The 40,519-nt window shown below is 69.1% G+C and carries 37 protein-coding genes and 4 pseudogenes (1 of these 41 running past the window's edge); 23 read left to right on the forward strand and 18 right to left on the reverse strand.

Annotated features, from left to right (window positions below; genetic code table 11):
- Both AC0699_RS28625 and AC0699_RS28630 read left to right on the forward strand, forming a co-directional pair.
- Positions 1-399, forward strand: partial view of a hypothetical protein gene (locus AC0699_RS28625; RefSeq protein WP_478665770.1) — the end only. 606 nt of this gene lie to the left of the window's left edge; the window shows 399 of its 1,005 coding nt (coding positions 607-1,005); its start codon lies off the left edge, out of view; the stop codon is at positions 397-399.
- Positions 400-423: 24 nt separating this feature from the next.
- Positions 424-624: a hypothetical protein gene (locus AC0699_RS28630; RefSeq protein ID WP_478665774.1), complete on the forward strand. Its 201-nt coding sequence runs from the start codon at positions 424-426 to the stop codon at positions 622-624.
- A gap of 146 nt (positions 625-770) precedes the next feature.
- Here AC0699_RS28630 and AC0699_RS28635 read toward each other — a convergent pair whose 3' ends face one another.
- Positions 771-1,511, reverse strand: coding sequence for an IS110 family transposase (locus AC0699_RS28635; RefSeq protein WP_478665862.1), 741 nt, complete (start codon positions 1,509-1,511; stop codon positions 771-773).
- 409 nt (positions 1,512-1,920) lie between these two features.
- On the opposite strand from AC0699_RS28635, the gene AC0699_RS28640 reads away from it, so the two are divergent.
- Together AC0699_RS28640 and AC0699_RS28645 are read left to right on the forward strand one after the other, a co-directional pair.
- Positions 1,921-2,268, forward strand: coding sequence for a GntR family transcriptional regulator (locus AC0699_RS28640; protein WP_478665777.1), 348 nt, complete (start codon positions 1,921-1,923; stop codon positions 2,266-2,268).
- Positions 2,269-2,321: 53 nt separating this feature from the next.
- On the forward strand, positions 2,322-3,257 hold the full coding sequence (locus tag AC0699_RS28645; protein WP_478665778.1) for a DUF1648 domain-containing protein: 936 nt from the start codon (positions 2,322-2,324) through the stop codon (positions 3,255-3,257).
- 405 nt (positions 3,258-3,662) lie between these two features.
- On the opposite strand, the gene AC0699_RS28650 is transcribed toward AC0699_RS28645, so the two are convergent.
- Positions 3,663-4,292 carry a hypothetical protein gene (locus tag AC0699_RS28650; RefSeq protein ID WP_478665779.1) on the reverse strand — a complete coding sequence of 210 codons (630 nt, stop codon included), beginning with the start codon at positions 4,290-4,292 and terminating at the stop codon, positions 3,663-3,665.
- Positions 4,293-4,633: 341 nt separating this feature from the next.
- Here AC0699_RS28650 and AC0699_RS28655 point away from each other — a divergent pair, with 341 nt between their 5' ends.
- Positions 4,634-6,700 carry an APC family permease gene (locus tag AC0699_RS28655; protein ID WP_478665782.1) on the forward strand — a complete coding sequence of 689 codons (2,067 nt, stop codon included), beginning with the start codon at positions 4,634-4,636 and terminating at the stop codon, positions 6,698-6,700.
- A gap of 88 nt (positions 6,701-6,788) precedes the next feature.
- Here AC0699_RS28655 and AC0699_RS28660 read toward each other — a convergent pair whose 3' ends face one another.
- On the reverse strand, positions 6,789-7,157 hold the full coding sequence (locus AC0699_RS28660) for a hypothetical protein (RefSeq protein ID WP_478665786.1): 369 nt from the start codon (positions 7,155-7,157) through the stop codon (positions 6,789-6,791).
- 193 nt (positions 7,158-7,350) lie between these two features.
- On the opposite strand from AC0699_RS28660, the pseudogene AC0699_RS28665 reads away from it, so the two are divergent.
- The 4 genes and pseudogenes from AC0699_RS28665 to AC0699_RS28680 form a co-directional block, all read left to right on the forward strand.
- Positions 7,351-7,989, forward strand: a pseudogene (locus AC0699_RS28665) (DUF4158 domain-containing protein); the annotation flags it as partial.
- Positions 7,955-8,794: a recombinase family protein gene (locus AC0699_RS28670; RefSeq protein ID WP_478665865.1), complete on the forward strand. Its 840-nt coding sequence runs from the start codon at positions 7,955-7,957 to the stop codon at positions 8,792-8,794. The pseudogene AC0699_RS28665 and the gene AC0699_RS28670, both read left to right, overlap by 35 nt.
- A gap of 258 nt (positions 8,795-9,052) precedes the next feature.
- Positions 9,053-9,694 carry a carbonic anhydrase gene (locus tag AC0699_RS28675; RefSeq protein WP_478665789.1) on the forward strand — a complete coding sequence of 214 codons (642 nt, stop codon included), beginning with the start codon at positions 9,053-9,055 and terminating at the stop codon, positions 9,692-9,694.
- A gap of 115 nt (positions 9,695-9,809) precedes the next feature.
- Positions 9,810-10,010, forward strand: a complete 201-nt coding sequence (locus AC0699_RS28680) for a hypothetical protein (protein WP_478665790.1) — start codon at positions 9,810-9,812, stop codon at positions 10,008-10,010.
- Positions 10,011-10,029: 19 nt separating this feature from the next.
- Here the strand turns inward: AC0699_RS28680 and AC0699_RS28685 are convergent, their stop codons facing one another.
- The 3 genes from AC0699_RS28685 to kdpB (AC0699_RS28695) form a co-directional block, all read right to left on the reverse strand.
- Positions 10,030-11,007: an L-threonylcarbamoyladenylate synthase gene (locus AC0699_RS28685; RefSeq protein ID WP_478665792.1), complete on the reverse strand. Its 978-nt coding sequence runs from the start codon at positions 11,005-11,007 to the stop codon at positions 10,030-10,032.
- A gap of 826 nt (positions 11,008-11,833) precedes the next feature.
- Positions 11,834-12,643, reverse strand: coding sequence for an SDR family NAD(P)-dependent oxidoreductase (locus AC0699_RS28690; RefSeq protein WP_478665794.1), 810 nt, complete (start codon positions 12,641-12,643; stop codon positions 11,834-11,836).
- Between the two features lie 288 nt (positions 12,644-12,931).
- Positions 12,932-15,082, reverse strand: coding sequence for a potassium-transporting ATPase subunit KdpB (kdpB, locus tag AC0699_RS28695; RefSeq protein WP_478665796.1), 2,151 nt, complete (start codon positions 15,080-15,082; stop codon positions 12,932-12,934).
- Between the two features lie 778 nt (positions 15,083-15,860).
- Here kdpB (AC0699_RS28695) and AC0699_RS28700 point away from each other — a divergent pair.
- Positions 15,861-17,096, forward strand: a complete 1,236-nt coding sequence (locus AC0699_RS28700; RefSeq protein ID WP_478665800.1) for a hypothetical protein — start codon at positions 15,861-15,863, stop codon at positions 17,094-17,096.
- 185 nt (positions 17,097-17,281) lie between these two features.
- Here AC0699_RS28700 and AC0699_RS28705 read toward each other — a convergent pair whose 3' ends face one another.
- Positions 17,282-17,521 carry a hypothetical protein gene (locus AC0699_RS28705; protein WP_478665801.1) on the reverse strand — a complete coding sequence of 80 codons (240 nt, stop codon included), beginning with the start codon at positions 17,519-17,521 and terminating at the stop codon, positions 17,282-17,284.
- 214 nt (positions 17,522-17,735) lie between these two features.
- Here AC0699_RS28705 and kdpF (AC0699_RS28710) point away from each other — a divergent pair, with 214 nt between their 5' ends.
- The 8 genes from kdpF (AC0699_RS28710) to AC0699_RS28745 all read left to right on the forward strand — a co-directional run bounded on the left by kdpF (AC0699_RS28710) (position 17,736) and on the right by AC0699_RS28745 (position 27,239).
- A complete protein-coding gene (gene kdpF / locus AC0699_RS28710) occupies positions 17,736-17,825 on the forward strand; it encodes a K(+)-transporting ATPase subunit F (RefSeq protein ID WP_478665804.1) in 90 nt (29 codons plus the stop codon).
- 182 nt (positions 17,826-18,007) lie between these two features.
- On the forward strand, positions 18,008-18,994 hold the full coding sequence (locus tag AC0699_RS28715; RefSeq protein ID WP_478665807.1) for a hypothetical protein: 987 nt from the start codon (positions 18,008-18,010) through the stop codon (positions 18,992-18,994).
- Positions 18,995-19,193: 199 nt separating this feature from the next.
- Positions 19,194-19,283: a K(+)-transporting ATPase subunit F gene (gene kdpF / locus AC0699_RS28720; protein WP_478665810.1), complete on the forward strand. Its 90-nt coding sequence runs from the start codon at positions 19,194-19,196 to the stop codon at positions 19,281-19,283.
- A gap of 8 nt (positions 19,284-19,291) precedes the next feature.
- Complete coding sequence (gene kdpA, locus AC0699_RS28725; protein ID WP_478665814.1) at positions 19,292-20,956, forward strand: potassium-transporting ATPase subunit KdpA; 1,665 nt, start codon at positions 19,292-19,294, stop codon at positions 20,954-20,956.
- Complete coding sequence (kdpB, locus tag AC0699_RS28730; protein WP_478665817.1) at positions 20,953-23,100, forward strand: potassium-transporting ATPase subunit KdpB; 2,148 nt, start codon at positions 20,953-20,955, stop codon at positions 23,098-23,100. Before kdpA ends, kdpB (AC0699_RS28730) begins: the two co-directional genes overlap by 4 nt.
- Positions 23,101-23,122: 22 nt before the next feature.
- Entirely contained in the window at positions 23,123-23,797 is a 675-nt protein-coding gene (locus AC0699_RS28735; RefSeq protein WP_478665821.1) for a potassium-transporting ATPase subunit C, read from the forward strand.
- 129 nt (positions 23,798-23,926) lie between these two features.
- Positions 23,927-24,613, forward strand: coding sequence for a response regulator (locus AC0699_RS28740; RefSeq protein WP_478665823.1), 687 nt, complete (start codon positions 23,927-23,929; stop codon positions 24,611-24,613).
- Between the two features lie 79 nt (positions 24,614-24,692).
- The gene (locus AC0699_RS28745) at positions 24,693-27,239 is read left to right on the forward strand and encodes a DUF4118 domain-containing protein (RefSeq protein WP_478665826.1); all 2,547 of its coding nucleotides are present in this window, start codon (positions 24,693-24,695) and stop codon (positions 27,237-27,239) included.
- Positions 27,240-27,299: 60 nt separating this feature from the next.
- Here the strand turns inward: AC0699_RS28745 and AC0699_RS28750 are convergent, their stop codons facing one another.
- Positions 27,300-27,569: a hypothetical protein gene (locus AC0699_RS28750; RefSeq protein ID WP_478665829.1), complete on the reverse strand. Its 270-nt coding sequence runs from the start codon at positions 27,567-27,569 to the stop codon at positions 27,300-27,302.
- 134 nt (positions 27,570-27,703) lie between these two features.
- Between AC0699_RS28750 and AC0699_RS28755 the strand changes: the two genes are divergently transcribed.
- The 3 genes and pseudogenes from AC0699_RS28755 to AC0699_RS28765 all read left to right on the forward strand — a co-directional run bounded on the left by AC0699_RS28755 (position 27,704) and on the right by AC0699_RS28765 (position 30,406).
- Positions 27,704-29,542, forward strand: coding sequence for an APC family permease (locus AC0699_RS28755; RefSeq protein WP_478665831.1), 1,839 nt, complete (start codon positions 27,704-27,706; stop codon positions 29,540-29,542).
- Positions 29,543-30,008: 466 nt separating this feature from the next.
- A pseudogene (locus tag AC0699_RS28760) lies at positions 30,009-30,116 on the forward strand (Tn3 family transposase); the annotation flags it as partial.
- Positions 30,117-30,151: 35 nt separating this feature from the next.
- Positions 30,152-30,406, forward strand: coding sequence for a hypothetical protein (locus AC0699_RS28765; protein ID WP_478665834.1), 255 nt, complete (start codon positions 30,152-30,154; stop codon positions 30,404-30,406).
- 345 nt (positions 30,407-30,751) lie between these two features.
- On the opposite strand, the gene AC0699_RS28770 is transcribed toward AC0699_RS28765, so the two are convergent.
- The 5 genes from AC0699_RS28770 to AC0699_RS28790 form a co-directional block, all read right to left on the reverse strand.
- Entirely contained in the window at positions 30,752-31,546 is a 795-nt protein-coding gene (locus AC0699_RS28770; protein WP_478665836.1) for an ABC transporter permease, read from the reverse strand.
- Entirely contained in the window at positions 31,543-32,529 is a 987-nt protein-coding gene (locus AC0699_RS28775) for an ATP-binding cassette domain-containing protein (protein ID WP_478665868.1), read from the reverse strand. Before AC0699_RS28775 ends, AC0699_RS28770 begins: the two co-directional genes overlap by 4 nt.
- Positions 32,530-32,674: 145 nt before the next feature.
- On the reverse strand, positions 32,675-33,001 hold the full coding sequence (locus AC0699_RS28780; protein ID WP_478665837.1) for a DUF1048 domain-containing protein: 327 nt from the start codon (positions 32,999-33,001) through the stop codon (positions 32,675-32,677).
- A gap of 1 nt (position 33,002) precedes the next feature.
- The gene (locus AC0699_RS28785) at positions 33,003-33,359 is read right to left on the reverse strand and encodes a DUF1048 domain-containing protein (protein ID WP_478665839.1); all 357 of its coding nucleotides are present in this window, start codon (positions 33,357-33,359) and stop codon (positions 33,003-33,005) included.
- A complete protein-coding gene (locus AC0699_RS28790) occupies positions 33,356-33,682 on the reverse strand; it encodes a PadR family transcriptional regulator (RefSeq protein WP_478665843.1) in 327 nt (108 codons plus the stop codon). The genes AC0699_RS28785 and AC0699_RS28790 overlap by 4 nt, the downstream gene beginning before the upstream one ends.
- A 189-nt stretch (positions 33,683-33,871) precedes the next feature.
- On the opposite strand from AC0699_RS28790, the gene AC0699_RS28795 reads away from it, so the two are divergent.
- Positions 33,872-34,351: a resolvase gene (locus tag AC0699_RS28795; protein WP_478665848.1), complete on the forward strand. Its 480-nt coding sequence runs from the start codon at positions 33,872-33,874 to the stop codon at positions 34,349-34,351.
- Between the two features lie 535 nt (positions 34,352-34,886).
- Here AC0699_RS28795 and AC0699_RS28800 read toward each other — a convergent pair.
- Together AC0699_RS28800 and AC0699_RS28805 are read right to left on the reverse strand one after the other, a co-directional pair.
- Positions 34,887-35,078: pseudogene (locus tag AC0699_RS28800) on the reverse strand (CorA family divalent cation transporter); the annotation flags it as partial.
- Between the two features lie 427 nt (positions 35,079-35,505).
- A pseudogene (locus tag AC0699_RS28805) lies at positions 35,506-35,816 on the reverse strand (sigma factor-like helix-turn-helix DNA-binding protein); the annotation flags it as partial.
- Here AC0699_RS28805 and AC0699_RS28810 point away from each other — a divergent pair.
- Positions 35,807-36,310, forward strand: a complete 504-nt coding sequence (locus AC0699_RS28810; protein WP_478665851.1) for a histidine kinase dimerization/phospho-acceptor domain-containing protein — start codon at positions 35,807-35,809, stop codon at positions 36,308-36,310. The pseudogene AC0699_RS28805 and the gene AC0699_RS28810 overlap by 10 nt on opposite strands.
- Positions 36,311-36,705: 395 nt before the next feature.
- On the opposite strand, the gene AC0699_RS28815 is transcribed toward AC0699_RS28810, so the two are convergent.
- The 3 genes from AC0699_RS28815 to AC0699_RS28825 form a co-directional block, all read right to left on the reverse strand.
- The gene (locus AC0699_RS28815) at positions 36,706-38,349 is read right to left on the reverse strand and encodes a carboxylesterase/lipase family protein (RefSeq protein WP_478665853.1); all 1,644 of its coding nucleotides are present in this window, start codon (positions 38,347-38,349) and stop codon (positions 36,706-36,708) included.
- 32 nt (positions 38,350-38,381) lie between these two features.
- Positions 38,382-39,626, reverse strand: coding sequence for a choice-of-anchor Q domain-containing protein (locus tag AC0699_RS28820; RefSeq protein ID WP_478665856.1), 1,245 nt, complete (start codon positions 39,624-39,626; stop codon positions 38,382-38,384).
- A 617-nt stretch (positions 39,627-40,243) separates the two neighbouring features.
- A complete protein-coding gene (locus tag AC0699_RS28825) occupies positions 40,244-40,441 on the reverse strand; it encodes a helix-turn-helix domain-containing protein (protein ID WP_478665872.1) in 198 nt (65 codons plus the stop codon).
- Between the last annotated feature and the right edge of the window lie 78 nt (positions 40,442-40,519).

Genomic DNA, 40,519 nt, shown 5'->3' on the forward strand with positions numbered 1-40,519 from the left:
GTCACGTCACTTCCGATCGCGGTGCCGGTGCAGATGCCGAACCCCTTCCATCCCCTCAGCCAGATGGCGGGAATGCGGCTGATGGGCAGCCTGCATCACTCTGGCACGACCGCCTACTGGCCGCAGTTGGAGGCGGTGATCCGTCTCGCCACGGCGGAACAACGTGTACGGCGAGCCCCGCCGTGCGAACCTGTCGAACTCGCCGTTCTTCTACGCGCCCGGCGACAGGTCGCCGGTGGATTGCGCTCGCACGGCGCTCCGCAGCGATTGACGCATCACCAACTCGTCCGTGACATCCGACACCGTCGTGCTCGGACGGTCGAGGCCACCTGTATCCCCGAAGCCGGTGTCGTCGCGATCGTCGTCACGTGGGATGACCGGCAGCCACCTTCGAGATGAGGGCAACGGGGACGGGCCACGACTTTGCCGCCCCAGAGCGTTGTCCCCGAGCTGGCCGGTCACCGCAGGCAGGGCAGCCAGGTCCTCGCCGTCTCGGCCGTCGAACAGATCAAGCAGACGATGGGTGTCCATGTCGATCAGCACCTTGCCGTAGTGACGGCCTCTGCGGAAGGCGAAGTCGTCCACGCCCAGCACCTCCACCTGGCCGATCTCCGGCTCGGGTAAAGCCCTGATCAACGGCAGCAGCGTGTCCCGCCCGACCGGCACGCCGCGGGCGGCCGCCATGCGTACTCCCGCCCAGTCGGCGAGGGCGAGGCCGATCTGCGTCAAAACCCCACGCAACAATGGGGTGTAGCGGCTGTGAGGAGTGGTCACCTGGGCTGTCCTCTGTGGCAATCCGCAGGGCAGCGGCACTGTCCGCTCCCACCCCGTACTGGTCGAGCAGAGCGGTGCGACAGCCTCGACGTTGGCATTGATGCGAGCAGTGAGGTTCCGGACGTCCGCTGCCAGGGTGTGAATGCGGCGAGCCAGCGCCCGCAGGGTGTAGACGCCCGCGGCGCAGGCTGGCCTGTCCACCTCTTCGAGCTCAGTACACGGGTGATCAGCGCGAGTGTGCCCAGCCCGGCCAGCGACTTGCGCAGTGCCGGTTCGGCGTTGACGATGACTGCCTTGAGCTGGTTGGTTGCCTGGGTGCGAGCCTTGACCGCCGAGTCCTTCGCCAGCTTGTAGAGCCGCATCTCCTCCACGGGCCCCTGGCCGCTCTTGGGCACGGCGGTAGCGCGGCGGCTGATCACAGCCTGGGCCGCCGCCTCGGCATCTACGGTGTCGTTCTTCCCTCGGCTGCGGCGCATGGCCCGATCAGGGCGATTGGCCTCGGTTGTCTCCACGCCCCCGCATTGCAGGAAGCGAGCCAGAGCAGACCCATAAGACCCGGTTCCTCCCCCCTGTCCGGCGCACGCTCCCATATCGCCGTGCTCAGCTGAGCAGTTTGGGGTGCTGTGCAGCGGCCGTGGCTGGGAACGAGCAGGTGGCCAGGACCAGTCCGATGACCGTAACCACGGCGGCAACATGCACGTCCTTGTGCGCGTCGAGGCCCAGGACAACTTCGTCATGAAGTCGTCTACCGGGTGGCCCTGACCTGCGGGAATGCGGTCGATCTTTACTCTGACCTGCGTGGATGCTTCTTTCACGGCCTTTCAGGGGCAGGCCCGGTTATGCGGTCGATACTCCCCACGCGCTCCCCAGAGCCGCCCGTACTCCCCAGATTCTCCCCAGGTGACCCGGGGGAACGGCTCGGTGTGCCCGCTGCTCGCGCTTGCGAAACGGGTGTGGCTGTACGGTGCGTGACTCCCCGATGCCTCGGCATGAACGCATGGGGGGACGGTCGGCGTCGGCGGATGCCGGCAGGACCGTGAGGTTCGCGCACGGGGCGAGGACCACTGCTTGCGGATCGGACGCCCGGGCGAGGCTGACTTCGCTGCACTGCCCAGTTGAAAGCATGGTGATATTGTCATTAGCACCATGTTGTTGAGGCTGAACATCGCGGACAACCGTCCGCTGCACGAGCAGGTGGCGGGCGCGATCAGGCGTGCCATCGCCGAGGGTGAGTGCCGTCCGGGGGACCGCCTGCCTCCGGCGCGTGATCTTTCCCAAGCGTTGGGTGTCAACGTGAACACCGTCCTTCGTGGCCTTCGTGGACTGCGTGAGGAGGGGCTGTTGGAGTTCCGGCGAGGGCGTGGAGTGACCGTGGCCGAAGGGGCGGGCCAGCGGTCGGCGCTCCTGGAGCGGGTGCGCGACCTGGTGGGAGATGCGGCGCATCTTGGTTACAGCAGGACGGATCTCATCGAAATGATCAGGGGGCTTTCGTGAACAACCAGATGGGGCGAAGGACCAGAGGGGTGTGGGGTGTTGCGGTCTGGGCTGTGGGGATCCTGACCGTTCTCCTCGCGCTGCCTTGGGCCGCGAGTGGCCGATTGCCGGCGCGCGTGGCGACCCACTGGGACGGCGGCTCCGGCGAACCCGACGGATCCATGCCGTTGTGGGCGGCCGCGTTCTTTCCGGCGCTGATCTGGGCGCTCCTTGTGGTGAGTGTTGCACTCGCACGGCGGCGTGCGGAGGCGGCCACGAGTCCGGCGGCGCGGGCCTGGTGCGGTGCCGGTTTGCTATCGGTGGGTGTCTTCCTGGCCGGTGTCCAGGCGGCTGTCGTCCGGGCGAATCTGGACCACACGGACTGGCGCCAGGCGGATTCAGTGAACCTCTGGGCCGTGGTGGCGGGAGTCGCAGCAGCGGTGGCGGGGCTGGTCGGCTGGCTGGCAAGCCGGCGTGGCCCGGCCGTTGCGGCGACTCAAGCGGCGGCTGATGGTCCGAGCATGGAGATTCCCCACGGGGAGCGTTTCGTCTGGCTCACCCGCACGACCAACCCCTGGCTTCACCTGATTGCCGCTGTAACCGGCCTCGTGGTGATCGCCGCCGTGCTCGCTACCGTCGGCGGCCTGGTCGATCTGCAATGGGCGCTGATCACGCCGTTTACCCTCGTCTCCGTTCTGGTTGCCTTCTGCGCCTCCGTGCAGGCCCGCGTCACCGAGCGGGGACTGGACGTGGCGTTCGGGCCGCTCGGCTGGCCGGTGCGGCACTGGCCTGCTCAGGACATCGAATCGGCCCGCGCCGAGAACCGGACCCCTGCCCAAGTGGGGGGCTGGGGGTACCGGTTGAGCGGGCTGGGGACGACGGTGATGCTGCGCGGCGGCGAGTGCCTGGTGGTCCGATCGCTCAAGGGGAATGAGTTCGCGGTGAGCGTCGATGACGCCGAGCGGGGCGCCGCGCTGTTGAACTCTCTGAACACCTGGCGCGCCGGCTGAGTGTCCGGGTCCTGGCCGATGCCGCTGGCAATCGGCCAGGACCAGCACGGGATGCACAGCCACGGCAAGCGATTGGCGATCGTCGATGCGGCCGAGGCTAAGGTCCGCCGGGGCGAGGGCGATGAGGACCAGCCGGTCCCAGGGTGTCGCCGAGCGGGCGACCGAGGTCGCGTCGCGTACCCGCGTCGGGGCGCCCGTCTTGAGGAACAGCAGGACGCCGACCCCACCGGTCTCCGCAGCCGCGTGATCACAGCTGCTGACGAAGGTCCGGTCGACGCTCCCATCGCCCGTCCGCCGACGTGGAGCACGCTCATGAGAGCACTGGCCGGCGACGTGCCCGAAGTGCGGCTGTCGCCCGCCCTCCTGTACGCAGCGGCCGCACCGCTGCGGTTCCTCACCCGTCGATCACCCTTCGGGGCGGAACGGCGAGTGGCCCTGACGATCTGAGGGAGCCGGAGGCGTAGCGTCGGTCCATTCGCCAAGTCCGGAGATCTTGAAGACGGCTCGGGCCGTCTCCCCGTCGACGCGCTGCGACAGCCTGCGCAGCGCCGCCCTGCCGTCTCGCAGCGAGCCCCGTTCCTGAGAGATACGGGCCGCGGCGTCCACCAGATGCCACAGCGGGGGATTGGCGGTCAGCACACGCGACTCCAGCTCAACCCGGTTCCCGTACACATCACGCAGGACCAGCCGCTGCGCGACCCCCTCGGACATGATCACCGAGACCAGCCGGTCGGTCCGCAAGCGCCGCGTGCCGAGTAGGTGCCGCGATTCCAGCCATCCCTGACCCGCGGTTATGCGTGGGGGCAGCAGGATGAGGAGCAGCAGCAGCGCCAGCCCGGCCCAGAAGACGGTGCGCACGAGTGTCAGCGTGCCGTTGCCCATGTCGATGACGAGCAGCAGGGCGAGAAGGAGGGCGGCACACCGCCACGCCGTTCTGAGGTCCCCGGCCCAGTGCACGTCGCGTACCGCATCGCCGGGCCGCAGGACGTGGCCGGGGCCCTGCCGCAGGTTCCGCGGTCTGATGCGTCGTCGCATGGGATGACGTTATGGACGAACTCGATGCCTTTTGCGTGCTCTGACGCGCCCTTGACGCCATTCGCATCGGTCTTAACGGGTGACATACGCGCTCTTGACGCGTAGCAGCAGTCAGGTGGGAGTCAAGAGGCCCGGGCAAGTTGTTTTACGCCGTATGTACGGTTGCCTGGGAAATCCTAACGGAGCTTTAACGCCACGCCCGGGGTGCTGCAAGGAGGCCGGATAGTCACCATAGACGCTTCCCGCCTGCGGGAATCCTTCCTCGCGCATCACCCGACAGGCGGCTTGGGCATGCGTTCTCAGGAGTCGAACCTCTGCTCGCGGCGGCTTACGCTCGCGCTGTGTTCAACGTGACCGAGGTGTTCAAGCGTCTGGTGATCGGCCGGGCCCGGCGCAGCGAGGAGCTGCACGAGACGCTGCTGCCCAAGCGGCTCGCCCTGCCGATCTTCGCGTCCGACCCGCTCTCCTCGGTCGCGTACGCCACGCAGGAGATCCTGCTGGTGCTCACCCTCGGCGGACTGGCCTATCTGCACTTCACCCCGTGGATCGCGGCAGCCGTCGTCGCACTGATGACGGTCGTCGTGCTCTCGTACCGCCAGGTGGTGCACGCCTATCCGAGTGGCGGCGGATCGTACGAGGTCGCCTCGACGAACCTGGGGCCCTCGGCCGGCCTGGTGGTCGCGGCCTCGCTGCTGGTCGACTACGTCATGACCGTGGCAGTCTCGGTGGCGTCCGGCGTCGACAACATCATCTCGGCGGTACCGGAGCTGGCCGAGCACCGGGTGCTGATGGCCATCGGCTTCGTGGTCCTGCTGACGGCGATGAACCTCCGGGGCGTACGCGAATCGGGCCGCCTGTTCGCCACCCCCACCTACCTCTTCATCAGCGGCGTGCTGATCATGGTGGGCACCGGCCTGTTCCGCTACCTGGCCGGCGATGCTCCGGTGGCCGAGAGCGCCCGCTACGGCATCGAGGCCGAGCCCGGGGACGCGGGGCTCGCCGGTCTGGCGCTGCTGATGCTGGTCCTGCGTGCCTTCTCCTCCGGCTGTACGGCCCTGACGGGCGTGGAGGCGATCTCCAACGGCGTACCGGCGTTCCGTAAGCCCAAGTCGCAGAACGCGGCGACGACGATGGCCGCGATGGGGCTCATCGCCATCACGATGTTCGTCGGGGTCACCACGCTCGCCGTGGTCGCCAAGGTGCACATTGTCGAGGACCCGTGCCGGCTGACCGGGCTCGCCGATTGCGGCTCGTACACCCAGCGGACCGTCATCGCCCAGCTGGCGTCGGCCGTGTTCGGCGGCGCTGACAGCTTCGGCTTCTACTTCATCCAGGCCGCCACCGCCCTGGTGCTGATCCTGGCCGCGAACACCGCGTTCAACGGTTTCCCGCTGCTCGCCTCGATCCTGGCTCAGCACCGGTATCTGCCGCGCCAGATGCACAACCGTGGCGACCGGCTCGCCTTCTCCAACGGCATCCTGGCGCTGGCGCTCGTCGCCGGACTGCTGCTGTGGGGCTACAAGGCCAACGTCACCGACCTGATCCACCTGTACATCCTGGGCGTCTTCACCTCCTTCACGCTCTCCCAGGCCGGCATGGTCCGGCACTGGAACCGCGAACTTCGCACCGAGACCGACCCGGCGGTGCGCCGCCGCCACCAGATCACCCGCGTGGTCAACGGAGTGGGCGCGGCCATCACCGGGCTCGTCCTGGTCATCGTCCTGGCGACGAAGTTCACCCAGGGTGCCTGGCTCGCGGTCCTCGCCGGGATCGTGCTGTGGGTGATGATGCGGGGCATCCGCCGCCACTACGACGCGGTCTCGGCGGAGCTCGCGGTCACCGACCCGCGCGCCGAACTCGCCCCGCCCTCCCGGGTCCTGGCCATCGTGCTCGTCTCCACCATCCACAAGCCCACCCTGCGCGCACTCGCCTACGCACGCGCCTTCCGGCCCGACCAGTTGGAAGCCCTCACCGTCTCCGTCGACCGCGACGCGGCCTCCCAGCTTCAGCGGCAGTGGCAGACCCTGGACACTGACGTGCCGCTGAAGGTCATCGACTCCCCGTACCGGGAGATCACCCGCCCGATCGTGGAATACGTACGCAACATCCGCCGCAAGAGCCCGCGCGACGTGGTCGGCGTCTTCATCCCCGAATACGTCGTGGGCCACTGGTGGGAGAACCTCCTCCACAACCAGTCCGCCCTCTGGCTCAAGACCCGGCTGCTTTTCACCCCCGGCGTCATGGTCACCAGCGTCCCCTGGCAGCTCACCTCCGCCGCCCGCGCCGACCACCCGGCCGCCCGTGCCCCCGGCGCCTACCGCCGCGGAGAGCCCGTGCCTCCGCCCCATGCCGGCCACCGGATCCACCCCCGCTCCGAAGGCGACCGCGGCGCCTCGGTCGGCGAATGAGCCCGGGTCCGTCACGGCGGCCCGGGGCGCTCCCGACGGTGGTGGCGATCTGGAGGCGCGCTTCCGGCTGGCGGAGCTGCCCTGACCTTCACGACAGAGGCAAGGTCAGGTCGTAAGGAAACTCCTCGCCGCCGCGCAGCAAAGTAAGCCGCACGTGGAGGACGCCTACCCCGGCCTGAGGTGCGGGCCGGCACGTGACGTTGCCCTTGGTGTACAGGCCGTCGGGGCTGGGACCGAAGGCGCCGCCCCAGTCGAGGTACTCGTTGCCGAGATCGTCTTCCGCTTCCAGCATGAGCAGTACGGGAGGCTCGTCGTCCCCGTCGGGCAGAGCGGGAGTGACCGTGTAGCGGACGGTGAACGAGTCGTCCTGGAACGACAGCTCGCGAACTGCGAAATCGAACGAGCCATGGAGGACGGGGAAGGTGGGCAGGCTGGCGTGGTCCGCGTATGGGGTCATGCGCCGATTCTCGCGTGGGTCAGTTTCCCGCACCGACGGTTTCCCGGTGGCGTAGTGCACCGGCCTCGGGGAACAACGGAACAGCCGTTAGCGCTAAGGAACGATCTTGGCGTCTGGCACAGTGATCGTCTGCGTTGCGGGGGTTCGGCGAAAGATCGTATGAGCTGTCTGGTCGGTGGTTACCGTCCGCCGCGTGCCGGTGGAATTTCTGACTGATGAGCAGGCGGCGTACAGGCGGTTCGTGGAGGAACCGACCCGTCCGGAGCTGGAGCGGTTCTTCTACCTCGACGACGTGGACCGGGAGCTGAACGCCAAGCGGAGAGGGGATCACAGCCGCCTGGGGTTCGCGCTTCAGATGTGCACGGTCCGCTATCTGGGGCTGTTTCTGGAGGACCCGCTGGACGTGCCGTGGCCGGTGATCGAGTACCTGGCTGAGCACCTGGGCGTGGAGGACGTCTCGTGCGTGAAGCGGTACATCGAGCGGCAGATGACGCCGTACGAGCATGCGTGGGAGATCCGGGACGCCTACGGTTACCACCAGTTCGAGGATGCGGTGTGGGGTCGGAAGTTCCGTGCCTTCCTGCATGGGCGGGCGTGGACGGCTGCCGAGGGGCTGGTGGCGCTGTTCAACCAGGCGGTGGGGTGGCTGCGCCGGAACCGGGTGCTGCTGCCGGGGGTGAGCGTGCTGGCCCGGCAGGTGGCACCTCGTCCCCGAGGACCGCGGCCCGGGACGGCCGTGGAAACCGGGCCCGCCCATCGAGGCGGCGCCGCCCGCCGCGGGGTCCAAACCGATCCGGATCGGGTACGCGCGCTGCTCAACCGCCCAGCAGGAACTCCAGAGTCAGCTCGACGCGCTCGAACCGCTCTGCAAGCGGATCTTCTCCGAGAAGATCTCCACCCGGGTGAAGACCCGGCCGAAGCTGGAGGAGGCGCTGAAGCTGGCGTACGGCATCAAGGAGGCCGCCTCCGACCAGGAGGTCATCCTCACCGTCCACGAGCTCAAGCGCCTCGCCCGCAACGCCGCCGAACTGATGACCCTGTCCGGGCAGCTCCAGGGCGCCGGCGTGCAGCTCGAACTCCTCACCGGCCCGCTCAGCGGCATCTACGACCCCAACGGCATGGGCGCGATGTTCTTCGCCGTCCTGGCTGCCGCAGCCCAGATCGAACGCAACTACATCCGGGAGAAGACCCTGGAGGGCCAGGTGACCGCCGCGGCCAAAGGCATCCACGGCGGACGGCCCAAGGTCATCGACGAGGACATGCTTCTCTTCGCCCGCGCGGTGAAGGACCGCGGTGTCCCTGTACCGGAGATCGCGAAGAAGCTGACGATCAAGACGGGCAAGAACGCAGGCAAACATCCTTCGGTCGCCTCGCTGTACCGGGCCCTCGCCGAAGCGGAGGCGACCGAGGCACCGGCCGGGCCGGAGATCATCGCCCCGCGCCGGCGGACCCGGGTGGACCTCACCGGCCCCGGCAGCGGCCCCGCCCCCGAGCTGATGGAACGCCTCACCCGGCAGGTCCTCGGTCCCGGCACAGGCGACGTGGTGGACACGCTCGTTGAACAGACCGAGGACGGAACGAACGACGTCGTGGCGGCGCTGCTGGCGCAGGCCCGCAACGGCGGGGACGGCGAGTGATCCCGGGCGGTCCGCCCTCGTTCGGCCGACAGCGCTGGCGGCGCCTGGCTCGTTGTGCGGATGTGGACGACGAACGGAGGGTCCTGGACCGGTGGCCATACGGGGCGGGGCAGCACCATGGCGCACTGAGGTTCCGTACCGAGGCCGCCCTCGCCCGGCGCCTGGGGGTGATGACAAGGCCGTCGGTGTGGCCCGATCCGGCGACCTCCGACGGGACCAGGCGGTGCGACGGCTGGTGCCGACTCGTAGGCTGCCGCCATGACCGAGATCCAGAATCCGACGCCCCGCGACGCTTTCGAGCTGCTCATGGCCGGTAACCAGCGCTTTGTCTCAGGCACCCCCGAGCACCCGAACCAGGACGCCATACGCCGCACCGAGATCGCACCGTCCCAGCAGCCCTTCGCCGTGCTGTTCGGGTGCTCCGACTCCCGGCTGGCCGCCGAGATCATCTTCGACCGCGGCCTGGGCGACCTGTTCGTGGTGCGCACCGCGGGGCATGTCGCCGGTGCAGAGGTCCTCGGCTCCGTCGAGTACGGCGTGAGCGTGCTCGACGCCCCGCTCGTCGTCGTGCTCGGCCACGACTCGTGCGGGGCCATCGCAGCCGCCCGTGCCGCAGCCGACGGTGGCAGGGTGCCCGGTGGCTTCGTCCGTGACGTTGTCGAACGGGTGACTCCGAGCGTGCTGGCAGCCCGCGCCGCCGGACGCGACCAGGCCGACGAGATCCTGGCCGAGCACATCGAGCACACCGTGGACCTGCTGCTCGAACGCTCCCGCGTCCTGGCCGAGCGGGTGGCCGCCGGCCGCCTCGGTGTGGTGGGGCTGTCCTACCGGCTGGCCGACGGCAGTGCACAGCTCGTCGCCTCTCGCGGCCTCGATGCGGCGGTCTCTGCCGCGTCCTGACCATCCCGGCCGTGGCTGCCCCTACGTGATTTGCCCCGGTCGGAGGAGACCCGTATACGTGGAGGGGGAAACCCACCGGGTTCACCGCTCGATCACCCCCGAAGGGCACCACCCGATGGCTCACGGAGCCGACCACGCGCCCGGCACCGCCCCCCGCGCCGACCTGGCGCGGGCCGCGGGCTGCGAGGTGTGCCGGGGATGGGGAACGGTCGTCACCGACGACGGGCGGCACGAGCTGTGCCCGGCCTGCCAGACCGGCGGAAGCTCAGCCGAATCCGCCACGAATCCGCCCGGCCCCCGCACCCGGGAGCAGTAAGCCACGGCGTCGGCGCTGGTCACACGGTGGTCCGGGGCCCCGCGGCGCGGCGGAGCCGGTTGGCGATCGCCAGTCCCAGCCCCTCCTCCGCCGGCAGCGACGCGACGATGAGGTCGCACCCTTGCTGGTCGAGCTCGCGCAGGAACCCGTACAGCCCCCGCGCATAGGCGGCCATCGAACCGGGGACCGCCACCACCGCGTGCGCCTTCACCTCAGCGTCGGCGAAGGCGGCAGGAAGAAAGACGCCCACCCGGTGCCCCAGCTCCTGCGCCAGCTCCGCCTCGGCGACGACCTTCTCCGGCTCAACCAGGACGACCCGAGCACGCGGCGCGTAGTGCGACGGATGCTGGCCCGGCACCCGGATGTGGCTGGTCGCAGGGACCGCGAGCGGGCACCCCAGCACCGCTTCGAGGTCCTCGCGCGTCACCCCGCCGGGCCGCAGGATGGTCGGGATCTCGCCCGTGGCGTCGACGATGGTCGACTCGACACCGACCTCACAGGGGCCGCCGTCCAGCACGAAGTCGACGGCGTCGCCGAGCTCGGCACGGACGTCGTCCGCGGTCGTGGGGCTCACCGAGCCGAAGCGGTTGGCGGACGGAGCCGTGACACCACCACCGAAGGCCGACAGCAGCGCGAGTGCCACGGGGTGGTCGGGCACGCGCACGGCCACCGTCTCCAAGCCACCGGTCGCCTCGAGGGGCACGCGGGGACCGCGCCGCAGGACCAGCGTGAGGGGCCCCGGCCAGAAGTGTTCGGCCAGCAGGCGGGCCCTCACGGGTACGTCCTGGACCCAGGCGTCCAGGTGCTCCGCCCCGCTGATGTGGACGATCAGCGGGTGGGAAGGCGGGCGCCCCTTGACCTGGAAGATGCGCGAGACGGCGGCGGGGTCCTCGGCGTTGGCGCCCAGTCCGTAGACGGTCTCGGTCGGGAGAGCCACCAGGCCCCCGGCGCGCAGCACGCCAACCGCCTTCTCGATGTCACTGGTTCTTGCCGTCACCCTCGCAATCCTAGGTGCGTCAAGGACCGGCGACGGTCTTGATCAATCTCAGTGCCAACCACGGTTCCATTGATCCCCGGGCCGTTCAAGATCAACTACTTAGCGCTAATGGCTGTTCCGTCGTTCCCCGAGGCCGTGCACGTACTCGCGCTCCAGCCGGAAGCCCGCCGTCCATGCCAGAAGGCGGCCCAGCCGTGACCGGACGCGGCCAGGCTGGCAGGTCCGCCTTCCCAACTGCGACGGATCCAGTCGGTGCCGGGGCCGATGGCGGCGAGGGCCGGGCCGTCCTCGGGCACCAGTCGACGTACTGTCACGCCTCGAGGCGGACGGGGTGCGGGTGCGGGGGTCTGGTGCGTGTACACCATGCGCTCCCACGGGTGGACCCGGTCGAAGGCGGAACTGAGGACAGGCAGGAATCGGGGGAGGCCGCGACGTAGTGACCGGCGAGCGGCGCTATGGCCTCCGGGGAGAGCGCCTGCGGATCGCCGCGCAGCAGGACATGGTCGGCGCAGGAGACGGCGAAGACACGCGGGCGTACTGCCCGGTCCGCCACCAGGTACCCACGCCAGTGGCCAGAACGTGTTCGGACACCGCGGCGGGGCCCGGGGCTCCGACCGGGAACCACCGTGCGATGTCGGGTAGTTGCTGCGGCACGAGCGGGATCACTGGGACTTCCCTCCGGGGTCGGGGTTGGGGGCGGCCCGGACGGGTCGCCCCCACGGGGTTCAGCGCTGGCCGGCCTTGCGGTTGTGGTTGGCCTTCTTCTTGCGGCGGGCCTTCTTCTTGCGTGCGCGCTTGGACATGGCGGCGGATCCCTTCGAGGAGTTCAGGCGTGGTGACGGACGAGGACGTCGGCGAGCTTGTTGAGGCGCTTGACCGTGCGGTCGTCGGTCGCGCCCGGCGCCGGGTCGACGCGCTCGCCGCGGTCGTAGTAGGCGCCGTTGACGATCTCGGTGGCCGGGTCGCAGAGCCGCACGATGTGGGCAGCGCCGTCGGTGGGGGAGGCGCCCTGGTGGCCGTAGAGCGGGAGAAGGCCCGTGGCGCAGATGCCGGGGTGCACGGAGACGGCGGCCACGCGCGGGTCGGCGGCGAAGACGGTCAGCGCGAGCTGCGACTGGGCGTAGGTGGCGAGCCGGGAGTAGCGGCGGGCACGGTTCGGGTCGCTCCACTGGATCGATCCGGTGCGGTGCAGCGAGGAGGATACGTTGATGACGCGGCCGCCCGGGTCGCTGGTGAGCGCCTGCTCGAGGAGGTTGGTCAGCAGGTAGTGGGCCAGGAAGTTGACCTGGAAGGCGATCTCGTTGCCGGCCTCGGTGACGGTGTGGCGCTCGGGCGCGGCGATGGCCGCGTTGTTCACGAGCACGTCCAGGTGCGGGTGTTCGGCGACGACCCGGGCGGCCATCGCCTCGACCTCTTCGAGACGCGAGAAGTCCGCGGCGTACGCGCGCAGGCGGTCAGCCGCGATCCCGGCGGTGGCGACGAGCGCGTCGACAGCGGCCCGCCCCTCCTCGGCAGTACGGCCGTGAACGAGGACGGTGGCGCCACGCTCGGCGAGGAGCCGCGCGGTCTCGTACCCGATGCCGGAGGTGGCTCCGGTCACCAGGACAGTACGGGAGGAAAGGCTTGATTCAGGCATGCGTCTTCCATGGGTGCGGGCACACCTCGTCACCGGAAGGGGTGAAGAGGTATGCGGACAGGAGAAGGGGGCGCCGGACCAGGTCGGTCACGGCGCCCCGAGGGCTATGGACTACGCGTCAGCGGGAGCCGGGCGTGTCCGGGCAGCGGGGCGCACGACGGGGCAGCGCCGTATTCGGCGGCCGGTCGACAAGGAGCCACTCGCTGTTCACACCACTCATCGAACCGAATGGATTCGGCCCGGACAAGCTCAACCGCTGTTCCCTGACGACTCTCTGACGTGATGTGGTCAGCCGAGGCCCGGGATGGCGGAGATCAGCAGATCGATCAGTTTGATGCCGATGAAGGGCAGGATCAGACCGCCCAGGCCATAGATGCCCAGGTTCCGGCGGAGCAGGTCGTGGGCGGAGGCGGGGGTGTAGCGGACGCCGCGCAGGGCCAGTGGGATGAGGGCCACGATGATCAGGGCGTTGAAGATGATGGCGGAGGTGATGGCCGAGGTGGGGCTGTGCAGGCCCATGATGTTGAGCGCCTCGAGCCCCGGGTAGGCGCCCGCGAACATCGCGGGGATGATGGCGAAGTACTTCGCCACGTCGTTGGTGATGGAGAAGGTGGTCAGGGCGCCGCGTGTGATGAGTAGTTGCTTGCCGATCTCGACGATCTCGATGAGTTTGGTCGGGTTGGAGTCGAGGTCGACCATGTTCCCGGCCTCCTTGGCGGCCGAGGTGCCGGTGTTCATCGCCACGCCGACGTCCGCCTGGGCGAGGGCCGGGGCGTCGTTGGTGCCGTCGCCGGTCATCGCGACGAGCTTGCCGCCGGCCTGCTCCCGCTTGATAAGGGCCAGTTTGTCCTCGGGCGTGGCTTCGGCGAGGTAGCCGTCCACGCCGGCTTCCGTCGCGATGGCGCGCGCGGTCAGGGGATTGTCACCGGTGATCATCACCGTGCGGATGCCCATGCGGCGTAGCTCGGTGAAGCGTTCGCGGATCCCCTCCTTGACGACGTCCTTGAGATGGATGATGCCGAGCACCCGCGGCCCGTCCCAGTCGTTCACGGCCACGAGCAGCGGTGTCCCACCGCCGGCGGAGATGGCGTCGGACCAGGTGCGGGCCTCGGCCGGCACGGTCCCGCCGTACATCTCCACCCAGTCGATCACCTGCGCGGCGGCGCCCTTGCGGATATGGCAGGCGGCGCCGTTGTCCCAGCTCATGTCGATGCCGCTCATCCGGGTCCGGGCGCTGAACTCCACGAACCGTGCGTGAGACAGTTCCCCTTCGGCGGGGGCCCGCAGCCCGTACTTCTCCTTGGCGAGGACGACGACCGAGCGGCCCTCGGGCGTCTCGTCGGCCAGTGAGGAGAGCTGGGCGGCGTCCGCGAGGATCATCTGGTCCATGCCGGGAATGGGGACGAAGTCGGCCGCCTCGCGGTTGCCGAGGGTGATGGTGCCGGTCTTGTCCAGGAGCAAGGTGTTGACGTCGCCTGCGGCCTCGACGGCCCGTCCTGACATGGCGAGCACGTTGCGCTGCACGAGCCGGTCCATGCCCGCGATGCCGATCGCCGAGAGCAGCGCGCCGATCGTGGTCGGAATGAGGGTGACCAGGAGGGCCACCAGCACGGTCGTGGACTGGGCGGCGTCGGCGTACTCGGCCATCGGCTGGAGCGCGACAACGACGAGGACGAAGACGACAGTCAGCGCTGCGAGCAGGATGTTGAGCGCGATCTCGTTCGGGGTCTTCTGCCGTGACGCACCTTCGACCAGCGCGATCATCCGGTCCAGAAAGGAGTGGCCGGGACGGGAGGTGACGCGGACGACGATCCGGTCCGAGAGCACCGTCGTACCGCCCGTCACACCGGAGCGGTCCCCGCCCGACTCCCTGATGACCGGGGCTGATTCACCGGTGACGGCGGATTCGTCGACCGCGGCGATCCCGTCGACGACATCGCCGTCGGTGGGGACCAGCTCACCGGCTTCTACGAGCACGAAGTCGAACAACTGCAGGTCGGTCGCGGCGACGGCCTCCGTCTCGGCGCGGTCGAGGTCGGTGCCGTACCGCCAGTGCCGCAGCCGCAGCGCCACGGTGTCCGTGCGCGCCCGGCGCAGCGACTCGGCCTGGGCCTTGCCGCGGCCCTCCGCCACCGCCTCCGCCAGATTGGCGAAGACCACCGTCAGCCAGAGCCAGACGCTGATCACCCAGGTGAAGACGGACGGGTGGATCAGTGCGGAGAGTGTGGTGAGGACCGATCCGATCGCGACGACGAACAGCACGGGGTTCTTCACCAAGGCCCGCGGGTGCAGCTTGCGCAGCGCCTCGGGGAAGGACCTCAGGACCTGTACGGGGTCGAACAGCCCGCCCTGGCGGGAACGCCTGCGTGGCGGGCGGGAGCCGGGACTCCCGCCGGGTGCCTGTGTCGTCGGAGCCTGCTGGGAAGCGGCGGGAAGCATCACGGAAGACCTTCTGATGGATTCGGCTGGCCGGCTGAGACGTGGTGGCCGCCGGGGCCCTGCCGTCGCCTGGGCCCCGGCGACGGCAGGGCGGCACACGGACGCGCGGCGGCACGACGACGGGACGGGACGCCGCTGCGGTTCGTCCGCCGGAGACCTGGCCGATGCGTTCGGCCGGATTCTCATGCCACTGACATCCACGGTCTCCGGCGGCCGCACAGGAATCTAATGCGCCGTGGGGCCCAAAGCACCTCTTACCCAAGGAACTTGTGCGCTCTTAACGGCCATCCGGCGTCGGGCGTCAATGACGCGTCAAACAGGACTGAAAGAGCGTCAGGATCGCGTCAACGAGTGCCGTTCTTGGCCGAAACCGATCGCAGAATGATCGCAACGGGGGACAGGTAGCCGTTCGTGGCGTGGGGTTGGAGGGCGAGTGACCATCACCGCCGGTAATACGCGCAGTCCGGAGGCGGGGGCCCGGACGGGCGCAGAGCCCGAACCACGGACGGCTGTCCCGGAAGGGGGACCGTCCCGGCTCGCGGCCACGAGGGGGGCCGCGGCCGGACGGTCCCCGTAACCGTAACCATGCACGGCAAGGGATCGCCGACGCTGCGGAATCCTTCCTTCGCCGCTGCTGGGACACCCTGCCCGCCCGGTTACGTCTGCTGCGCACGGTCACTCTGCTGCTCACCGCCGCCTGCGCCGCGCTGGTCCTCGTGGCGGGGCTCGCCGCATCCCGTACCTGGGACCGGGCGGTCGGCCAGCAGGCCCGCGGACGGTGAGCGCCTCCGGGCTCAATCTCGCCCTCAACGACATGGACGCACAGGCCGCCAACCTCTTTCTGTCCAGCGGCGATGCGGGGAAGGGCCGGATGTCCGTCCCCTACGACAAGGCCACCGGCTTCTACGAGCAGTCCCGGCGGACCATCAGCCGGGAACTGCGCACGCTCGCCGTCGCCGCCGAGGGCGACACGCAGGCCCAGCGCACCGTTGAGTCCCTGACCGACGACTTCGCCCGCTACCAGGAACTCCTCGGACGCGCGCTGGAGAACGACGGCCGCGCGGGCGGCAAGACGGATGCCCTCGTCGACTACCGTGCCGCCACCGACCTGCTCGCCGAGCGTCTGCTGCCCGAGGCCAGGCAGCTGGTCGAGTCCAACGACCGTGCCTTCGACGCGACCTACGAGGCGGAACGCTCCGACCTCACCGCCCAGTTCAAGGTGCTGCTGGGACTGGGCCTCGTCCTGCTCACCTTCCTCGTCCTACTCCAGTGGTACGTCGCCCGCCGCTTCCACCGCGTCCTCAACCCGGGACTCCTGGCCGCGACGGCATGTGTCCTCACCGCCCTCGGCCTCGGCCTCCAGCTCCTCACCGCCTCCTCCGAACAGCTCAGGATCGCCCGTCGCGACGCCTTCGATTCCGTCGTCGCCCTCTCCCGCGCACGTGCCATCGCCTACGACGCGAACGCCGACGAGAGCCGCTATCTCCTCGACCCGTCCCGGCGCCCCGCCTACGAGCAGTCCTTCCTCGACAAGTCGCAGCAGCTGTACGGCCTCACCGGGGCGACCCTCGCCACGTACGACGCGAAGCTCGCCCGGACCTGGCAGCGCTACCGCGCCAACCACGAAGACCTGTTCTTCACCGGCGAATTCCGACGCGAACTGGACAACATCACCTTCACCGGCGAGCGGGCCGCGGCCGAGAAGACCGTCGAGACATACGCCCGCTACCAGCACGACGACCGCACCATCCGGTCCCTGGTCGCACAGGGCAAGCAGCGCGAGGCCATCGCCTTCTGCATCAGCTGGGAGCCCGGCATGTCCAACGCCCACTTCGGGGACTGGATGGCGGCTCTCGACCAGGTGACGGGGATCAACCGGGCGGCATTCGACGGCGCCGTACGGGAGGGACGGGGCGCCGTCGGCGTCCGGATGCCCTGGACAGTCGCCGCCCTGCTGGCCGCGAGTGTGCTCACGGTCCTCGGGCTGCGCCCGCGCCTCGCCGAATTCCGCTGAGAGGCGCACCCTCTGGCTGTCGGTGAGCCGCGCGTCCTCCAGGTCGAGCGAGCGCCGGAGCCGTCTGCGTGTGGTGTCGCTGATGCGGTGGTCGACGTACAGCCGCTGGAGCTCTGCCGCCTCGAGCCGTATCAGCTCACGGCGCAGCTGCCGGTAGACCTGGTCCGCGGACTCGGCGGGGTCCGTTACCGAGCAGGTCCCGGGCGTGCTTCAGCCGGGCCTGGAGGCCCCGGCGGGCAGGGCGGGAGGAGGACGAGACCGATGGCCTCGGGGCTGACCCGGATCTCCGGGACGCCCGGTACCAGGGCGACGGCCAGGCCCGCGACGACCAGAAGTGAGGGAGCGGGGATACGCCAGCGCCGGGCACCTGTCGCCACAGCGGTGGCGAGCACGACAAGGACAAGGACGGTGCCGACGCTCTTCATGATGCCGCCCGGGATCCGTCCGGGGCCATGGGGTCCCCACCGCCGACCAGACTTCCCGGCACGCCTTGATCACCCCATCCGTATGGAAGGCGTCAGGACAGCGTCAGCATCGGCACTGGCGGCGCCAGCGAGACGTCAACGTGGGTGTGCGCCCGGCCGGTGGCCCGGTTCGGTGTTTCACAAGCAACCCACGTGCAAGGGGAGTTGATCGCGCATGGGCGCGGAGAACGTCGTCGGCCTGATCGTGTCCGTCAGCCTGGTCGGCTACCTGGTGGCCGCTCTCATGAACCCGGAGAAGTTCTGAAGCCCGACGAACCGCCGGACGGTCAGGGAACGCGTCCGGCAAGTTCAAGGTCTTCCTCGGTGCCGCCCGGGGCGTCGGCAAGTCGTACCGGATGTTCGACGAGGGCCAGCGCAGGTCCGCGCGCGGCACGGACGTGGTCGTCGGCTACGCGGAGTTGCCGCGGCCGGCCGCACACCGAGGCGATGCTCGACGGCCTGAAGGTCCTGGACCGGGCCGAGCGGGACTACCGGGGCAGTACGTACCCCGAGCTCGACCTGGACGCCGTGCTCCGGCGCCGCCCGCAGGTCGTGCTCGACGAACTCGCCCACTCCAACGTGCCGGGCGGCCGCAACGCCAAGCGGTTGCTGGACGTGGAGGTGCTGCTCGTGGCCGGTATCGATGTCGACCGCGCCCTGCCCTCCTCCGACCGCCGGGTCCTCGCCGCCTTTGCCACCCGTGTCTCCGCCGCCGTCGAACGGGCCCGGCTCGCCGAGGCTGCCTCCGAGGTCGAGCCGGTGAGGGCCGCGGACCGTATGCGCACCGTGCTCCTCGCCGCGGTCGGCTACGATCCGCGCACCCCCCTCGCCGCCGACTGGGCGGCCGTCGGCTCACTGCGCAGCCCGGATGTGCACTTCACGGACGAGGAACGGGACGAACTGCTCGCCACCGCCGACGTGTCCATGGCCCGGCACAGCAAGTCCCTGCTCGACCTCACCCGCAGCCGCAGCGTCTCCGCGCTCGCCGCACCGTCCTTCGCCGCCGCGATGATGGGCCGCCATGTGCTGGGGGTGATGCCGGTCGAGCGCGGCTCCCTCCTCTTCACCGTCGTCGACGTGGCCGTGCACCCGGAACTCGAGGGGCACTCCATCCACGAGGCGTTCCGGGAGAACGAGTGGCGCGTGCTGGCCGTCGGCACAGCCGGTACGCGGTCGGCCGCATCCTCGATGGGCACGCTCGCCGTGCTCCGGCTCGGCCGGAAGGGCCTCGACTGGCGCCCGCCGCATGGGCGGGTGCTGGGCGCCGGTGACCAGGTGGTACTGGCGGCCACCCGACGGGGCCTGGACACCCTGGTGACCGGCGCCCAGCCGCGTCCGCCGGGCCGCAGGACCCTGAGGCAGACCGATGCGGGGGAGGGTCACGAACGCACCGGCGAAGGATCTGGTTCCGGCCCCAGGGGCAGGTGGGCGTAGAGGTTGCGTCAAGACGGTGCAGTGGGTCGTAAGGGAGGCGTTAACGGAAGCCGTGCCCGTGGCCGAAAAGTGTTTTCCTCCAACGGTCCGAGAATCCGAATCTCTTCCAGGAGCTCACGATGGCCGACGTGGCCTTCGTCGTCACCACGATCGCGGTGTTCGCGCTGGTGGCCGTCATCGCCAAGGGGGTGGCGAAGCTGTGACTGCCGAGAACATTGTCGGCCTGATCGTGGCCGTCGCCCTGCTGGGTTATCTCGTCGTTGCCCTCGTCAAGCCGGAGAGGTTCTGAGCAATAACATGAGCCCCTTCCTCGCTGGAGTGCTCCAGCTGCTGGCGCTGATGGCCGCGCTGGCTCTCGCATACCGTCCGCTGGGCGACTACATGGCCCGGGTCTACTCCTCCGACAAGCATCTGCGTGTGGAGAAGTGGATCTACAAGGCCATCGGCGCCAACCCGAGCGCCGAGATGCGCTGGCCCGCCTATCTGCGCGGTGTCCTGGCCTTCTCCGCGGTCAGTGTCCTCTTCCTGTATCTGCTGGAGCGGGTGCAGGGCAGTCTGCCCGGCTCGCTCGGCTTCTCCTCCATCGACCCGGACCAGGCGTTCAACACGGCCGCGTCCTTCGTGTCGAACACGAACTGGCAGTCGTACTACGGCGAGCAGGCCATGGGCCACGTCGTGCAGACCGGCGGCCTGGCGGTGCAGAACTTCGTCTCCGCCGCGGTGGGTATCGCGGTGGCGGTCGCCCTGGTCCGCGGCTTTGCCCGTTCCCGTACCGGTGAGCTGGGCAACTTCTGGGCCGACCTGGTGCGTGGCACCGTCCGTATCCTGCTGCCGATCTCTGTGATCGGCGCGATCGTGCTGGTCGCGGCGGGTGCGATCCAGAACTTCGCCGGTATCCACGAGGTCGGCCAGTTCATGGGCGGCTCGCAGCAGTGGAACGGCGGCGCGGTGGCCTCGCAGGAGGCGATCAAGGAGCTGGGCACCAACGGCGGCGGTTACTTCAATGCCAACTCGGCCCACCCCTTCGAGAACCCGAACGCGTTCACGAACCTCTTCGAGATCTTCCTGATCCTGCTGATTCCATTCTCGCTGACGCGGACGTTCGGCCGGATGGTGGGCAGTCTCAAGCAGGGGTACGCGATCCTCGCCACGATGGCGACGATCTGGGTCGGTTTCGTGCTGCTGATGTGGGCGACGGAGTTCGCGGGCCACGGCCCGGCGTTCGAGCTCGCGGGCGGGGCGATGGAGGGCAAGGAGACCCGCTTCGGCATCGGCGCTTCGTCGATCTTCTCGATCTCCACGACGCTGACCTCGACCGGTGCGGTGGACTCCTTCCACTCGTCCAACACCGGTCTCGGAGGCGGCCTCAACCTGCTCGGCATGCAGCTGGGTGAGATCGCGCCTGGTGGTGTCGGCTCCGGCCTCTACGGCATGCTGATCATGGCGATCATCGCGGTGTTCATCGCGGGCCTGATGGTCGGCCGTACGCCCGAGTACCTGGGCAAGAAGATCGGCACCCGTGAGATCAAGCTGGCGGCCTGCTACATCCTGATCACCCCGGCGCTGGTGCTGTGCTTCACCGCCGCGGCGATGGCCCTGCCGACCCCGGCCGACTCCATGACCAACAGCGGCGCGCACGGCTTCTCCGAGATCCTCTACGCGTACACCTCCGGCGCCAACAACAACGGCTCCGCGTTCGCGGGCCTGAACGCCGACACGCAGTGGTTCAACACCACGATCGGTCTGGCCATGCTGCTCGGCCGGTTCCTGCCAATGGTGTTCGTGCTGGCGCTCGCCGGCTCGCTCGCCGAGCAGAAGCCGGTCCCCGCCACGGCGGGCACCCTGCGTACCGACAAGCCGCTGTATGCGGGTCTTCTGGTCGGCACGATCCTGATCATCACCGGTCTGACCTACTTCCCGGCTCTCGCGCTGGGTCCGCTCGCCGAAGGGCTGGCGTCATGACCATCGACGTAAAGAAGCAAGAGGACGCGATGTCCAGCCCAACCCCGACCCGGGCTCCGCACCAGGACGTTCCCACCGGTCACAAAGGGGAGAGCGGGCGCGTCGGCGCCGGTCTCTTCGACCCCAAGCAGCTGCTCAAGTCCCTGCCGGACGCGATCAAGAAGCTCGACCCTCGGGTGATGGTCAAGTCGCCGGTGATGTTCGTCGTCCTGGTCGGCTCGGTGGTCACCACCGCGCTGGCGATCATGAACCCGGGCGACTGGTTCGGCTGGGCGATCGCCGCCTGGCTGTGGCTGACCACGATCTTCGCCAATCTGGCGGAGGCGGTGGCCGAGGGCCGCGGCAAGGCACAGGCGGATACCCTGCGCAAGGCCAAGACCGACACCGTCGCCCGTCGGCTCGCCAAGGACGGGAAGTCCGAGGAACAGGTGCCGGGTACCGACCTGCGCATCGGCGACCTCGTGGTCTGCGAGGCCGGCGACGTCATCCCCGGCGACGGTGACGTCGTCGAGGGTGTTGCGTCGGTGGACGAGTCCGCCATCACCGGTGAGTCGGCCCCAGTGATCCGCGAGTCCGGCGGCGACCGCTCGGCCGTCACCGGCGGTACGAAGGTGCTGTCCGACCGGATCGTCATCAAGATCACGACGAAGCCGGGCGAGACCTTCATCGACCGGATGATCAACCTGGTCGAAGGAGCCGCACGCCAGAAGACGCCCAACGAGATCGCGCTGAACATCCTGCTCGCCTCGCTGACCATCGTCTTCCTGCTCGCGGTCGTGACCCTGAAGCCGTTCGCGATCTACGCGGGAGCGGACGAGCAGACCTCGATGATCGTGCTCGTCGCGCTGCTGGTCTGCCTCATCCCGACCACGATCGGCGCCCTGCTCTCGGCGATCGGCATCGCCGGCATGGACCGCCTGGTCCAGCGCAACGTGCTGGCCATGTCCGGCCGCGCGGTCGAGGCCGCCGGCGACGTGTCGACGCTGCTGCTCGACAAGACCGGCACCATCACCCTCGGCAACCGCCAGGCCGCCGAGTTCGTCCCCGTCAAGGGCACCACCGCCGCCGAGGTCGCGGACGCGGCCCAGCTCTCCTCGCTCGCCGACGAGACGCCGGAAGGTCGCTCCATCGTCGTCCTCGCCAAGGAGAAGTACGGCCTGCGCGAGCGCCACCAGGGCGAGCTGGCGCACGCCACATGGGTGCCGTTCACCGCCCAGACCCGTATGTCGGGCGTGGACGTCGACAGGCACAAGGTCCGCAAGGGCGCCACCGCCTCCGTCATCGCCTGGGTGAAGGAACGCGGCGGCCAGGTCGCCGACGACGCCGACACGCTCGCCAACACCATCTCCGAGGCGGGCGGCACGCCGCTGCTGGTGGCGTCCGAAGACGGCGACAAGGGCGCCCGGATCCTGGGTGTCATCCACCTCAAGGACGTCGTCAAGGACGGCATGCGCGAGCGGTTCGACGAACTGCGCCGCATGGGCATCAAGACCGTCATGATCACGGGCGACAACCCGCTGACCGCCAAGGCGATCGCCGAAGAGGCAGGTGTCGACGACTTCCTCGCGGAGGCCACTCCCGAGGACAAGATGGCGCTCATCAAGCGGGAGCAGGCCGGCGGCAAGCTCGTCGCGATGACCGGCGACGGTACCAACGACGCCCCGGCGCTGGCCCAGGCGGACGTCGGTGTGGCGATGAACACCGGTACCTCGGCCGCCAAGGAGGCCGGGAACATGGTGGACCTCGACTCCAACCCGACCAAGCTCATCGAGATCGTCGAGATCGGCAAGCAGCTCCTCATCACCCGCGGCGCGCTGACCACGTTCTCGATCGCCAACGACGTGGCGAAGTACTTCGCGATCATCCCCGCGATGTTCGCGGTCGCCTACCCGGGCCTGGACAAGCTCAACATCATGGGCCTGACCTCCCCGGAGTCCGCGATCCTGTCCGCGGTCATCTTCAACGCACTGATCATCATCGCGCTCGTGCCGCTCGCCCTGAAGGGCGTGCGCTACCGGCCGACCAGCGCCGACAAGATGCTCCGCCGCAACCTCGGGGTCTACGGACTCGGCGGCCTCATCGCCCCGTTCATCGGCATCAAACTCATCGACCTGCTCATCTCCCTCATCCCCGGGCTGCGTTAGTTCAGAAAGCGTGCTGATCACCATGAACACTTCGTTTGGAAACGCGGCACGGCTGCTCTGGGCAGGGCTGCGCGCCCTCCTCGTCCTGACCCTGGTGACCGGCGTCATCTACCCGCTGGTCGTCACGGGTGTCGCCCAGGGCCTGTTCGGCAACGAGGCCAACGGGTCGGAGATCAAGAGTGACGGCAAGGTCGTCGGCTCCTCGCTGATCGGGCAGACGTACAACCTGCCCAAGAAGAACCCTGACGACCCGGAGGAAGCGGCGGCCCCGGACCTGAAGTGGTTCCAGCCGCGCCCGTCCAACGGCCTCGGCAGCAACAGCGTCAACACCCAGTACTCGATCATCCTCTCCGGCGCCACCAACCGCTCCGGTGACAACAAGGAACTGATCCAGTGGGTCAAGGACGCCAAGGCCGCCGTCGTCAAGGACAACTCCACGGCCACGTACAAGGTCGAGCCCTCGGACGTGCCGGCCGACGCCGTCACCTCCTCCGGCTCCGGCCTGGACCCACACATCTCGCCGGAGTACGCGAAGCTCCAGGCCCACCGGGTCGCCGAGCAGAACCACCTCACCGTCGCCCAGGTCGAGAAGCTCGTTGCCGACCACACCGACGGGCGGATCCTCGGCTTCATGGGTGAGCCCCGGGTCAACGTCCTCGAGCTCAACATCGCCCTGAAGGAACTGATCAAGGGCTGAGCCGTGAGGCAGCAGGCGGGAGCCGGCAGCCCGGGGTGTCCCCTCGGGCCACCGGCTCCCGCCGGCGCGTCCCGCCACAGTGTTCCCGACCGATATTCCAACCTCTCGCAACAGGAAGGCGGCACACCGATGACCCGGGTGCTCGTGGTGGAGGACGATCCCCAGCTCGTCCGGGCCCTCACGATCAATCTGAAGGCCCGCACCTACGAGGTGGACGCGGCGGCCGACGGCGCCACCGCCCTGCGCCTGGCTGCTTCCATCCCGCCGGACGCTGTTCTGCTGGATCTTGGCCTGCCGGACATGGACGGCGTTGATGTGATCAGGGGGCTGCGGCGCTGGAGCCGGGTGCCGATCGTGGTGGTCTCCGCTCGTCGCACGTCCGATGAGAAGATCGAAGCGCTCGACGCCGGGGCTGATGACTATGTCACCAAACCGTTCAGCATGGCGGAGCTGCTGGCGCGGCTACGGGCCGCCGTCCGCCGTACGGAAACCACGCTGCCTGCGGCCGACGAAACGTGGCTCGTCACGACCGAGGAATTCACCGTCGACCTCGCAGCGAAGAAGGTGAAGCGCTCGGGCAGCGACGTGCGGCTCACCCCGACCGAGTGGCACCTGCTGGAGCTGCTGATCCGCAACCCTGGGCGGCTTCTCAGCCAGCGGCAGCTGCTGGAGGAAGTGTGGGGTCACTCCGCCGCCAGCAGGACCAATTACCTGCGCGTCTACATGGCACAGCTGCGTCGCAAGCTTGAAGCGGACCCGTCGCACCCCCGGCATCTGATCACCGAACCAGGCATGGGATACCGCTTCGAGGCGTGAAGCCCTCCAGGTCCGGAAGTCCGGTACCGTTCGTCGCCCCCCTCGACGTTTCCCCCCTCGACTCAAAGAATCGACAACCATGGCACGCGGCAAGCTTCGGATCTACCTCGGTGCGGCACCTGGTGTCGGCAAGACGTACGCCATGCTCTCCGAGGCCCACCGTCGGATCGAGCGTGGTACCGACTGCGCGGTGGCATTCGTCGAGCATCACAACCGGCCGCGTACGGAAGTGATGCTCCACGGCTTGGAGCAGGTCCCGCGCAAGGAGCTGGAGTACCGTGACACCGTCTTCACCGAGATGGACGTCGACGCGGTGCTGGAGCGCAGGCCCGCCGTGGCCCTGGTCGACGAGCTGGCCCACACGAACGTCCCGGGCTCGCGCAATGCCAAGCGCTGGCAGGACGTCGAGGAGCTGCTCGCGGCCGGGATCGACGTCATCTCGACCGTCAACATCCAGCATCTGGAGTCGCTCGGCGATGTCGTCGAGTCGATAACCGGCGTACGGCAGCGGGAGACCGTCCCCGACGAGGTGGTACGCAGGGCCGACCAGATCGAACTGGTCGACATGTCGCCCCAGGCGCTGCGCCGCCGGATGGCGCACGGCAACATCTACAAGCCGGACAAGGTCGACGCGGCCCTGTCCAACTACTTCCGGCCCGGGAACCTCACCGCACTGCGCGAGCTGGCGCTGCTGTGGACGGCCGACCGGGTCGACGAATACCTCCGTCAGTACCGGGGCGAGCACGACATCCGCTCCACGTGGGGGGCCCGCGAGCGCATCGTCGTCGGCCTCACCGGCGGCCCGGAGGGACGCACGCTGATCCGCCGCGCCGCCCGGCTGGCGGAGAAGGGTGCCGGCGGCGAGGTGCTCGCTGTCTACATCTCCCGCAGTGACGGCCTCACCTCCGCCTCACCCAAGGAGCTGGCCGTCCAGCGGACCCTCGTGGAGGACCTCGGCGGCACCTTCCACCACGTCGTCGGCGATGACATCCCCGCCGCGCTGCTCGACTTCGCGCGCGGTGTCAACGCCACCCAGATCGTGCTCGGCGCCAGCCGCCGCAAGGCATGGCAGTACATCTTCGGACCCGGCGTCAGCGCCACGGTGGCCGTCGAGTCCGGGCCCGATCTCGACGTCCACATCGTCACCCACAGCGAGGTCGCCAGGGGCCGTGGCCTGCCGGTGGCCCGCGGTGCCAGGCTCGGCCGCTCCCGGATCATCTGGGGCTGGCTGACCGGTGTCGTGGGACCGGCCCTGCTGACGCTGCTGCTGACCAACGTGGACGCGGACCTCGGCCTCGCCAACGACATGCTGCTGTTCCTGTCGCTGACCGTGGCAGCGGCGCTCCTCGGCGGACTGCTCCCTTCGCTGGCGTCGGCGGCCTTCGGTTCACTGCTGCTGAACTACTACTTCACCCCGCCCCTGCACCAACTCACCATCTCCGACCCCAAGAACATCGTCGCCATCGTGGTCTTCGTCGGGGTCGCCGTCTCGGTCGCCTCCGTCGTCGACATCGCGGCCCGCCGCACGCACCAGGCCGCCAGACTGCGTGCCGAGTCCGAGATCCTCTCCTTCCTGGCCGGCAGCGTCCTGCGCGGCGAGACGAGCCTGGAAGCCCTGCTGGAGCGGGTGCGGGAAACCTTCGCCATGGACTCGGTCGCACTGCTCGAGCGACAGAGCGATGTCGACCCGTGGACCTGCACAGGGAGTGTCGGCGGCGTGCATCCGCTCCAGTGCCCCGAGGACGCGGACGTCGACATGCCGGTCGGGGATCATATGGCGCTCGCTCTGACGGGTCGGGTGCTGCCGGCCGAGGACCGCCGGGTGCTCGGCGCGTTCGCTGCCCAGGCCGCCGTCGTCCTCGACCGGCAGCGCCTCGTCGGGGAAGCCGAGCAAGCCCGCGAGCTCGCCGAGGGCAATCGCATCCGTACCGCGCTGCTCGCCGCCGTCAGCCATGATCTGCGCACCCCCCTCGCCGCCATCAAGGCCGCGGTCACCTCGCTCCGTTCCGACGATGTGGACTGGTCGGCGGAGGACGAGGAGGAGCTTCTCGCGAGTATCGACGAAGGCGCGGACCGTCTCGACCAACTCGTCGGCAATCTGCTGGACATGTCCCGCCTGCAGACCGGCACAGTGACCCCGCTGTTCCGCGAGACCGACCTCGACGAGGTCGTCCCCATGGCACTCGTCGGCGTCCCCGACAAAGCGGTCGACCTGGACATCCCCGAAACGCTGCCCATGGTCCGAGTCGACAGGGGGCTGCTGGAGCGTTCGGTCGCGAACATCGTGGAGAACGCCGTCAAGTACAGCCCCGACGGCGAACCGGTGCTGGTCTCAGCCAGCGCGCTCGGCGAGCGCGTCGAGCTCCGTGTGGTGGATCGCGGCCCGGGCGTCCCCGACGAGGCCAAGGAACGCATCTTCGCCCCCTTCCAGCGCTACGGTGATGCTCCGCGCGGCGCCGGAGTCGGCCTGGGCCTCGCCGTCGCACGCGGTTTCGTCGAAGCGATCGGCGGCACGCTGACCGCGGAGGACACTCCCGGCGGCGGCCTCACCATGGTCCTCACCGTACAGACGGCTCCTGGCCAGGAGCCGACCCGTCCGGAACTGCCGACCACGGCCATCTCATGACGCACCGCGGTGGCGGGCAGCGTCGGCCTGCGCTTGGTGGGGCGGGCAGCGGCGCAGAGCTCAGGTGTCCAGCCCCGAGACCTTGAAGACGGCCTTGGCTGTCTCTGCGTCGAGCGTCCTGGACGGTTCCCGCAGCGCTTCGACCCCGTACTGCAGTGGCCCGCGGCTCTGCGAGAGCTGAGCGCCCTCGTCCAGCAGATGCCAAAGCTGCGGATTGCCCGTCAGGACACGTGGATCCAGGGGGACGAGGCCGCCCTCCGTGTCGCGGAGGACCAGCCGTTGCGCGATCCCGTCGGGCCAACGGACCGTGACCAGCCGGTCCGTTCGCACGAGCCGGGTTCCGCAGCAGGCCACGCGTCTCGAAGACTACGGGCGTCAAGGCTCCGTGAAGAAGGCGTGGATGAGCGCCAAGAACGCGACAGAGCTGCTCCCCGACCCGGAATCACGGCCGCACGCTGATCCGCATGACTGTTCTGACCACGGAGAATCATGGCGCCCGGGGCGCCGAGGAGCCGCCGGATACCGGCGAGCGCCACAAGCTCACCGCCGTCACCGGCCTCGCGGCGCTCTCGCTCGATGCGATGGCGTCCGTGGCCTACGGACCCGAGGCGATCGTCCTTGTCCTTGCCGCGGCCGGCGGCTACGGACTCGGCTTCACCCTCCCCGTCACCCTCGCGATCGCCGTGCTGCTTGCGGTGCTCGTCGCCTCCTACCGTCAGGTCATCGCAGCCTTCCCGGACGGCGGCGGCTCGTACGCGGTCGCCAAAGCCCACCTTGGCCGACGCACGAGCCTGGTCGCTGCCGCGTCCCTGGTCCTGGACTACGTCCTCAACGTCGCCGTTGCCGTCACCGCAGGCGTCGCCGCTCTCACCTCCGCGTTCCCCGAGCTGTACGACGACCGGCTCTGGCTCTGCCTCGCCGTCCTCGTCCTCATCACCGGCATCAACCTGCGTGGCATCGTCGACTCGGCGAAGGCATTCATCGTGCCGACTGCCGTCTTCGTCGCCTCCATCCTCGTGCTGATCACGGTCGGGCTCTTCAGGGAAGCTCCCGTCTCGACCGATGCGGCTGCCGGCCACGCCTCCGTACTCGCCGAGAACGCCACCACCGTCGGAGCGCTCCTTCTGCTGAAGGCATTCGCCTCCGGCTGCTCGGCCCTCACGGGTGTCGAGGCGATCGCCAACGCCGTGCCGTCCTTCCGGGCCCCGGCGGTACGCCGCGCCCAGCACGCCGAGATCGCGCTCGGCGCGCTGCTCGGCGTGATGCTGATCGGTCTGTCCGTCCTGATCTCCCGCTTCGGGCTCCGGCCCGTCGAGGGCGTCACCGTCCTCGCACAGCTCGCAGACGCGTCCATCGGCCACAACTGGGCCTTCTACGTAGTCCAGTTCGCGACCACGGTATTGCTGGCGCTGTCCGCGAACACTTCGTTCGGTGGCCTGCCCGTGCTGCTCAAGCTGCTGGCCCGCGACAACTATCTGCCGCACGTCTTCGGACTGAAGGCGGACCGCCAGGTCCATCGGCACGGTGTTCTCGCCCTCGCCGGTGTCTCGGCTGCGCTGCTGGTCTTCTCCGGCGGCGACACGAACACCCTCGTGCCGCTGTTCGCGATCGGCGTCTTCGTCGGCTTCACCATCGCCCAGACCGGCATGGTCCGTCTCTGGCTAGCGGTGCGCGGAGTGGGATGGCTGGGCAAGGCCCTTCTCAACGGCATTGGTGCCGTGCTCACGGGCGTCAGCGCGATCGTCGTCACTGCGACCAAGTTCCACGACGGCGCGTGGTTGATCGTGGTCGCCCTCCCGCTGCTGGTGGTCACCTTCGAGCTGGTGCACCGTGCGTACGGCAGAATCGGGGAGCGTCTCGGGGTCGGTCGTATCCCCGAACCGCCGCATCGGGAGCGTTCCCTGGTGATCGTTCCGGTGTCCTCCTTGACCCGGCTCACCAGCGAGGCCATAACGGCGGCAGTGTCACTCGGCGACGAGGTACGCGCCGTCACCGTCTGCCACCTCGACGCCGAGGACCGAGAACAGTCAGAGGCACTGGCCCGCGACTGGGACCTCTGGAACCCGGGCGTCCCGCTGGTCCGTATCCCGTCCTCCCACCGCGCCCTGGGGCGCCCCATCGCCAGATACGTACGCGAACTCGCCGCGCAAACCCCGGACACCCGGATCACCGTGCTCATCCCCGAAACCGAACCGGGCCGACTGTGGCAGCGCGTTCTGCAGAACCAGCGGGGAGCCGTCGTGGCACACGCCCTTCGCCGTGACACCGACGCCGTGATCTGCCGACTGCGGTTCCGCCTCTGACCTGTCAGGGCGGGCCCTGTGAAAGGGCAGGCGCGGTCCCCCTCTGGCGGAGACCACCCGCCCGTGTCCTACCGTGGGTGTCAGGGGCGATAGATGAGTTCGATCGCCATGGCGACGATCACCGCCCAGACGCCGATGCCGAGATACGGCATCGATGGCGGCGCCGGTGGCGATCAAGAGGGCAGCGGCACCGGCGAGTGCGAGGGTAGCTCGACGTATCGCTCGGTCCGGGCGCCAAGCAGGTATGACATTGAGGGGTCCCAGTAGTACTCGCCGAAAAAACAATGGACCGCATCCGTGCCGCGCATGCTGGGGCGACCGGGCGGCTGCCAAAGGATCACGGGCATCTGCGGCTGCTGGACGGCTCTCACACATACATCCGCCAGTTCGCGCCGAAGGTGCTGGAGGCGGTGCGGTTCGCTGGTGGTAAGGGGCGATCCGGCGCACGATCTACGCGGTCAAGTACCTGTCGGACGAGGGCTACAGGAGGAAGATCGCCCGGCAGCCGAACAGGGGCGAGTCGCTTCACTCCCTGCGCCGCCAGCTCCACTACGCCCGCGAGGGCAAGATCACCCGGCGCCAACCCGAGCAGCAGAACGAGCAGGCGTGGTGCCTGACCGTCGTGACGAACGCGTGGTCTGCTGGCACTCCGAGTACATGGGCCTGGCCGTCGGCGAACTGCGCGGCGCCGGCCGCGAGGTGGACGCGGAGGTTCTGGCGCACATCTCCCCGGCCCGCAGCTCGGTGGTCAACTACTACGGCTCCATCACCGTCGACTACGAACATGAACTCGCCCAGCTCGACGAGCAGGGTCACCGGCCCCTGCGAACCGTGGCCATCGACGAGCCCGGAGCCGGGCTGTAGCAGCAATCGGCTCTGCAGAGCCCTGGGCCGTACAGTCGAAGGCGGTCCGGAGTCAGCTGCAATGACTCCGGACCGCCTGTCTCAGCTCACTGCTCGGCTACTCGCCGGCATCCGCCTTCTGGGCAGCGAGCACGTCGGCGACGCTGTACCCGTTCAGGACTACGCGCAGAGCGGCCTCCTCAGCCAGCCGCAGCGCGGTGTCGAGGTCGAAGCGGTGCGCGTCGAGCCACTCCTCACCTCGGTCGTACGGCTTGAGGCCGTCAGCCCAGGTACCGGAGGCCCACGCGGGCCGGACGACGGTACGGAACGAGGGGCGGGGCTGCCGCTTCGAGGTGGTGATGCCGGCTACTTCGGGTCGCGGTTGAACAGGGCCTTGGACCAGAAGTAGCCGAGGACCGTGAGGCCCACGCACCAGGCGACGGCCAGCCAGCCGTTGTGGCCGATCTCGCTGCCGAGCAGCAGGCCGCGCAGGGTCTCGATGGCCGGGGTGAAGGGCTGGTATTCGGCGATTGGCTGGATCCAGCCCGGCATTGTCTCGGCGGGTATGAACGCGCTCGAGATCAGCGGCAGGAGGATCAGCGGCATGGCGCTGTTGCTGGCCGCCTCGGCGTTCGGACTGGACAGGCCCATCCCGACCGCGATCCACGTCAGCGCCAGGGAGAACAGCGCGACCAGCCCGAACGCCGCCAGCCACTCCAGGACGTTGGCATCGGTGGAGCGGAAGCCGATGGCCACGCCGACGGCCCCGACGAGCACCACGCTCAAGACCGACTGCAGCACGCTGCCGACGACGTGCCCGATGAGCACCGAGCCGCGGTGGATCGACATCGTACGGAAGCGGGCGATGATGCCCTCGGTCATATCCATGGCCATGTACACCGCGGCGCCGATCGTGGTGCTCCCGACGGTCATCAGCAGGATGCCCGGGACGATATAGGCGACGTAGTCGGAGCGATCCGCGCCGCTGCCGCCGCCGATGCCGGCGCTCATCGCGTCGCCGAAGATGTAGACGAAGAGCAGCAGCAGCATGACGGGCGTCAGCAGCAAGTTCAGCGTCGCGGACGGGTAGCGGCGCGCGCGCAGCAGATTGCGGCGCAGCATCGTGGACGAGTCGCGTACGGCGAGGGGCAGGGAGCTCATCGGACGGCCTCCTTGGACTGAGAGGGGACGTTGCTGCTGGTGAGGGCGAAGAAGACGTCGTCGAGGTCGGGGGTGTGCACGGTCAGCTCGTCCGCCTCGATGCCGGCGGAGTCCAGCCAGTCGAGGATCGAGCGCAGCTCGCGCTGGCTGCCGCCGCTGGGGATCTGCAACGCCAGTGCCTCGTCGTCCCGCTTCACTTCGCGCAGCGCGGTGGCGGCGCTCTGGTAGGCGGACGGATCGGTGAAGCGCAGGCTGATGTGCCCGCCGGGGATCATCCGCTTGAGCTCCTCGGCGCTGCCCTCGGCGGCGATCTTGCCGTCGTTGAGCACGGCAATGCGGTCGGCGAGTTCGTCGGCCTCGTCCAGGTACTGGGTGGTGAGAAAGACGGTGACGCCGTCAGAGACGAGCTCGCGGATGATGCCCCACATGTTGTGGCGCGAGCGCGGGTCGAGGCCGGTCGTCGGCTCGTCGAGGAAGATGATGCGCGGGCTGCCCATCAGGGTCATGGCGATGTCGAGGCGCCGCTTCATGCCGCCGGAGTAGCTCTGCACCGGCTTGCCGGCGGCGTCGACGAGGTCGAAGCGCTCCAGCAGCTCGGCGGTGACCTGCTTGCCCTCGCTCCTGGAGAGGTGGTTCAGGTCCGCCATGAGGCGCATGTTCTCCTCGCCGGTGATCAGCCCGTCCACGGCGGAGAACTGCCCGGTGACCCCGATCGCGGCCCGTACCCCGTCTGGAGCCGCGGCGACGTCGTGGCCCGCGACCTGGGCCTGCCCGCCGTCGGCACCGATGAGCGTGGAGAGGATCTTCACAGCGGTGGTCTTGCCGACGCCGTTCGGACCGAGCAGCGCGAAGACGGACCCTTCCGGGATGTGCAGGTCGATGCCGTCGAGGACGGTCTTGTCGCCGTACGCCTTGCGCAGACCGACGGCGGAGATGGCGGGCGGCGGCGACGGGTGACTGCCACCGTTCCTGGATGTGGGCATGACAGATGAAGCCATGGGGGCCTCCCCTTCGAAGGCTGCGGTAATGGGGGAAGTTGGGGCCGGTCCCGGTGGGTCAGGCCCTGGCGCGCGGCGGCGTCACGAACCGCGCGTGCGGGGTACGCCCGCTGGCATGGGGCGGCGGGTGTCACTTCTCGGCCGTGCCGGGTTCCCCGCTGATGGATTCCTGGTAGGCGTCCGCATAGGTGGGAGAGTCCTTGACCAGGTCGTCGCAGAACGCGGCGACGTCGTTGCCGATGAGTTCCAAGACTCCCTTGCCCGCGGCGACGCCCTCCTCGAAGAAGTCGACGATCCCGGGGAGCAGGGGCCCGTCAGGCAGGTCGATCGGTCCGACCTTGAACAGGTACCTCTGCATCTCCTTGTAGGCGATCTGGTAGTCCGGCGGGAGTGCCTTGACCCGAGCCATGTGTGCCCGCCACTGCTTCTTGCCCTCGATGATGTCTTGGATGCCCACGTCAGCCTCCCAGCCGGCTCAATTTCCTTGCGACGTTCCTGTTCAACTGCTCGCGCCACCGGTCGCGATAGGTTCGAGCCCCTTCTCCACCGGCCAGCGCCGCGCAAAAGCCTCGGATGTCGTCGCCGAGTACCTCGTGGACGCTCTGCCCGTCCGCCGCTGTTTCTTCGAGCAGCCCCAGGGCGGCGTCGAGGATCGGCGTCAGGTTGCGGCCGGTGAAGCCCCCATGGGGAAAGAGGTGGCCCTTGATCTGTTCCCACGCCGCCCGGTAGTCGTCTGGCAGGGCCTCGGCCCGGGCTTCGAACGCCTTCCATTCCCTGGTGAGATCGCTGCCTGTGATGGTCTCCCAGAAGTTCATCTCCCGCCCTCCTTGAGCCTGTCGATGCGTGATGAGACGTACTGCCATTTCGCCCAGAACTTCGCGAGTTCCTCGCGTCCGGCTTCGTTGAGCGCGTAGAACTTGCGCGGCGGACCGACCCCGGATGGTCGTTTCGTCACCTGGACGAGTCCGTTCCTCTCCAGTCGCAGCAAGATGGTGTACACCGTCCCCTCGATGACGTCGGCGAAGCCGAGCTCGTTCAGCTGACGGGTGATGGCGTACCCGTAGGTTTCCTCGCTGTCGATGATTTCGAGCACGCACCCTTCGAGCGTGCCCTTCAGCATCTCCGTCAGGTCGTCCATCGCGATTCCTCCTCAGCCCTATCGGTACTGCGTGCTACCGAGTACCACTATACGGTATCACCGAGTAGTGGAGGGTGGCAGCATCTCCGGTGGGCGCGGACCCGGGACCGATCTGCGAGGACCCAGGCTCCGCAGCGGCGGCTACCTCATCGGCCCGGCTCCGTTTCCCAAGGTGGCTTGCCGGCCAGCTTGCGCCTGTCGGCAAACGAACTACGGGCCGCCGAAGCCAAGGGCAACAAGGGAGGCCGCCGCCCCGCCATCCCGGCCGACAAGGCCGCGCCGTGCGCACTGCGTACCTGGACGGCCGGTCCATCGCCGCCCTGGCCCGCGAGCACGGCGTCAGCCGAGGCGCCATCCGCACCGCCGTCGCCGACCTCCTGCCCCAGCACGCGGCCGACCACGAGGACCCCCACCCCGGAGCTGCCGGTCACCCTCGACATGCCTGGCAAGGTCGCCGATTTCCTCCGCGCCGCCGAACTGGACCCCGCCGAGCGCAACGCGCTCGACCAGGGCGCCCTGCGCGTCGCCGCCGCGCCCGCAGTCCACCGCCAACTCCTCGCCCGCTGCCAACCCCTCGACGGCACCCCGAACGCCCCGGCGATTCCGGCACAGCGCAAGGCCCGCCGCGAGTACGAGAACCGCGTCAACGCCCCTGGCAGCGGCACCTGAAGGGGAACGGGGCATACCCGCAGGTCAGGGGCTACTCTGCTGTTTTTCGGCGAGTACTCCTGGGACCCCATTGAGGAGGATGCTGTGCCGCCGCTCCAGTGGCCAGGTCGGCGGGATCCCTAGCGGGTTCTTGACCCGTGCGGTGGTTGAGCGACGTGGACGAGCGGCAGGCGGGACGGTTCGGCCTTGGGCGCGGCCCTGTGCGAGTGAGCTTCCGCAACGAGAGCGGCTCGCGGGCGAGGCCCCGCACGAATGTCACTGTCTGCGATGAGGCCCGGGGCCGACCGGTTCCTGGAGGAGGCAGCCGAGCGGGCTTGACGGCACCAGCCTTGTCGGCCGGTCGTTTCTCCCCGGATTCTCCCCAGCGTTCGCTGGGTGCGCGAAAGTCATGGTCAAGGGCTTGTCGGGGGTTGCGCGAAGAGATCACCCGCATCACTTCTCCCCAGAGACTCCCCAGAGTCTCTTGCGGTCCGAACTCTGACCGATGCGAGAGCAAAGTGTGAAGGAATGCTGGGCCAGAAGCGGGGGAATCTAGCTAGAGCCAGACCCGGCGCTTAAGAATCACATACAAACTGGCGCAAACCATCCCCATGAGGGTGATCGCGAAGGGGTATCCGAACCCCCAGTGAAGCTCCGGCATGTTCTGGAAGTTCATGCCGTAGATGGTGCCAACGAGTGTAGGAGCAAAGAGAATTGCAGCCCAGGCTGAAATCTTCTTGAAGTTGTCTTCCCAATGGCGCTGACCTGCGGAGATGCGACAGTGTTCGCATCTCACCTGTGCAGATGGGCCTTTCGGCGCCTTTCAGGATCGTGCCGCGTTTCGCAATCGGTACTCCCCGCGCGCTCCCCAGAGCACCTCGTACTCCCCAGAATCTCCCCAGGAGGGCCACTGGTGACTGGGGTCGGCCGTAGGCCGGTGCGCTTGCTCGGGTCGGACGGGTCGGTTACATCGCGTGATTCCTGGTCGCATGCGCTCGGGCGGTCGAGCCACAGCGCGTCGGCGCCGGTCGGGCGACGGAGACGGCTGGTCACGACCACCTGGCTGACTACACACGCAACTACTGAGCACCACACCATGAATCCCCTTGCTGTGATGGACCACGAGGGGCGCTGAGCTTCAGAGCATCAGCACCCCTCGGCGGTGACCGTGCGTCTCAGGCGATCGCGGCGCTGAGGGCAAGCGTCGGGTCGGTGCCGCGGCTGCCCTGGTCCGGCTGCTCCGGCTTGCCGTGAGCAGTGGGAGCCTCGGCGTTTCTCGGCAGTTCGATCAGTGAGGTCCGGGCGCGAGCCACCCGTGACCGGACGGTGCCGATGGGGCAGTTGATGGCCGTCGCTGCTTCTGCGTAGGGCAGCCCAGGAGTTGGGTGAGTACGAAGGCTTCGCGGCGTTCGGCCGGTATCGCGGCGAGAAGTGCGGCGAGCGCGATGCCGTCCTCGAAGCCGGGCAGGCCGCGGGGTGCTGACCGAACTCGGCCACACCCTCGACGACCTGTTCGCCCGCCTTCAAGCCTCCTTCGACGCCCAACGCCACTTCGTCGCCAACGCCTCCCACGAGCTACGCACCCCCCTCGCCGGCCTGCGCACCCTCCTCGAAGTCGCCCTCGCCGACCCCGACGCCGATACCGACACCCTGCGCTCGGCCTGCCAGGAGGCCCTTGCTCTTGGCGAGCACCAAGAGCGGCTCGTCAAGGCACTCCTCGTCCTCGCCACCAGCGAGCGCGGAATCTCTCGTTGGGACACCTTCGACCTCGCCCAAGTCGTCGAAGGAGTGCTCGCCTCCCGCCGCGACCACGCAACAGACAGAGACATCGACCTCGCCGAACACCTGCCGACCGCAGTGACGGCCGGGGACCCGAGGCTGATCGAAAGCCTCGTCGCCAACCTCGTCGACAACGCCATCCGCCACAACCACCCGGACGGGCACGTAGAGGCGTGCGCATGTAGACGGTGTGCGCCGTGAGGAGTTGCAGGAAGCCAGCACGGCGGCCAGGGCCGAGATGCACCACTACCGCGACGCGCTGGTGGTCTGGGCGCAGGACGCGCTGAGCGCAGTCTTCGGGCTGGATGACCGCCCGGAGGTTGCTGACGAACTGGCGCGCTTCGCACTCAGAATGGCGAGCGGCACCGCCGTCGCCCGATGGCTCGAACCGGGTGCCGTTCTGGAGACCGAGCCCTTGCACGTCGCCTTGCTGGCGCTCGCGGCTCACCACAACGTTCTGGTGCGCGCAACCTCGGGCGAGGGCGCCCTGTCCCGTGGCGTCCCGGAACGGGGAATGACGACGGGGCGTGCGCCGCCCCGGGGTCGGGCGGTTCATGGTCCTTCGACACCCAGCCGGGCCGCCGCTTCGTGCGCGGTCAAGTGGAGGACGGGAGCCAGAACGCGCAGTGGTGGTCGGTCGCGAAGCCGGCGGTGGGTTCGACCCGGTCCGGTGCCAGCACCTGGATGCGGTCTCCTTCGGCCGTGTAGCGAGGCCAGGCGGGGGCATCGGGCCTGTTGGGGTCGCCGGTGGCGGCGAACCGGGCCCAGTAGGCGGTCATCGTGGCGGACAGCCGTCGCTGGGCGGGCGTCAGGCGCAGGGAGTCCATAGGGAAGAGATAGGCCAGTTCGGAGGCGTGGAACGCGCCCTGCGGCGTGTGTGGTGCCGGCATGAACGGTGGCGCCTGAGGGTCGTGGAACTCGTAGGCGTAGACGGGCGCCCGGGTGCCGTACAGGCGGCTGTCGGCCCGTGCTGGGCAGGCGAACCGCTGATCGGTGTTGACGGCGGAATGGGCCAGGTTGGGGGATGGGTACGCCGAGGCTGGATACGTGGCCAGGACCGCCGGCGCGCGGCCGCCGTGTTGGAGCCCGGTCAGGGCAGCGTACGAGGCGGCGTTGAGGGGACCGCCGCCGAGCAGATCCACGTACAGCGCGGTGAAGTACCGGTACTCGTCGTGGGTGTTGCCGTTCAGCGTCGGGACGGCGTTCACTCGGCCCTCGGCCCATGCCTTGTGAGGAGGGCGCGGCAGGACACGTGGCCCGGTGTTCGGGCCCCACAAGCCGGCTGCCCCGGTCCCGGCGCCGCGAAGGAGCTCGGTGGTGGGCAGGGCGCGCAGACAGGGCGCTGCGGTCGTCGGGTCCGCGCAGCCGACCGAGGCGGCGAAGGCTCTTCCCTTCTGCTCGGCCGCGCCGAGCGCGAGCGGTGTCAGACCACCGTCCGAAGTGCAGCTACCGCTCTGCTGAATCGCCCGCCTGAACAGGCCCTTGGCGGTCGGAGAGGCGATGTGTGCGCAGGTGTCCACTGATCCGGCGGACTGGCCGCCGAGGGTCACTCGGTCGTGGTCGCCACCGAAGGCGCCGATGTTGTGCCGGACCCAGCGCAGCGCGGCCTGCTGATCCATCAGGCCGTAGTCGCCGGAGGCGTGGTCCCCGCTCTCCGACGACAGGGCGGGATGGGCGAGGAACCCCAGTGCTCCCAGGCGGTAGTTGACGGTCACTACGACCACGCCTCGCGCGGCCAGCGCAGCGCCGTCGTAGTCGCTGCCCGCGCCGTAGGCGTTGCCGCCGCCGTGCAGCCACACCAGTACCGGGAGGGGTCGGCCGGCGCTGCGGGCCGGTGTCCACACATTGAGGTACAGGCAGTCCTCCGTCGTGCTGCCGGTGCGATTGGACTCGCCGGGCAGGACGGGGCCGCCGTCGGGGAGCAGTGTCAGCGGCAGTTGGGGGCAGGGGCTGGCCTTCGCGGTGGCGTCGCGCACGCCGGACCATCGTTCGACGGGCCGTGGGGGACGCCAGCGCAGCTTGCCCGTCGGCGGGGCGGCGAAGGGGATGCCCTGGAAGACCCGGCCGCCGTCGCGGTGGGCCGCGCCGCGCACCCAGCCGCGGTCGGTGTGCACGACGAGGGAGTCGCGAGCGCCATCGGCCCGGGCCATGGGCGGGGGAACGGCGAGGGAGGACAGCAGCAGGGCCAGCACCGCGGTCATGGCGCGGGCCAGGGTGTTGCGCAGGCTCGGCGATCCCATCGCATCCCCTGATGTCGGTGCGAGCGGCGTGGTCATGGCGTGTGCTCGTAGGCGCCGATGTCGCAGGCGGCGCCCTGGGGGCGGGCGACTCCGCGCTGATCGGTGGCCGGGCAGTCGATCGCCGCGTCCAGGGCGGGGCTTCCCGGCAGCAACGCGGTGGTGTCCGTGGGGCCGCCGTTGTCGGCGAGCGGGCCGATCAGCGGTGTACGGCTGGGCAGGTCGCCCGAGGCGGTGAGTCGGCAACTTCCGTCACCGTCGAGGTTGTGGCCTTTCGATGTGATGGCGGCGAAGGCCTTCTTGCAGTTGGCGGCCTTGCCGTCGACGGTGTTGCCGGCGACGACGGAGTTGCGCAACCTCAGCTGCCCCAGTGGCAGATCGACGACGTCGGGGATCGGTGAGGGCAGGCTGTCGAGGTAGGCGGGGGCGATGTTGATGCCGCCTCCGCCGTCGCTCGAACTGTTGCCGGAAATGGTCGAGTTGAGTATGTCCACGGGTTCCAGCCCGCGGATGTCGATCCCGCCGCCGTAGCCGGCGAGGCTGCCGGGACGGTCGCCCGGGTTCGTCACGCGGTTGTCGGCGATCGTGGAGTTGGTCACGGTGCCGCTGTCGTCGAACCTGATGCCCCCGGCCTCTCCCGCGGCGTTCCCGCTGACGGTGCTGTCGATCAGATCGAGGTGCGAGCCGGGGATGTTGAAGATGCCGCCGCCGTAGCCCGCGGAGTTCCCGGTCACGGCGACCCGTCGCAGCGTCATGTGGTGTCCGTTGGCGATGCCGCCGCCACCCGTGTCGGTGATGGGCAGTTCGCGTTGCTTGGCCACTCCTCCGGTGATCGTCAGATCGGACAGCGTCGTGTCCGCCTGCATACGGAAGGCGCGGTCCAGGTGGTTGGCGTCGATGACGGTGGTCCGTGCGTCGGAGCCGCGGATCGTGGTGGGTGCGTCGACGTTCAGGTCGCCCGTGGTCGGGTCGGGGTGGTCTCCGTTGATCAGGCGGGGATCGGGTGGGACGGTCAGCCGGTAGCGGCCGGCAGACAGGGTGATGCTGCTACCCGGACGGGAGTTGGCGGCCATCACCGCGGCGCGCAGGCTGCAAGCGCCCGACGCCGTGCGGCACAGGCCGTCCGACGGGTCGGCATCGACCGCGTCGGACGTCGTGTCCACAGTGAACTCCGTCGGTCCGGTGGCCGCGGGCGCGGCGGCCCCGACTGTGGGGGCGGGGAGTGCTGCTGCTGTGGCGAGGACGATGGTCAGTGCTGCCGGGCTGGTTCGGATGTTCATCAGGTGAACTCCTCTCGCGAGGCAGGGGGAGGACTCGGCTGATGCGAGAAGGACGCAGGCCTCGGTTGGTACGAGGACTTCCTGCTGGTGCGAGATGCGGCTCGTGTGCGAGACGCGACCGGGCGCCTTCTGGTGTGGCGCCGGGCGCGGCGAGGCGGGCCGAAGCAGGGGGATGGCGGAATGCGAACGGCGCGTGAACGGCCCCGCGTTCTGTAGGGAGCGTTCCATTCGAGGAGTTCCGTGTCTACCGACCGGTAGGGGAATGACCGAATAGAGACGACACCCTGTTTGGGGGAAGCCGCTTGAGCGCCAGCGTTCAAGTGCCAAGGAGGTTCAGCGGTCGCGGCGACGGTAGCGGCGGCCAGGGCGGCGCAGGCCACCGCGAACCGGCCCCTCGGCCAGCCCCTGTTCAGCCGACAAGGACCGCGGCCACGTACTGGCGCTCTTGCGCGAGCTGGAGTACCGGCTTCGCCGGGCCGGCTCCCCGGCCGCCGCAGACGCCGGTCCGAGCATCAGGCGTACGAATCCGGCCGCCCCTGGGTCCGGCGAGCCGGGTCCGCCGATCGGTGCGAAACAGGAGACGAGCCGCCACCCGTCTTCACGGTACGGGCCGGCGATCAGCCGAACTTGAGGAGGCCGGCTTCGACGACGGCACGGCGGAAGGAGGGCGCGAGTTCGGCGAGACGCTCGCAGCCGGCGTCACCCAGTACGGCGTAGGCGGGGAGCGCCAGGTGGTCGGTGCGGTCCTCGATGTGTCGGCGCAGGGTCGCGCCTTCCGAGCTGAGGGAGTCGCCGTCGAGGAGAATCTCAATGATCGTGTCAAGCCGCCTGCGTGACCGGCGGGGTGGAGGTGAAGAGCCTCTTGTCGCGCAGCATTGCCCACAGGACATCCA

Source organism: Streptomyces sp. NPDC043870 (genome assembly GCF_056435785.1).

What these genes read in the sequence shown, in the direction of transcription:
- AC0699_RS28790 (WP_478665843.1), bottom strand. Translation starts at nt 33,682, where the DNA reads ATGGACGACCTGACGGAGATGCTGAAGGGCACGCTCGAAGGGTGCGTG.
- AC0699_RS28680 (WP_478665790.1), top strand. Translation starts at nt 9,810, where the DNA reads ATGGCTCACGGAGCCGACCACGCGCCCGGCACCGCCCCCCGCGCCGAC.
- AC0699_RS28745 (WP_478665826.1), top strand. Translation starts at nt 24,693, where the DNA reads ATGGCACGCGGCAAGCTTCGGATCTACCTCGGTGCGGCACCTGGTGTC.
- AC0699_RS28675 (WP_478665789.1), top strand. Translation starts at nt 9,053, where the DNA reads ATGACCGAGATCCAGAATCCGACGCCCCGCGACGCTTTCGAGCTGCTC.
- AC0699_RS28770 (WP_478665836.1), bottom strand. Translation starts at nt 31,546, where the DNA reads ATGAGCTCCCTGCCCCTCGCCGTACGCGACTCGTCCACGATGCTGCGC.
- AC0699_RS28775 (WP_478665868.1), bottom strand. Translation starts at nt 32,529, where the DNA reads ATGCCCACATCCAGGAACGGTGGCAGTCACCCGTCGCCGCCGCCCGCC.
- AC0699_RS28660 (WP_478665786.1), bottom strand. Translation starts at nt 7,157, where the DNA reads ATGACCCCATACGCGGACCACGCCAGCCTGCCCACCTTCCCCGTCCTC.
- AC0699_RS28740 (WP_478665823.1), top strand. Translation starts at nt 23,927, where the DNA reads ATGACCCGGGTGCTCGTGGTGGAGGACGATCCCCAGCTCGTCCGGGCC.
- AC0699_RS28650 (WP_478665779.1), bottom strand. Translation starts at nt 4,292, where the DNA reads ATGCGACGACGCATCAGACCGCGGAACCTGCGGCAGGGCCCCGGCCAC.
- AC0699_RS28820 (WP_478665856.1), bottom strand. Translation starts at nt 39,626, where the DNA reads ATGAACATCCGAACCAGCCCGGCAGCACTGACCATCGTCCTCGCCACA.
- AC0699_RS28735 (WP_478665821.1), top strand. Translation starts at nt 23,123, where the DNA reads ATGAACACTTCGTTTGGAAACGCGGCACGGCTGCTCTGGGCAGGGCTG.
- AC0699_RS28815 (WP_478665853.1), bottom strand. Translation starts at nt 38,349, where the DNA reads ATGGGATCGCCGAGCCTGCGCAACACCCTGGCCCGCGCCATGACCGCG.
- AC0699_RS28715 (WP_478665807.1), top strand. Translation starts at nt 18,008, where the DNA reads ATGCTCGACGGCCTGAAGGTCCTGGACCGGGCCGAGCGGGACTACCGG.
- kdpF (WP_478665804.1), top strand. Translation starts at nt 17,736, where the DNA reads ATGGGCGCGGAGAACGTCGTCGGCCTGATCGTGTCCGTCAGCCTGGTC.
- kdpA (WP_478665814.1), top strand. Translation starts at nt 19,292, where the DNA reads ATGAGCCCCTTCCTCGCTGGAGTGCTCCAGCTGCTGGCGCTGATGGCC.
- AC0699_RS28640 (WP_478665777.1), top strand. Translation starts at nt 1,921, where the DNA reads ATGTTGTTGAGGCTGAACATCGCGGACAACCGTCCGCTGCACGAGCAG.
- AC0699_RS28785 (WP_478665839.1), bottom strand. Translation starts at nt 33,359, where the DNA reads ATGAACTTCTGGGAGACCATCACAGGCAGCGATCTCACCAGGGAATGG.
- kdpB (WP_478665817.1), top strand. Translation starts at nt 20,953, where the DNA reads ATGACCATCGACGTAAAGAAGCAAGAGGACGCGATGTCCAGCCCAACC.
- AC0699_RS28705 (WP_478665801.1), bottom strand. Translation starts at nt 17,521, where the DNA reads ATGAAGAGCGTCGGCACCGTCCTTGTCCTTGTCGTGCTCGCCACCGCT.
- AC0699_RS28690 (WP_478665794.1), bottom strand. Translation starts at nt 12,643, where the DNA reads ATGCCTGAATCAAGCCTTTCCTCCCGTACTGTCCTGGTGACCGGAGCC.
- kdpB (WP_478665796.1), bottom strand. Translation starts at nt 15,082, where the DNA reads ATGCTTCCCGCCGCTTCCCAGCAGGCTCCGACGACACAGGCACCCGGC.
- AC0699_RS28755 (WP_478665831.1), top strand. Translation starts at nt 27,704, where the DNA reads ATGACTGTTCTGACCACGGAGAATCATGGCGCCCGGGGCGCCGAGGAG.
- AC0699_RS28635 (WP_478665862.1), bottom strand. Translation starts at nt 1,511, where the DNA reads ATGACGAAGTTGTCCTGGGCCTCGACGCGCACAAGGACGTGCATGTTG.